41 protein-coding genes and 1 pseudogene (2 of these 42 running past the window's edge) are annotated in these 57,671 nt (G+C 48.0%); 19 read left to right on the top strand and 23 right to left on the bottom strand.

What is annotated here, in order from left to right; all coding sequences use genetic code 11:
* Positions 1-1,019, bottom strand: partial view of an aldehyde dehydrogenase family protein gene (locus tag ACJJIO_RS19545; protein WP_444909527.1) — the 5' portion only. It extends 475 nt beyond the left edge of the window; 1,019 of the gene's 1,494 nt are visible here — the first part of the coding sequence; its start codon is at positions 1,017-1,019; its stop codon lies beyond the left edge, outside the window.
* Positions 1,020-1,190: 171 nt separating this feature from the next.
* Complete coding sequence (locus tag ACJJIO_RS19540; protein ID WP_444909526.1) at positions 1,191-2,900, bottom strand: alkaline phosphatase D family protein; 1,710 nt, start codon at positions 2,898-2,900, stop codon at positions 1,191-1,193.
* Positions 2,901-3,211: 311 nt separating this feature from the next.
* Between ACJJIO_RS19540 and ACJJIO_RS19535 the strand changes: the two genes are divergently transcribed.
* The 5 genes from ACJJIO_RS19535 to ACJJIO_RS19515 all read left to right on the top strand — a co-directional run bounded on the left by ACJJIO_RS19535 (position 3,212) and on the right by ACJJIO_RS19515 (position 9,857).
* Entirely contained in the window at positions 3,212-4,387 is a 1,176-nt protein-coding gene (locus ACJJIO_RS19535; protein WP_444909525.1) for a thiolase family protein, read from the top strand.
* Between the two features lie 376 nt (positions 4,388-4,763).
* Positions 4,764-6,029 carry a glycosyltransferase family 2 protein gene (locus ACJJIO_RS19530; protein ID WP_252081737.1) on the top strand — a complete coding sequence of 422 codons (1,266 nt, stop codon included), beginning with the start codon at positions 4,764-4,766 and terminating at the stop codon, positions 6,027-6,029.
* A gap of 155 nt (positions 6,030-6,184) precedes the next feature.
* Positions 6,185-7,561 carry a TackOD1 domain-containing metal-binding protein gene (locus tag ACJJIO_RS19525; protein WP_444909524.1) on the top strand — a complete coding sequence of 459 codons (1,377 nt, stop codon included), beginning with the start codon at positions 6,185-6,187 and terminating at the stop codon, positions 7,559-7,561.
* Positions 7,561-8,826, top strand: coding sequence for a glycosyltransferase family 2 protein (locus ACJJIO_RS19520; RefSeq protein ID WP_444884761.1), 1,266 nt, complete (start codon positions 7,561-7,563; stop codon positions 8,824-8,826). Before ACJJIO_RS19525 ends, ACJJIO_RS19520 begins: the two co-directional genes overlap by 1 nt.
* A 5-nt stretch (positions 8,827-8,831) precedes the next feature.
* Entirely contained in the window at positions 8,832-9,857 is a 1,026-nt protein-coding gene (locus ACJJIO_RS19515) for an HlyD family secretion protein (RefSeq protein ID WP_444909523.1), read from the top strand.
* Here the strand turns inward: ACJJIO_RS19515 and ACJJIO_RS19510 are convergent.
* The 3 genes from ACJJIO_RS19510 to cadR form a co-directional block, all read right to left on the bottom strand.
* A complete protein-coding gene (locus ACJJIO_RS19510; protein WP_444909522.1) occupies positions 9,847-10,272 on the bottom strand; it encodes an acyl-CoA thioesterase in 426 nt (141 codons plus the stop codon). The two genes, ACJJIO_RS19515 and ACJJIO_RS19510, sit on opposite strands and share 11 nt — an antisense overlap.
* A 100-nt stretch (positions 10,273-10,372) precedes the next feature.
* On the bottom strand, positions 10,373-11,263 hold the full coding sequence (locus ACJJIO_RS19505) for a metallophosphoesterase (protein ID WP_444909521.1): 891 nt from the start codon (positions 11,261-11,263) through the stop codon (positions 10,373-10,375).
* Positions 11,264-11,291: 28 nt separating this feature from the next.
* The gene (cadR, locus tag ACJJIO_RS19500) at positions 11,292-11,717 is read right to left on the bottom strand and encodes a Cd(II)/Pb(II)-responsive transcriptional regulator (RefSeq protein ID WP_444886291.1); all 426 of its coding nucleotides are present in this window, start codon (positions 11,715-11,717) and stop codon (positions 11,292-11,294) included.
* 78 nt (positions 11,718-11,795) lie between these two features.
* Here cadR and ACJJIO_RS19495 point away from each other — a divergent pair, with 78 nt between their 5' ends.
* The 3 genes from ACJJIO_RS19495 (at position 11,796) to ACJJIO_RS19485 (ending at position 18,694) form a co-directional block, all read left to right on the top strand.
* Complete coding sequence (locus ACJJIO_RS19495) at positions 11,796-13,973, top strand: heavy metal translocating P-type ATPase (protein WP_444909520.1); 2,178 nt, start codon at positions 11,796-11,798, stop codon at positions 13,971-13,973.
* Positions 13,974-14,516: 543 nt separating this feature from the next.
* Positions 14,517-15,596: an efflux RND transporter periplasmic adaptor subunit gene (locus ACJJIO_RS19490; RefSeq protein ID WP_444909519.1), complete on the top strand. Its 1,080-nt coding sequence runs from the start codon at positions 14,517-14,519 to the stop codon at positions 15,594-15,596.
* On the top strand, positions 15,593-18,694 hold the full coding sequence (locus ACJJIO_RS19485) for an efflux RND transporter permease subunit (protein WP_444909518.1): 3,102 nt from the start codon (positions 15,593-15,595) through the stop codon (positions 18,692-18,694). The genes ACJJIO_RS19490 and ACJJIO_RS19485 overlap by 4 nt, the downstream gene beginning before the upstream one ends.
* 196 nt (positions 18,695-18,890) lie before the next feature.
* Here the strand turns inward: ACJJIO_RS19485 and norR are convergent, their stop codons facing one another.
* Positions 18,891-20,462, bottom strand: coding sequence for a nitric oxide reductase transcriptional regulator NorR (gene norR / locus ACJJIO_RS19480; RefSeq protein WP_444909517.1), 1,572 nt, complete (start codon positions 20,460-20,462; stop codon positions 18,891-18,893).
* Between the two features lie 176 nt (positions 20,463-20,638).
* Here norR and ACJJIO_RS19475 point away from each other — a divergent pair, with 176 nt between their 5' ends.
* Together ACJJIO_RS19475 and ACJJIO_RS19470 are read left to right on the top strand one after the other, a co-directional pair.
* On the top strand, positions 20,639-20,890 hold the full coding sequence (locus ACJJIO_RS19475) for a hypothetical protein (RefSeq protein ID WP_252081748.1): 252 nt from the start codon (positions 20,639-20,641) through the stop codon (positions 20,888-20,890).
* A gap of 172 nt (positions 20,891-21,062) precedes the next feature.
* The gene (locus tag ACJJIO_RS19470) at positions 21,063-22,307 is read left to right on the top strand and encodes an MFS transporter (RefSeq protein ID WP_444909516.1); all 1,245 of its coding nucleotides are present in this window, start codon (positions 21,063-21,065) and stop codon (positions 22,305-22,307) included.
* Positions 22,308-22,396: 89 nt separating this feature from the next.
* On the opposite strand, the gene ACJJIO_RS19465 is transcribed toward ACJJIO_RS19470, so the two are convergent.
* Entirely contained in the window at positions 22,397-24,037 is a 1,641-nt protein-coding gene (locus tag ACJJIO_RS19465) for an acetolactate synthase large subunit (RefSeq protein WP_252081750.1), read from the bottom strand.
* Between the two features lie 445 nt (positions 24,038-24,482).
* Here ACJJIO_RS19465 and ACJJIO_RS19460 point away from each other — a divergent pair, with 445 nt between their 5' ends.
* Positions 24,483-26,372 carry a potassium transporter Kup gene (locus tag ACJJIO_RS19460; protein ID WP_444909515.1) on the top strand — a complete coding sequence of 630 codons (1,890 nt, stop codon included), beginning with the start codon at positions 24,483-24,485 and terminating at the stop codon, positions 26,370-26,372.
* Positions 26,373-26,455: 83 nt separating this feature from the next.
* Here the strand turns inward: ACJJIO_RS19460 and ACJJIO_RS19455 are convergent, their stop codons facing one another.
* Complete coding sequence (locus tag ACJJIO_RS19455) at positions 26,456-27,229, bottom strand: penicillin-binding transpeptidase domain-containing protein (RefSeq protein WP_444904875.1); 774 nt, start codon at positions 27,227-27,229, stop codon at positions 26,456-26,458.
* A 155-nt stretch (positions 27,230-27,384) separates the two neighbouring features.
* Positions 27,385-28,695: a hypothetical protein gene (locus tag ACJJIO_RS19450; protein ID WP_444909514.1), complete on the bottom strand. Its 1,311-nt coding sequence runs from the start codon at positions 28,693-28,695 to the stop codon at positions 27,385-27,387.
* A gap of 1,307 nt (positions 28,696-30,002) precedes the next feature.
* Between ACJJIO_RS19450 and ACJJIO_RS19445 the strand changes: the two genes are divergently transcribed.
* Positions 30,003-32,624 carry a S8 family serine peptidase gene (locus ACJJIO_RS19445; protein ID WP_444909513.1) on the top strand — a complete coding sequence of 874 codons (2,622 nt, stop codon included), beginning with the start codon at positions 30,003-30,005 and terminating at the stop codon, positions 32,622-32,624.
* A 13-nt stretch (positions 32,625-32,637) separates the two neighbouring features.
* Complete coding sequence (locus tag ACJJIO_RS19440; protein WP_444909512.1) at positions 32,638-33,189, top strand: serine protease external chaperone; 552 nt, start codon at positions 32,638-32,640, stop codon at positions 33,187-33,189.
* A 702-nt stretch (positions 33,190-33,891) separates the two neighbouring features.
* Here the strand turns inward: ACJJIO_RS19440 and ACJJIO_RS19435 are convergent.
* Positions 33,892-34,698, bottom strand: a complete 807-nt coding sequence (locus ACJJIO_RS19435) for a matrixin family metalloprotease (RefSeq protein ID WP_444909511.1) — start codon at positions 34,696-34,698, stop codon at positions 33,892-33,894.
* Positions 34,699-34,979: 281 nt separating this feature from the next.
* On the opposite strand from ACJJIO_RS19435, the pseudogene ACJJIO_RS19430 reads away from it, so the two are divergent.
* Positions 34,980-36,131, top strand: a pseudogene (locus ACJJIO_RS19430) (IS30 family transposase).
* A gap of 690 nt (positions 36,132-36,821) precedes the next feature.
* On the opposite strand, the gene ACJJIO_RS19425 reads toward ACJJIO_RS19430, so the two are convergent.
* The 5 genes from ACJJIO_RS19425 to ACJJIO_RS19405 form a co-directional block, all read right to left on the bottom strand.
* On the bottom strand, positions 36,822-37,262 hold the full coding sequence (locus ACJJIO_RS19425; protein ID WP_444909510.1) for a hypothetical protein: 441 nt from the start codon (positions 37,260-37,262) through the stop codon (positions 36,822-36,824).
* 227 nt (positions 37,263-37,489) lie between these two features.
* Positions 37,490-40,636, bottom strand: a complete 3,147-nt coding sequence (locus ACJJIO_RS19420; protein ID WP_444909509.1) for an efflux RND transporter permease subunit — start codon at positions 40,634-40,636, stop codon at positions 37,490-37,492.
* A 13-nt stretch (positions 40,637-40,649) separates the two neighbouring features.
* Positions 40,650-41,903 carry an efflux RND transporter periplasmic adaptor subunit gene (locus ACJJIO_RS19415; protein ID WP_444909508.1) on the bottom strand — a complete coding sequence of 418 codons (1,254 nt, stop codon included), beginning with the start codon at positions 41,901-41,903 and terminating at the stop codon, positions 40,650-40,652.
* A 14-nt stretch (positions 41,904-41,917) separates the two neighbouring features.
* Positions 41,918-43,249 carry a TolC family protein gene (locus ACJJIO_RS19410; RefSeq protein WP_444909507.1) on the bottom strand — a complete coding sequence of 444 codons (1,332 nt, stop codon included), beginning with the start codon at positions 43,247-43,249 and terminating at the stop codon, positions 41,918-41,920.
* Positions 43,250-43,325: 76 nt separating this feature from the next.
* Positions 43,326-43,721 carry a hypothetical protein gene (locus ACJJIO_RS19405; protein WP_444900651.1) on the bottom strand — a complete coding sequence of 132 codons (396 nt, stop codon included), beginning with the start codon at positions 43,719-43,721 and terminating at the stop codon, positions 43,326-43,328.
* A 217-nt stretch (positions 43,722-43,938) separates the two neighbouring features.
* On the opposite strand from ACJJIO_RS19405, the gene ACJJIO_RS19400 reads away from it, so the two are divergent.
* Positions 43,939-44,943, top strand: a complete 1,005-nt coding sequence (locus ACJJIO_RS19400; RefSeq protein ID WP_444909506.1) for a DUF2092 domain-containing protein — start codon at positions 43,939-43,941, stop codon at positions 44,941-44,943.
* Positions 44,940-45,455, top strand: coding sequence for a hypothetical protein (locus ACJJIO_RS19395; protein WP_252081766.1), 516 nt, complete (start codon positions 44,940-44,942; stop codon positions 45,453-45,455). Before ACJJIO_RS19400 ends, ACJJIO_RS19395 begins: the two co-directional genes overlap by 4 nt.
* Positions 45,456-45,525: 70 nt before the next feature.
* On the opposite strand, the gene ACJJIO_RS19390 is transcribed toward ACJJIO_RS19395, so the two are convergent.
* Positions 45,526-45,720 carry a zf-HC2 domain-containing protein gene (locus ACJJIO_RS19390; protein WP_444886313.1) on the bottom strand — a complete coding sequence of 65 codons (195 nt, stop codon included), beginning with the start codon at positions 45,718-45,720 and terminating at the stop codon, positions 45,526-45,528.
* Between the two features lie 4 nt (positions 45,721-45,724).
* Positions 45,725-46,345 carry an RNA polymerase factor sigma-70 gene (locus ACJJIO_RS19385; protein WP_252081768.1) on the bottom strand — a complete coding sequence of 207 codons (621 nt, stop codon included), beginning with the start codon at positions 46,343-46,345 and terminating at the stop codon, positions 45,725-45,727.
* A gap of 248 nt (positions 46,346-46,593) precedes the next feature.
* On the opposite strand from ACJJIO_RS19385, the gene ACJJIO_RS19380 reads away from it, so the two are divergent.
* Complete coding sequence (locus tag ACJJIO_RS19380) at positions 46,594-47,652, top strand: methyltransferase domain-containing protein (protein ID WP_444890195.1); 1,059 nt, start codon at positions 46,594-46,596, stop codon at positions 47,650-47,652.
* A 45-nt stretch (positions 47,653-47,697) separates the two neighbouring features.
* On the opposite strand, the gene ACJJIO_RS19375 is transcribed toward ACJJIO_RS19380, so the two are convergent.
* Together ACJJIO_RS19375 and ACJJIO_RS19370 are read right to left on the bottom strand one after the other, a co-directional pair.
* Positions 47,698-48,684, bottom strand: coding sequence for a hydrolase (locus ACJJIO_RS19375; protein ID WP_444909505.1), 987 nt, complete (start codon positions 48,682-48,684; stop codon positions 47,698-47,700).
* Between the two features lie 189 nt (positions 48,685-48,873).
* Entirely contained in the window at positions 48,874-50,088 is a 1,215-nt protein-coding gene (locus tag ACJJIO_RS19370; protein ID WP_252081771.1) for an MFS transporter, read from the bottom strand.
* Positions 50,089-50,205: 117 nt separating this feature from the next.
* On the opposite strand from ACJJIO_RS19370, the gene ACJJIO_RS19365 reads away from it, so the two are divergent.
* Positions 50,206-51,453: an ArsB/NhaD family transporter gene (locus tag ACJJIO_RS19365; protein WP_444909504.1), complete on the top strand. Its 1,248-nt coding sequence runs from the start codon at positions 50,206-50,208 to the stop codon at positions 51,451-51,453.
* A gap of 51 nt (positions 51,454-51,504) precedes the next feature.
* On the opposite strand, the gene ACJJIO_RS19360 is transcribed toward ACJJIO_RS19365, so the two are convergent.
* From ACJJIO_RS19360 to ACJJIO_RS19345, 4 genes are all read right to left on the bottom strand, one after another.
* Positions 51,505-51,975, bottom strand: coding sequence for a DUF411 domain-containing protein (locus ACJJIO_RS19360; protein WP_444909503.1), 471 nt, complete (start codon positions 51,973-51,975; stop codon positions 51,505-51,507).
* Positions 51,976-51,997: 22 nt separating this feature from the next.
* A complete protein-coding gene (gene egtD, locus ACJJIO_RS19355; RefSeq protein ID WP_444909502.1) occupies positions 51,998-52,966 on the bottom strand; it encodes an L-histidine N(alpha)-methyltransferase in 969 nt (322 codons plus the stop codon).
* Between the two features lies 1 nt (position 52,967).
* Positions 52,968-54,251: an ergothioneine biosynthesis protein EgtB gene (egtB, locus tag ACJJIO_RS19350; RefSeq protein WP_444909501.1), complete on the bottom strand. Its 1,284-nt coding sequence runs from the start codon at positions 54,249-54,251 to the stop codon at positions 52,968-52,970.
* A 188-nt stretch (positions 54,252-54,439) separates the two neighbouring features.
* The gene (locus tag ACJJIO_RS19345; protein ID WP_444909500.1) at positions 54,440-56,986 is read right to left on the bottom strand and encodes a TonB-dependent receptor; all 2,547 of its coding nucleotides are present in this window, start codon (positions 56,984-56,986) and stop codon (positions 54,440-54,442) included.
* Positions 56,987-57,280: 294 nt separating this feature from the next.
* On the opposite strand from ACJJIO_RS19345, the gene ACJJIO_RS19340 reads away from it, so the two are divergent.
* Positions 57,281-57,671, top strand: the start of a protein-coding gene (locus ACJJIO_RS19340; RefSeq protein ID WP_444909499.1) for a penicillin acylase family protein. It continues 1,967 nt past the right edge of the window; the window shows 391 of its 2,358 coding nt (coding positions 1-391); it begins with the start codon at positions 57,281-57,283; the stop codon falls past the right edge of the window.

The raw sequence follows: 57,671 nt of genomic DNA, 5'->3' as shown, positions 1-57,671 counted from the left end.
GTATGTTCATTTTTAGGATCACCCTTCTTAAGTTTCTTGGTGCGCTCCAGCAAACGCGCTTTCAGGTCCTCATATAGACTGGAATGCCCATAGATCCTCTGCACACCGATACAGCTCTGGCCCGACTGATAAAGAGCGCCAAAGATCAAGCGCTCTACCGCATCTTCCAGATCGGTATCCCGATCAATCACACAGGCGGCATTGCCACCCAATTCCAGAATAACCTTCTTGCGCCCAGCCCTGGCCTTCAAATCCCAGCCTACCGCAGGGGAGCCGGTAAAACTGAGTAGCTTAAAGCGATCATCCACAGTAAACAGGTCCGCGCCTTCGCGGTGACAGGGCAGCACCGAGAAGGCCCCCTTGGGCAGATCGGTTTCCGCTAGTACCTCTGCGATAATCAGGGCACCGATCGGGGTTCTACTCGCAGGTTTGAGCACAAAGGGGCAGCCGGCAGCAATGGCTGGAGCCACTTTATGGGCCGCAAGATTCAATGGGAAATTAAACGGTGAAATAAAAGAGCAGGCCCCTACGGGAACCCGTTTAACAAATCCCCGGTAGCCCGCGCTGCGCTTGGAGATTTCCAGGTTGATAATCTCCCCATCGATACGCACCGCCTCTTCTGCGGCCACACGAAAGGTATCAATCAAACGGGAGACTTCCCCACGGGAATCGTGGATCGGTTTACCCGCCTCAATACACAGGGCCACGGCCAACTCTTCAAAGCGAGTCTGAAAGCGCTGTACACAGTGGTCCAAGACTTGCTGGCGTTTGTAGGGCGGAAACGCAGCCATGGGTTTTTCTGCCAGCAAGGCCCAATCTATCGCGCTATCGATCACCTTGGTATCTGCCATGGCAACCTGTGTTGCCACCTGGCCGGAGTACTTATCGGTTACATCCAGCTCGGTATTGGCATAGATGGCTTCATTGGCCAGGTAGTAGGGGTACGCTTTCTGTAACATCAATGGCTCCTGGTGGTATTCACGGTGAGCATCGACATCGGAACCCGCTCGATCTGTCACGAGGGTATAGGTTACCCAGAGACAGATAGCAACACGGATAGCCTCTATAGGCCTTAGGGGCTGACCCAAATCTAGAGAGGTAGGCGTTGATACAACAGGCGCAGGAAAGCGCCACCACAGTCACTGAGGTGAGTCACTGGGTGGCGCTATTAAAGATGGTTATTGGTTTGGCTATTTCTCCGTCAGCCACATACCTTCGGGTTCGTAGTTAAACGTTTTGTAGGTCTTTTTATTGGTGGATGGGTTGTCTGACTTTTTATCGATGTCATAGACAGTCCAATTCAGCTCGCTGTGGTTGAACTCAATCACCGCATAGCCATAGATATTGCTGACAAAATCCTTGATATGCGGATTGTTAACCTGCACGCCTCCATTAAGCAATGAAGTGAATACGCTACCCACGTCGACCCCTCTCTCTACCGTATCATTCAGGTTCGGTGACGAGATCGAAGGGGTCATCAGCTCAATGCCTACCAAGTTGTCATAGTCCCAGTTGCTGATCTTGTTGAAATTTACTTTCAGGTAAGAGGCAATACTGGTGTGCAGATCCCCGGTCAGCACAACAAAATTATCGACACTGTTGTCTTTCACACTGGAGAGAATTTTCTCACGCTCCCATTGATAGCCATCCCAGGCATCGTAGTTAGCGAATACCAGAGGGCGCCCCAGTGCGGTGCCTGCTAACTGGGCAAGCAGAGTCTGGTTACCCCAAACTTTCCAGCGGGCATTGGAATTGACCAAGCCATTAATCAGCCAATCCCGTTGGGTTTTACCCAGCATGGTTTGGGATTTCTCTTCGTAATCGGTGCACCAGTAGTTTTCCCAGGCACTACCGTCTTTGCAGGGCTCTTTGGTGCGATAGGTTCGGCTATCGGTCATATATAAGTCGACCAAATCGCCGAATTGGAAAGAGCGGTAAATTTGCAGGTAGTCGAAGGCGTGGCTGGCCGCCTCATCCACTTTTACACGAGCTGGCACATACTCAATCCAGGCCTGTTGCGCATCGCGGCGCAGCTGGCGCAATTGCTCGGGGTTGTTAGCGCCAGTTTGGTAGGGATGGGATGGCACACCCAGGGTATCGCGATCGTAATCCCAGTAGGCGTTATCCGCAGTTTCGTGGTCATCCCAGGTGATAATAAAGGAATGCATTTCCATTGCCCGCTGCAGGTTTTTATCCTTGCGGTATTCTCGGTAAATATGGCGATAGTCTTCGAGATCCATGGCCACATTACCGCCGGAAGGCAGGCTCAATGGGTGAACAATCGCATCCTCAAAACCTTCGTACTGCGCGTACTCATAGATGAAGTCTCCCAAGTGCAATACGCAATGCACATCTTCATCCGCCAAATGGCTGTAGGCGTTGTAATAACCCGTGGTGTAATCCTGACAGGTCACCACTGCCATTTTGATACTTTCCAGCCCACCGGTTGGCAGGGTATGGCAGCGCCCGGTGCGGCTGCACAGTGCGCCGTATTTAAAGCGGTAGTAGTAGCGCTGATTGGGAGACAGATAGCCTTCCAGGTCGATGTTTACGGTGTAGTCGCGATCCGCACTAATATCCTCAGCATTGATCTCGGCACTCAACACCGGCTGGGTAAATGACTCGTCTAAAGCCACATCCACATACAGGATTTGGCCGGGTATAAAGGCAGCGGGGTTGATATGGGTCCAGAGCACCACACCAGTTTGGCTGGGATCACCCGAGGCCACAGACAAATCGAAGATCAACCCATCCTGATCGATATCGTAGCCCGAGGGGCTGCCACTCAGATTAAAGCGCGCATAGGTTTCGCTATTGCTAGCCGCTAATGAGCGAACGGTAAATGGTGTAAGCAGCGCAAGCCCCATGGCTTGCACAAATGTACGGCGAGAAACAGTCATAAACCCCAACTTCCTGTTTGTTATTTAGAATTCGAATAATGTGAATTGGCGCGCATTTTATAGAAATGCGTACCAACAAAGAAGTCGGTTTATTCTACGAAGTATTAAATTTTGATGAAGGTTTAACCGAAAAAAGTCGATATACGCCACATTAGTCACATTTGACAGCTTGGTAGGTCAGTAGATACCAGGGAAGTGGCAGGTCAATAAACTATCTTTAACCCCCCTAACCCTCCAGATAATGCTTCCAGTACAAAGCAATATCAGCTGTTCTACTGTTTACAAAAGCCTCAAAACTCAGGGCATACCCCATGCGAGACGTTGCCGTTGTTGCCTACTGTAGAACCGCAATCGCCAAAGCAAGGCGCGGTGCCTTAAACCAAACCCACGGTATCCCCATGGCCGCGCATGTCATCAAGGAAGCGCTGCACAGAGCTACTTTGGATCCCGAGGAAGTGGAAGACGTTGTACTGGGCTGTGGATTACCTGAGGGAGCAACCGGCCACAATATCTCTCGCAACGCCGCTCTATTTGCAGGTTGTGGCGTTAAAGTGCCCGGTATGACGATTAACCGCTACTGCGGCTCGGGTCTCAATGCCGCATCGATCGTAGCGAATCGGATCGCCAGCGGGGAAATGCAGGTCGGCGTTGCCGGTGGCGTAGAAAGTATTAGTCTCGTGCAGTTCAACCTGAACCTAAATCACTTTGTCTATGAGCCCCTGCAACAACAAATCCCCGCTGTTTGGTGGACCATGATCCAAACAGCGGATTTCGTCGCTGACACCTTTTCGATCAGCCGGCAGGCACAGGATGCCTATGTGGTGGAGTCGCAAAAACGCGTGGCGGAAGCGCACAGAGCAGGCAAATTTGCCGAAGAAATCGTTCCTTTTGAGACAGTCATGTCGATAAAAGATAAAGAGACTGGGCAGATCTCAGAAAAGACAGTGTTGCTGAAAGAAGATGAAGGCCCACGCCCCGGTACCACCCTGGAAGGGTTATCGGCTTTAGAACCAGTGAATGATGGCGGCACGGTAACCGCGGGCAACGCTTCGCAGCTCTCTGATGGCGCTGCGGCCGTCGTCATGATGGATGCCGAGCTGGCCGCCAAAAGAAACCTGCCCATCCTGGGGCTATTTCGCGGTATGCAGCTTGCAGCGGTGGCCCCCGATGAAATGAGTATCGCCGTGGCGCCAGCCATCAAGCGCTTAATGAAGCATCAGGGGCTTTCTATGGGAGAGATAGACCTTTGGGAATTACACGAAGCCTTTGCGGTTACCACCCTCTATAACCAAGCGGAACTGGACACGCCTTGGGATATTACTAATGTTAATGGGGGCGCCATTGCCCTTGGGCACCCCTATGGGATGTCCGGCATTCGTTACCTGGGTTCTTCACTGATGGAGCTCAAGCGCAGAGACGCACACAAGGCAGTTATTGGGGTCTGTACTGCTGGCGGGATGGCCACAGCAGTATTCCTTGAGCGCTAAGCCAGCTACAAAGTCTTCCCCTCTGGCCGCCCTACCCCTGGCCACTTTGTACTTGTAACAAGCAAACTGGAGCACACAAACTGGTTCAATCATCACCACCTAGAAGTTGATCCCTTCTGTTGAGGCCACCTATAGCGCCTGAGCGCCTGGTCTGCTGGACAATTTGGCGTCTCGATCCTCTCAATATATCGTATCTATGGCTTCAAAGTGCCCGGAAAGAAGCTTGCAATTGCCACCAGGTTTGCCTCGAAGCTGGAGGAATAGCCATGTCCTGGCTCAAAGAGGGCCACAGCCAAGAAACTCTCTGCAAAGACGCTCTCTGTAGCTGCTCACCGAAAAAGCAGCTTAAAGCCTCCATCAAAGGTGTATTGCACTGATGATGGAGACAATCCATGACGGCTTTACTTTTCTGTTCGCACAGAGCCGGGGCGCTCTGTTTATCATGTTCTGGATCGTGATCTTCCTGGAACTCCCTCGCTATATCTTCTCTTTCTTCACCGCGGTTTTCTTTTTTAGCTCAAGGATCGAGAAAGAAGTAGATTTGGAGAAAATCGGCAAAATTTCGGTGATTATTGCCGGCCATAACGAGGAGGAGTCGATCGAAAAGTGTGTGCACAGTCTTTGGGCGCAAAGTGTTAAGCCCTATGAAATCATCGTGGTGAGCGATGGCTCCACCGATGGAACCAGAAAAGTGATGTCCAGCTTACTGACCCGAGGACTCATTCAGGGAGCCCATGCGACAGAACTTAGAGGCGGTAAGGCCTCCGCACTAAATCTGGGAATACGCTTTTGCACTGGCGATATCGTTATCACCGTAGACTGTGATTGCTCCTTTGAGCACCACACCATGAAGGAAGTATTACTCCCCTTTGAAGACCCCAAAGTGGGGGTGGTTTCCGGTAATGTTTTTGTGCGCAACCCTCACGATAACCTACTCACCGCATTTCAAACCATCGAATACATTGTCAGTATCTCCCTCGGCAGGCATGCATTGGCCATGATCAGGCAAATGTGCTGTGCATCTGGCGCCTACAGCGGGTTCCGAAAAACCGCTATTGACCAGATTGGTGGCTTTGATTCCGGTGGGGGGGAAGATCTGGATATTACTTTTCGCCTGCGCAACTACGGCTGGGATATCGCCTTCGCCCCAGAGGCGATCTGCTATACGGATGTACCCACGAATATCCTGACTCTAATTCGCCAGCGCTTGCGTTGGGAGCGGGATGCTGTGCGTTTGCGTTACCGCAAGTACGCCCACTTTATCAATCCTTTTAAGCGCCGCATCAAATTCGAAGAGTTCTTTCATCAATTTGAGTTCTTGATCTTTAATGTGATCGCTGCTATCGCATTGCCCATCTACTTGGTCTGGCTGTTTGCGAGTTATGGCAGTAATGCCTGGTTTATTTTAATCGGTGCACAGATAGTATTGATAATGCTGGACTGCCTCACCTTTGCGCTCGCCTCCTATGCCACCTACAAATTCAGTACTTTTCCACTCTGGCCCTTTCTTATTGGCTACAGCATCCTCTACGTCAACTTGATGCGTGTAGTACGGCTTTATGCCTATGTACAGGAGTGGATCTTCAGAACCTCTTATGCGGATTCCTTCGCCCCTTCAAAAGTACACAAGGTAAGGGAGTAAACTACTGGGAACACCTCAGAAGCCGATAGTTATCCCTTGGCGACCCCACTTTTTTGGCTAAAACTCGACTTTATAGTCAATCGCGATACCCGGCTCATAAGACCAAGCCTTATCTCCTTATTTCCTGCGTGCTGGCGCTTCAGCCCTCGTGGTCTATGGTTTTACTTAAGGCGGAATTTTACCCGCCAACCGTATCAACTAAGTACAACCGGCGTCAGTTTGCCCCTTCTGTAGGAGGGTTTGCCATCTCCTTTCTCACAGATGCATACAACTATTATCGCTGGCCCAGTGATTTTAATACGGTGCATCCAGGCATTGAGAAGTGTGATGCCCTGGTGGTTGAGGAGCCCATGACTCCTCAGTGCATCGAAAAACTCTGGAACAGCCAGATAGGCTTGCACCTGCTACCGGTGATTGACCTAACCGGCACACTGGGAGTCAGGGCAGACCTGGATGCCTCTAACACGCTCAAGGCTGACCCTACAGAGTACGGCAAGTTGATCGATTCCTTTAACTTTCGCCGCTCTCAGTTGCACCCGGATTTCTACAACCCCCAGAACGATGACGACAAAATCCTGGCCCGCATCTTTGTCTCCGGGATAAGCCTAACCCCTAGCTACCAGCCAGACTCGCGCACCACCGTATGCTTTAACACCCTGTTAGATTCAGAAACGGTATTGCACGAATGCGAAAAAATGATGACGGCCGAATTACTGGCCGGCAGCTTTTTTGACCGCCGGCATATTTGTAACGGTTGCAGTGCCTCTCAATTTAATGTGCGCGAAGAGTGCCCGGAATGTCGATCTCCCAACTTGAGAGAATCCTTCTATCTGCACCACTTTAAGTGCGCCTACCTGGGGCCTGAAGACGACTTTCGCCAAGGCGAATATTTAATCTGCCCCAAGTGCCGAATGGAAATGAGCCATTTCGGCAGCGATTACGACAAACCGGGCACCATTTTGATATGCAATTCCTGCGGCAAATCCAGTTCAGAAACAGAAGTTGGCTTTTTATGCCTTAATTGCGATACCCATATAGATGGCGATTCGGTAAAAACTGGGGATATTTTTAAATATAGCCTCACCGAAAAAGCCGTTCATTACCTGCATGCTGGCCATGCATTCCTGGAACTCACCCAGCAAAGCCCTATCTTTGCTGGGCTTCCATTCGAACTTATCGTAGTTTTAAACAAAGAGCTGAAAGATTGGAAAAACAATGAGAGCGAATTTGCTCTGCTGTGCATCAAATATGAAAATGAATATTTGATCGAGCAAGAACACGGTAACCGCCAATTTTTTCATAGCCGCAATCAGTTTTTCCAGAGTTTAAGCCACTCGTTAAAAAAGGTCATGAAAGGAGAATACCCAGTTACCGCAGCTAAAGGGAGGATGGAAGATTTTATTCTGGTAAGCCATATCAGTCAGAAAGATCTGTACAAATTTAGTGAAGAAGCCGGGCAAAGAGCTGCGAGTTCTTTGCGATTGGATGTGGAACCCATCCTTCAGGTCTATGGCCCCGAGGACCTGAACTAATGTGGGAAGAAATTCAGGACGGCTACTATTACCTTATCTCTCAAAGCTATACAACGCTTTTTTTGATGCTCTGGGTGGTGGTGATCTTCGAGATCCCCCGCTACTTATTTTCGTTCTTTACTGCACTGGTTTTTTTTAGTTCGAAACCAGAATTTGAGGTAGATATAAAAAGTTTTGGAAAAACATCTGTGATTATTGCCGGTCACAACGAAGAGGACGCTATAGAGAAATGTGTACTCAGCTTATGGGAGCAAAGCCGCCCTCCCGATGAGATTATTGTAGTAAGCGATGGTTCCACAGATGGAACTAGAGATAAAATCCGTCAACTCTTAAAAAGAGGCCTGATTCATGGTGCACATTCGACAGAATTGCGGGGAGGGAAATCTGCTGCAGCAAACCTAGCCATTCGCTATACGACAGGGGAAATTATCCTAAACGTTGACTGCGACTGCTCCTTCGACTATCACGCCATAAAGAATATCTTACGTCAGTTCGATGATCCCGAGGTCGGGGGAGCATCAAATAATATTTTAGTGCGCAACTGGGATGTAAATTTACTCACAGTTTTTCAGGCAATTGAATATATTATTAGCATTTCTCTAGGTAAGCACGCGCTTTTCATGCTAGGACAAATGTCCTGTGCTTCTGGAGCTTTTAGTGCTTTTCGTAGAACGGCTTTAATACAAGTAGGCGGTTTTGATTCCGGCGGCGGTGAAGACCTGGATGTCACATTGCGCTTACGCCACTATGGTTGGAAAATTGGCTACGCTGCTGACTCCATCTGCTATACCGATGTCCCCACCAACCTAGCAACGTTGATCCGGCAAAGGTTCCGCTGGGAAAGAGATGCCGTTCGCCTACGTTTCAGAAAGTATCGTCACTTCATTAATCCGTTTGAACGTCGCCTTAAATTTAGGGAGTTTTTTCATCAGTTCGAATTCCTGCTCTTTAATGTAATTGCCATTTTAATTCTGCCAGTTTACTTAGTCTGGTTATTTTACCATTACGGCGTTAATGGCTGGTTTATTCTGATAGCGGCTCAGATTGTCCTAATCATAATGGACATTATTACCTTCACCCTCAGCGCACTTGCCACAAATAAATTTAGAGCCACTCCAATTTGGCCCTACCTGTTGGGATACAGTATTTTGTATGTCAATCTGATGCGTATCGTTCGGCTCTACTCTTATATTCAGGAGTGGGTATTTAAAACCTCCTATTCCGACACTTACGCACCCTCCAAAGTGCATCGTGTTAGGGAGTAAGTTCAATGAGAACTATACGAAAACATATCCGCCCAGATACCATGGCCAGTGAGGTCCGCCCCCATCATAGTGCCATTGGGCGGCGCATCTATATCGGGGTATTGATATTATTTGCCCTGGCTATTCTGCGCTATCTATTTGGGGATTTGTTTATCCTCAAAGGAGATGGGCTGGTCCTTAGGGATTATGCCGCAGTCGAGATGGGTTATATCACCAGAGTAACCGCGGTGGAGGTTGATGAGGGGGAATCGGTTAAGGAGGGGCAGCTACTTCTCAAAATAGAATCTATGGAACTACTGGAGCGCTTGGCAGATCTCTCCAGCCGCCAGGCCAACCTGATTCAAATCTCCGCCGAGTTTACCCTGCTTTCCGAGACTGCCAAACAACTGCTGGTTCCTGCAGAACACCGCAAGCAAGAGATAGAAGAGATTTTGGCGCGAATCAATAAGCTGGCCGATAAGGGTTTTGTCAGCAAGATCACCTATCAGGAAGTGCTCAGGGATAACTTTAATGCAGGCCAGGAACTGGTCAAGATTCAGGTGGAAAGCACCACGCTAGACAAGAAGAGAAAAGCTGTCGATGCAGCAATCAAGGTAGCCGGAACGGCCTACCAGAGACTGAAAGACCACTACGATGATGGCCGTGTACGCAGCCCGGTAAATGGCTTGGTTGGTGCTACTGTACCCTCTGTAGGGGATGTCTACCGAGAGGGGGAACCCCTAATGCAAGTCTATTGGGGGGAACCCTATGTACTCGCCTATATGCCGCGCCGATATATTCTTGCTCTTCGGCCGGGCATGGTTGTCACGGTCAAGAGTGGCCGCTACAAAGATAAAGGCGTGATCTCTGAGTTACTGCCCATTTCTGACCAACTGCCGGAAGAATTCCAGAATACGTTTAAACCCCAGGAGCGCAATCAGCTCGCTAAAATTGTACTCTCTGATCCAGAGCAATTTCCCTTATCTGAAAAGGTACAGGTTACTCTGGAATTAAACTGGAAGGATCTCTTTGTAGAGAACTTTATGAACTAGAGGTTTGCCGGGCATTAAATTCTGTCAGTGCCGCCCTCAACCATTCCGGCAAGGTTATCTTCTGTTTGGATTCAACCGAAAGGGTGACATAGGTAATTGTTGCCGTAAAAGCCAATAGGTCTGGATTAAGATAAGCCTGCACAAGAAAGGTAAACGACTGATTGCCAACCTTATGTACACTGACTTTAAGCTTTAACTCCTGATCCCAAGTTACCGGACTTAAGAAATCCAGATTAAAGGCCCGCACCGGTGTCAGGAACCCCCGCTTCTTCATAGTGGCTATAGCCGGCCCATCAAATAAAATAGACATGGCTTCATGGGTGGCCTCCAGGGCAAAATTTGAAAACCTCGGGGTATAAACAATGCCCTCGGGATCACAGTCCCCAAACAAGACCTTGCGCTTGACAGTTATCATAAGAGGTTCTCCCATTAAGCCAGGCAGCCATTCTAATCCAGTGCTCTCTTTACATCCTGCCAAAGCAGATAACCAATCCAACCAACCATAAACTGCTTATTTATTCACCACGGCTAAAAAGCGTCAGCAAAGTGACTTCTGGCGGCACCAGAAATCTTACCGGCAGGATACTGGTACCTACCCCAGGGCTCACAAACAGGTGTTTGCCCTCCTCTTCGATATGCCCAATGGCATAGCGCTCCCCGTAGCGGGAGGGCACAATCGGGCGGCCAATCAAGGGTAAAAATACCTGGCCGCCATGAGTGTGGCCGGCAATCGTCAAGGCAATCCGTTGTGGAATCTGGGGAAATATATCTGGGTTGTGAGTGAAGGCTAAGACTGTCTCTGACTCTTCAATGGCAGACATTGCCCGATCTATATTGTGTGGCCCCTCCCAGAAGTCACTGATGCCAACCAACTGAAAGGCACAGTGGCCGCTACTGATCTTGGTGGATGCATCTTCGAGCAGCGGGATGCCTTTCTCAGTAAAAGCCCGCTCTACTCTTTTCGGGTCCAGCCACCAGTCGTGATTGCCCATTACAGCAAAAACGCCCAAGGGGGCCTTGAGGCCGGCAAGCACTTCAGCGGCACTTTCCGGTGTCACAAAAGAACCACCAACCACCCCCTGAATAACAAAGTCACCGGGGAGTAGTACCAAGTCAGGACTGCTGGCATTTACTTGGCTAACCAATGAACGCAGGCTTTCAATCCCTTTATAGGGGGAACCCACATGTAAATCCGCCAATATCGCCACGCTTAAACCGCTACAGGAAGCTGGCCAAGACTCCAGGCGAAGCGCTTGCTTATTGATCCTGAAGCTTCTTGGCTCAGCGAAAAAGGCCCAAACGGCAAGGGTAAGAGCAACAACCAGAGCCACTAGAAAGACAACCCGGTACTTTCCCCGTGGCCAGCTCAATAATTCTCCCGATAACTTACTCAACAACTTTTTCAATGAGCCACTCTCAACTTACAGATAACTTTTATACCGTGCTTTGTGCCGGGTGGCAGTCGCAACTGGAGAGTTCTCGTACAATCTCACAGGAATCAGTAGAACCGGGGCCGCCACACTGGCTGCGCAATGCCAGCAAACTCTTCCGCAATTGCTCGAGTAATGCCATTTGGCTGTCCACCCTATCAATATGCTCATCTACCAACGCATTGATTTCAGCACAGTGCTCTCTCGGCTGCTCCCGCAAGGTTAACAGTTTGCGTATATCCTCAATGGGCATATCGAGGGAGCGACAGTGCCTTATAAAACGCAATTGCGCCAAGTGCGCTTCTGAATACAGGCGATAATTGCCTTCGGACCTCAATGGTTGCGGCAGCAAGCCCACCTGTTCGTAGTAACGCACCGTTTCCACCTTGCAGCCTGCCTGCTTGGCCGCCTCCCCTATTCGGTAACGCATACTGGTGTCCCCTTGACTCTATAGTTACTAGAGGGATTGTAATGCTGGCTCACTCATTGAGCTATTCGAGAGTTAACCATGGGAAAACAGGATTCCACTTGCGGCTGTGGCAGTAGCACTGAACCTTTACAACAACCGCTCGATAGTGGCGCCGGAAAAGATAGCGAAAGCTCCCTCTTCTCAATCACCAAAATGGATTGCCCTACCGAAGAAGGTTTGATCCGCGCCAAGCTCACCCCACTCGAAGGCATTTACAGCCTGGACTTTAACCTGGTGCAACGCATTTTGCGGGTTGGACACGCTCCGGGTATGCAGCAACAGATCCTGGATATACTCGCCCCTCTGGATCTGGATGCCAGGGTCGCCTCCCCATCGGATACAGAAAATGCACCACCCGCAACCAAGGCCAATTGGTGGCTGCTGGGGGCGGCCGGCTTGGCGGCGCTCGCTTCTGAGGTGGTGTTCTGGTTACAGGGTGGAAACAGCTGGCTAGTCATGTTGCTGGCCTTAGCCGCCATTGCCGGCGGGGGGCTCTCTACTTACAAAAAAGGTTGGATCGCACTAAAGAACCGCAACCTGAATATGAATGCGCTGATGTCCATCGCGGTCACAGGCGCACTTTTGATTGGGCACTGGCCTGAGGCCGCCATGGTGATGGTACTGTTCACCCTCGCCGAACTGATTGAGGCCAAGTCTCTGGACCGGGCCAGAAACGCTATTCGCGAGTTAATGGACTTGGCCCCGGAAACCGCCACAGTACTTCAGAGTGATGGCCAGTGGCGCGAGGTGAATGCAAAAACTGTTTCCCTCGGCGCCAAGGTCAGGGTGAGGCCCGGTGAGCGCATCGCCCTGGATGGCGAAGTAATAAAAGGCAACTCTGCGGTGAACCAAGCCCCAATCACCGGGGAGAGCCTTCCGGTAGATAAAGAAGCTGGAGACAGCCTCTTTGCCGGCAGCATCAATGAGTCCGGCGCACTGGAATATAGGGTGACTGCCGTAGCCAGTGATGCCGTACTTGCCCGAATCATCCACGCGGTTGAGGAGGCGCAAGGCAGCCGCGCGCCCACCCAACGTTTCGTCGATCAGTTCGCGCACTGGTATACCCCCTTGGTATTTGCGGTTGCCCTTGCCACAGCGTTAATTCCTCCGCTGTTTTTCTCCGGTGCCTGGATGGAGTGGATCTACCGCGCCCTGGTACTGCTGGTTATCGCCTGCCCCTGCGCCCTGGTCATTGCCACCCCGGTCACCATCGTCAGTGGCCTCGCAGCAGCAACAAGACACGGCACACTGATTAAAGGGGGGGCATACCTCGAAGAGGGGCGCCGGCTGCGCTGGCTGGCCCTGGATAAAACCGGCACCATCACCCATGGTGCACCGCAGGTAACAGATTTTGCCCTGATAACTGGCAAGGATGAGGCGCGGGTAAAGCGCCTCGCCGCCAGCCTCGCCCACCGCTCCGATCACCCGGTTTCGAAGGCAGTGGCAGATTTTCTCAACGCCAGTGGAGCACCCTTACTAGAAGTAGAAGCCTTTGAAGCCCTGGCCGGGCGCGGGATTCGCGGAGAGATTGAAGGCACAGGCTATTACCTGGGCAATCACCGCCTGGTGGAAGAATTGCGCGTTTGCAGTGAGGAGCTAGAGGATCGCCTCTCCAAACTGGAGTATCAGGGGAAAACAGTTGTTATGTTGGTGGATACAAACCGTGTTCTGGCTCTGTTTGCCGTAGCCGATACGGTAAAAGAATCCAGCCGCAAAGCCATTGATGAGCTCCACCAATTGGGGGTGAAAACCCTGATGCTGACCGGTGACAATCAGCACACCGCCGATGCCATTGCCAAGGAGGTGGGCATCGATCGGGCCATGGGCAACCTGCTGCCAGAAGATAAACTCCGTGAAGTGGATTCCCTTGCCGGCCACGGCCGGGTCGGCATGGTGGGCGACGGCATCAATGATGCACCAGCCCTGGCGCGAGCTGATATCGGCTTCGCCATGGGCGCCACCGGCACCGATACCGCCATAGAAACGGCAGACGTTGCCCTGATGGATGACAACCTGGGTAAAATCGCCAGCTTTATCCGCCTCTCCCGTACGACAGCTCATATTCTTTGGCAAAACATTATCCTTGCCCTGGGTATCAAAGCGGTCTTTCTGGCACTCGCCTTTGCCGGTGAAGCCACTATGTGGATGGCAGTATTCGCCGATATGGGGACCAGCCTGCTGGTGGTTTTCAATGGGTTAAGACTGATGCGGAAGTGATCTCAAAACAAGACGGTAGAAAAGTCTGGAAAATAGAAAAGACAGTACCAATTATTTAATACGCAACCAATCTATCCCGCAGAAGCTCTCGTTAAACAGGTGCTTGGATACGCAATTATTGATTGCCTTATTGACCAGCAAAAGCAGGCACCTTCGAGAGTTTCTTTGGATAGTGCAAAATTGGCATGACAAAAAACTTTAAACATAAAGAAAGCAGAACTCAGCAACACTGGTAACACGCTACAGGCCTAAAATAAAGTATTTCGATTCCGCTTTAGCAAGACATGCCCAATGGCACTTAGGAAGTGTCTAAACAAAGAATTATGCTAGCAAATAGCCCTCTCAAAAAACCGAACAAATAGAACCTAATTCCAGACACCACTTATCCCCTTTAGGCCTCACCTTGTCGTAGGCCAATTGCAGGAAAATCAGCATCCCCATACCCTTTTGTCAACTACAACACTAAAGACATTAAGTCTCTTTAGCGCCAGATAGTCTCACCACAAACATTAATCTAAGAATAAAATCGACTAGAGCCTCCGAATGCGAAACAGTCAATTTAGAGCATTTCTTGCCAGCAGCATCATTTCTACCACTCTATTTTCCAGCTCTAGTATTTTTGCTGATGATAGTCGTGCAGTACTCGTTGAGGCTGCACACCCGTGGCAGCAAGCCATTAATACCAGATTATTTTGTTCGGTGTTATCTCCTCCGCTACATCAAGTCTCCAGCCACACTGAAGCCGAACTCACCCAAGTAAAACCCGTAGGATCAATTATTAAAGCTGGCGAGTTAGTAGCGGCACAGGATGGATTTTATCTCTCTCAGGAGATTGAGATTATTCGCACAGATATTGCAATCACACAGAGCCAGCTTATTTATGCGGAAGAAGAGCTGAGCAGATTGGAGAAGCTTAGCTCAGCAGACATGGTGTCTCCGTCCCACTTAAACAGCCTTAAGCTCAATGCTGATACCTACCGGCTCACAAAGCAAAGACTCGAGCACCAGCTAACAACAGCCGAATACCGTTTAGAACGACTGCAACACTATGCAAGAACTGATAGTCAAGTTGTAAGTATAGAAGCCAACCCCGGTGAGAGACTAAATTCGGGGCAAAGAATCATGCAGTTACTGCCTCTAAAAGAAAATCAAATTGAGTGCAGCCTTCCCGAAGAAAAATTAAACAATGAAAATTTACTCAACAGAAGCTCCTTTACTTTTAGAGACCAAAATATCCCCTTAAGAAATATTAGTCATACGGTCAATCCCGAAACGCAAAATCTCAACCTCTACTTTGAAACAGAGTCAGAGCAATTCCCGTCTCTATTGGTAGGACAGAGATTCGAAATAACGATGCAAACGCCCCTCTCAACTAAAAACACACGAGAGAGGGTAACAAAAGTTCCCAGTGATGCCGTAATACTAGAGGGCGACCAATATAAAGTCTGGACTCTAGACAGTGATCAAAGGGCGGTTAGTACCGAGGTTCAAATAATAGATACCTTGAAGGGGCACTTTGTTGTACGTTCAACCATTAAACCTGGAGATCTTGTAGTCGTTCTGGGTTATGAAGGCCTACAACCCAATGAAACTGTCTCTCCGACAAAGAGGGAAAACACATGAAATCCCTGGAGAAATACAGTTCATTTATTATAAGTTGCACTTTTGCCCTAATTGTTGCCGGTATTGTTGCGGGCCTAAACTTGCCTAATGCACTACTCCCCACTATCAATCGCCCACAAATTGCACTGGCTATTCCTTGGCCGGGAAAGACAGCGGAAGAGATAGAACAGATATTGGTTGCACCACTTGAGCAGGAGTTATCGAGCCTAAGCTACCTGAAAGAGGTGCAGACAAATATCAACAGTGGCTTTGCCTGGGTCACGATTGACTTTCACTCTGAAGCAGATATGGAGCAAATGTATATTGAGGTACTCTCCAGAATTAATCAGGTACCCAACTGGCCCACACAAGTCCGCACACCCCAAGTTTTCAATTTTGCCAACGGTGCGGGGGCTACGCTGGCAACCTTCTTCCTCTACTCGAAGAAGTCAGCCAGTGAGCTGGAATTAATTGATACATTTTTAAACCACGTAAAGCCAGCCATCAGTAAAATCCCGGGAGTATCCTCCATAGAAGTTGCCGCTACGCCTATCGCACAGCGTGTCGATATTGAGTTCGATCCAGAAAAGATGACTCAAAATTCCTTAAGTATTGCTGGGGTAACTGCACATCTTAATGATCTGGTGGACCGATCGGGCGGCAACCTGAAAATTGGCTCTAAAGACTATGCATTACACTTTAAGGGCCAAATCCCCCTAGATGAGCTTTCACAACTACCTATCGCCACACGTGGAAACCAGATTATACGGCTCTCTGACATTGCCTCTGTCAGTGCACGGCCTGCATCTGACTGGGCATATTTTGCCCTTGAGGGCAATCGATCCTTTTATTTTTACTTGCTCCCCACCGAAAACGTCAATGCTCTTGACACTATTGCACAGCTGAAATCAACCATGGCGGAGCTGAATAGTGGAGAGTTAGCTCGGTTAGACATGGAATTGGCCATAAGCCGTGATGACTCCAAAGGGATCCGAGACTCCCTGAATCTGGTGTACGGGAGCCTCCTTCTTGGATCATTGCTAGCCTGCTTGGTTTTGTACTGGTTTCTGCGCAACCTGAGAACGTTAACGTTAATATTCCTCAGCATTCCCGTATGCATCTCACTCGTCGTTGTGGGTATGTATATTGGGGGTAGAAGCATGAATGTTATTTCATTGGCAGGCATTGCTCTTTCTATCGGATTGATGGTAGATGCGGCAATTATTGTGGTGGAAAATATTCAAAGGCTTCGCCAGCAAGGCATTGGCACCCAGGAAAGCATTGTACAGGGAACACGAGAAGTTACAGGTTCTTTGGCATCATCAACGATATCAAGCGTCATTGTGTTCTTGCCTATTATTGCCATGCAATCTGCAACAGGGCAGTTATTTAGAGATCTCGCTTTTACAATCTCAAGCGCTTTACTCGCCTCACTGCTCTTTGCCTTATTAATACTACCTTCATTCGCAAGGTACATATTGGGCCATTCAAAAAAAATAAAGAAAGAATCTTCAAACACAAGAATTCTATTAGCCCTAAAAAGATGGGTTGCCCTTTCCATCAAAGCTACAGCTACCCCCAGACGGTCTATTACAGCCATTATTCTTGGGCTACCCGTCGCACTCATAGCCACCTATGTTTCCACACCATCCATAGATGTATTGCCAGACCCAAAACAGAATATGGTTTCTGTTTTCATCAACTTTGAGAGCGCACTAGCCACAGATGCTATTAGAACGGATTACGGAGAACGCGTGGTGAATCGAATCACCAACAACTTTAAGGAAATAGAAGATCATGTTTCCACTTACGGCATTATCTGCAACCCAAGCAATTGCAACCTCTATATGTATACCCAAGGCGATTGGGATTTTGAATCACTGCGGGAATGGATGAATGAGAAAGTACTCTATGGACTGGTAGGCACCCGTATCCATTTCAGGCATGGGGGTCTTTTACGATTTGCAATGCCAAACAATCGAATAAGCCAACTGGATATTAAAGGGGCTGAACTTTCCAGGCTACAAATGGCTGGCACTGAGTTAATGAACCATCTGCGCGCAGAGTTTCCAGACGCACAAATCCAGGAGGGGAGCGCACTGCAAAACCGGGCTGTACGCATAGAGTTCCAACCTCGCCTGGATCAATTAACTTATTTAGGTATTACAGTTTCAGAGCTAAACCGCCAACTTATGGCTTTGACCGATGGGATATACATAGGCCATTTTTATACTGGCACTAACACGCTACCATTCTACTTCAAAGCCGAAGACCCACAGAACCTGGAAGCACTTCTAAACACTGAAATATGGATTGACGGGCACGGCCTGATTCCTGTCCGTGAATTAGCAAGCGCGAAAATAACCCAAGCCCCTGCCAGTATTTTACGAGTTGGGCAAGAAGTCAGCGCATCGTTAAACCTAACCCCGCCAGAAGGGGTAGCAATGAAGTCATTTGTTGAAAATGTAGGCCAATCGGTACAGTCCTTTTTAGCTGAAAGCTCCTATAGCGATTTGCACACTCAGTTCAGGGGCAGCGCAAACGAACTCAACTTGTTTCTAGTTGAATTTCTTAAAATATTCTTGGCAGCTCTCGCAGTACTCGCCCTGTTGATGTATTTTGCCCTAAGATCTGCAAAGCTGGCCGCCGCCGTGCTTTGCGCTATACCCCTCTCATTTGCCGGCGGGATGTTAAGTTTACAGCTATTAAACCTTTTCACCCCCCAAAGCCTTGATGTAATTACAATGATTGGATTCGTAATTCTGATGGGGCTTGTAGTCAACAACGCAATACTATTAGTGAATCAATTTCAAAAGTCATTACAGGCCGGGGCCAGTCAGCTAGAAGCTATTTATGCAGCAGCCAGCTTGCGCGCTCGTCCCATTATGCTAACAACAATCACCTGTATCTTTGGCAACCTGCCTTTGGTGTTAAACCCAGGGAGCAGCGCTGCAATTTATCGAGGCCTAGCGACGGTGATTACTGGCGGGATGATATTTAGCGCTCTGTTTGTTTTAGCCTTTATGTCTGCACTACTCTCACAAAAGCTGTTCCGCTCTGAGCTACAGAGTTTTACTCAAAAGGCCGACTTGGAAGTGCCCGAACCTGCTAGCGCGTAACATAAGGGTGGCGACCAATTAATCTAACCTGTGCTGACAATAGCAACCAAAATGTCAGCACAGTTATATCTCGCCTGTTTCTAATCTGCTATAGAGATTTGTTTATTATCCTTAGTGAAAGTAACTACTCCAAACCCAATCACAAATATCCCTATTCATCCATATCACCTAGCAACCTATATTGCGCAAAGCGCCATCAATTTACGCCCACAACCTCTTTTTTTATATGGATACCCAGACGTTTTGCAAGGCGGACCAAGTTGCCCCTATCCATAGAGAGCGATTTCGCTGCCCTACTCCAATTCCCGTCGCTCTGGGTCAATCTATGCTTTATAAGATCCCGCTGATATTCTTCAGTGGCTGCCCTGAGATTTAATACCCCTAGCTGTGGCTGAACGGGCTTCTCAAACTCTGGTTGCGCCGCTATGTCATCCGGAATCTCTATATGTGCCGCTGTCAGCGATACTATTTCAGAGAGTGATGCGTTTTTTCTTGCCTTGAGCGCTGCGCGGCTGATGATATGCTCCAGCTCTCTCACATTTCCAGGCCAGCTATAACGCTTTAATTTACTGGAAGCATCTGCTGATAGCCGCAGCTGACGGAAGCCAAGCTTCCTCGTGGAGCGCTCCAGAAAATAATCTGCCAGCAGGAGAACATCATTTTCTCTCTTTGATAGTGCGGGTACTTCCAGAGGATAAACAGAGAGACGGTGATACAAATCGGCCCTGAATCCACCTAAGTCGATTTCTTTGAGCAAATCCCGATTGGTAGCGGCCACTATACGCAAATCTACATGCTGTACCGCATCCTTACCAACAGGCTGAATTTCACCACTTTGCAGTACCCGCAGCAGTTTGCCCTGAACTGATAAAGGCAGTTCACCCACTTCATCCAGAAAAAGTGTCCCGCCGTTTGCTAATAGAAACTTTCCCGGGCGATCCCGATCAGCGCCAGTAAAAGCCCCCTTCGCATGCCCGAATAACTCCGCTTCTGCCAGTGTTTCAGTTAAGGAGGCGCAGTTGAGATAGACAAGGGGTTTTTCTCGGCGAGATGACAGCCGATGTACCGTGCGGGCAACCAGCTCCTTACCCACCCCAGTTTCCCCAAGAATAAGCACGCTGTAGTCAGACCCTGCAACTAATTCAATGTCGCTTCGCAAGGCCCTCATCACTTGGCTTTCGCCGATTAACTCACCGCCATCGCGCAGAAAGGCTTCCTGGGTCAACTCTTTCACCAGTTGTTCGGCATGTTCAGCAGAAAGGGACAGCGCTTTTAGCTCCAAAGCCGTTTTGAGAGTAGCGGCTGAGAGTGCGGCGATTAACTCAAGCGTTCGATCGCTAATCAGGCTATAGGCGTCTGAGGTCATACTATCCAAAGTAAGCAGCCCCACTAGATGATTGTCAGAATACAGTGGCAAACCGAGACAGGAGTGCACCGGTAGGTCCCCTTCCCTATCCAGTAGTAAGCCATCAAAAGGGTCCGGCAGATTGCAATCAGAGGGGAAGCGAACGGGAGCATCAGAACTGCAGATTTGCGCTAGGCGGGGATGCTCGTTAATTAGGAAACGCCGCCCCATAGTACGCCTGGCCAAGCCCTGCACAGCCAGGGGGGTAAGCACCTCTCCATTCAGCCCCAGCAAGGCCACCGCATCACACTTAATTGCCTTGCGGATGGTAGAGAGCAGTCGTTCAAATCGGTCACTATTATTCAGGCTATTTGCGAGATCCAGAGCTACTTCAAGCAGTAGAGTAGAATTAATATCCACCATATCCCACCAAGTCAATAAGCTTCTTTTGTGTCATTATGACATGGTCACCATATAGGTCAAATTGACACAAACAAATATCATAATTCACCTAAAATATTGATTCATAAGGAATTATTAAGCTGGCATAACATTTGCCTAATAACCATTGAGGTTATTTAGTAATAGAGGCGAAGACAATGCTGGACACATACACTTTAAAAATTCGCAGGCGTTTTGAACTCTTGCTCAAGGCCGGAAATCTCACCCTGTTGCTCTCTACCCCCCTGCTATTACTCACCGTTGTCATCTGCTACCCGCTCTCCCATTATTTTTCTATCCCAGCCCAAGTGGCGGGCCATATTTTTATGATTATCAGCGCAACGTTTATCAAGATTGGCTATGTCAGCCGCTGCGTTGCCCAATACAACCTGTGCCAGGAAGTACGCTAACTGATCACGCCGAGCTTCTCGCCTCCATCCCCTTTGGGGGCGACCCTTCTAGCTTTCAAACTTTCCACACCATCACCTCAGCAGCCCCATCTAACAACTACCTCAGTGCTATCTTCTCTTCAGGGCCGCCAACCCTGCACAGCGATCAATACAAACCCCATAAGGAAACTCGATGTCTGCAATGAGCCGTCTGGCCCTGCTGGCTGTGGTATTTATTGACTTGATGGGTCAAGGACTGCTATTCCCCATCATTAATGAACTGGTCATGTCCACCAAGTTTCAATTCCTGCCTACAGACACCGCACAATCCACCCGCCACCTCTACTATGGCATTGTTATCAGTAGCTTTTTTTTAGCTTGGTTTATTGGGGCGGTGTATATCGCTAAGTTATCTGACAGTATCGGCCGAAAAAGCGCGATGGTACTTTGTTTGGTTGGCGCCCTGGCAGGCTATGCGATTACACTCGCAGCCTTATTTGCCAGCAGCCTGTGGTTGCTGATTCTTGGGCGCGTGGTCAGTGGATTTACTGCCGGTAACCAGCCCATTGCCCAAGCGGCAATGATTGATGCAAGCCGCGATGAACTGGATGCTTCAAAAAACTTGGGGTTACTGGTGGCGGGAATGAGCGGGGGAGCAGTTGCGGGACCAATTATCGCTGGAGTCTTAGCCGACAAGGCCCTGCTCGGTAATATTGCAAGCATTCAACTGCCTTTTTATTTTGCGCTACTTTTGGTTGCTATCACCCTCGGCTTAATTCTGCTCTTTTATCACGATAGCCGCCCCCCGACTTCGCCTATTCAATTGCGCTTATCTGACTTATTCAGGCAATTTGCACACCTCAAAGAGAGGCCCTTAGTCATCAGGCTTTGCCCAGCTTACCTAAGTTTTATGCTGGTTCACCTCAGTTTTTATATCTTTATCACCAACTATCTCAGCAGCCGCTTTGGCCTCGGCTTACTGGGAACCAGTATGGCCATGCTATTCATGGGCATCGCCGTGGGTACTTCCAGTATCTTTTTGGTTAAACCCGTGCTGTCTAAGTGGGGCAAGCCACTGGTTATCAAGGTATCGGCATTGACTATGGGGGCCTGTGCGCTGGTTTTTGCTTTCAGTAACCAGGTTTGGCTTTGTTACTTGAGTGTGTTTCTCGCCTACTTGTGCTTTGGACTAGCCTATCCGGCACTACTGAACTTGTTTGCCAATAGTGTGGATGAGAGCGAACAGGGATGGGTAATGGGTATCGCTACAGCGGGCTTCACCATTGTGGCCACCCTTATCTCACTATTGGGTGGCGGCGCTATGGAAATTAATATCCGACTACCATTTTTTATCACTGCCATTGCGGCCGTTTTCGTTTTGATACTGAGCTGGTTCAGTTGGCGTAGCAGTGCAATGAAAAAAATTGTTGATCGGTAAAGCCTCCTGAATACTATCGCGGTATCACTGCGGCCCAGAGCTTGAAATGAGGCCGCAGAAATACCGTGAACTCGCGTTGCTACCTCAAGCTATAGCTTGCTCGCCAAGTCCTTAATTTCGTGATTCAGTATTCGATCGTTATGGCTGTAGTCCATTGGAACCTCTATCAAATGTACCCCACCCTCCCGGCAGCACTTCTCAATCATCGGTTTCAATTCATCTGTTGCCTGTATACGATGCCCTTCGGCACCATAAGATTTCGCATAAGCCACAAAATCAGGATTGGTAAAATCGAGACCAAAATTCTTAAGCCCCATCATGGACTGCTTCCATTTGATCATGCCATAGGCATCATCGCGCAAAATCAACACAATTAAGTCCAGCTTCAGGCGAACAGCGGTTTCTATTTCTTGGGAGTTCATCATAAAACCCCCGTCCCCACAGATAGCCACCACCCGGCGATCGGGACAAACCAGCTTGGCCGCCATGGCCGATGGCAAACCAGCTCCCATAGTGGCCAGCGCATTATCCAAAAGTACGGTATTCGGAAAGTAAGCGGGATAATTGCGGGCAAACCAGATCTTGAACATGCCATTATCAAGGGCTATCACGCCCTTCTCTGGCATCACCTCACGCACATCCCTTACTAGTCGCTGGGGTCTGATGGGGAAAGTATCTGCGCTCGAACCCTCCTCAATATGCTTCTGCAAGGCAGCACGGATGCGGTGCGCATCGCTAAAACTCCAGTGCTCTTGCGGCTCCAGGTGTTCCTGCAGCTGCCATAGGCTGTTGGCGATATCACCGATCACTTCTATCTGCGGGAAATACACCGGGTCTACCTGGGCCGCATTGAAGTTAATATGTACCACTTCTGGCCCACCAGGGCGCATAAAGAACGGGGGCTTCTCTACAACATCGTGACCTACGTTAATGATCAGATCTGCCTGCTCAATAGTGCGATGAATAAAGTCACCATCGGATAAGGCCGTATTGCCAATAAAGTGCGGCCCCGATTCATCGATCACTCCCTTACCCATCTGCGTGGTAATTGCGGGGATTCCCAGCTTTTCCACAAATTTTCTCAGCATCTTCGACGTCAGCTTTCTGTTCGCGCCGGCGCCGATCAGCAGTAGAGGCTTGCGAGAGCTGGCGATAGCCTCAGCCGCCTTACGAATGGCTTTTTCTTCAGCAATGGGACGGCGCTGATAGCTGATGTCGAGCACCGGCATGGCGGAATGCTCCCGGGCGATATCCTCAGGAAACTCCAAGTGCGTAGCCCCTGGCCGCTCTTCCTCTGAGAGACGAAAGGCTTCGCGCACATACGCCGGCACATAATCCCCTCCCACAATCGTTTTTGTGTACTTGGTAAGGGGCCGCATCATGTCGACGATATTAATAATTTGAAATTGTCCCTGCTTGGAACTCTTAATAGGTTTCTGCCCAGTAATCATCACCATAGGCATCCCTCCCAACTGAGCATAAGCAGCCGCGGTAACCAGATTAGTGGCACCCGGCCCTAGGGTTGCCAAACACACACCCGATTTACCGGTAAGGCGGCCATAAGTGGCCGCCATAAAACCAGCGGCCTGCTCGTGACGAGTAAGGATTAACTGTATTTTGGAGCCCCGCAAAGACTCCAGCATATCCAGGTTTTCTTCGCCGGGAATACCAAAAACATACTCAACCCCCTCGGCTTCCAGGGCGCGCACAAATAGATCGGATGCTTTCATAGGAGCGTCTCTCGTCGTTGTAATCACTCATGATTTGGCCGGAAATGGGGTATTCGACGCTTCTTTCTTTGCTTTTTTACTTGCTAGCCTAAAACCTGATCCAGCATTCCCCACACCCATTGGGCAGAGTCAATATTTTGCACGTACGGATGCAAAACCCCTCTGAGTTTTAGCACAGGATGACTCCTTCGGAGGCCGGAAACTCCACTTTTCCTATTAGTCCAGTTTGGAAGACTACTTTGCAAGGCAAATTTGCCCATGCCAGCGGCTTGCTAATATCTTTCAACGGAGAACTGGATCTGGATAGGCGGACCCCATGGACCACAAGAGTGAAAGCAATAAATTGATATTGCCAATCCCGAATCAGCCAGCCACAACAGCCCCACAATCGACTCTAATGCCAGCAGATCGAGAAAGCTCGGCCGCCTTTTGATAGCAGCCTCTTATGAAAAGCAAAGAGAAGACTCACAAGGGAAAATGGTTTCTATCGCTGGCGGCGCTCGGCGTTGTTTTCGGAGACATAGGCACCAGCCCCCTGTACGCGGTTAAATTGATCTTCCACTCGAGGCTCAATATTCCTTTAACTGAGGCCAATATACTCGGTGGCGTTTCAACGATCTTCTGGGCCCTGATACTGATCGTGACAATCAAATATGTGACATTGATAATGCGGCTGGATAATCGTGGGGAAGGCGGCATCATGGCACTGATGACGCTGGCAATGGATGCCACAGAAGGGCGAAAATACCTCCAATGGTTTGTAGTTACCGCCGGTATACTTGGCGCCGCACTTTTCTTTGGGGATGCCATTATTACCCCAGCGATCTCTGTACTCTCGGCTATAGAGGGGCTTGAGGTTGGAAATCAGACACACCAATCTCTAGTCGTACCTATCTCCATTGGAGTCTTAATTTGCCTATTCTCAGTTCAGCGCTACGGTACCTCTACCGTGGGAACACTATTTGGACCCATCACTGCTCTCTGGTTTCTCACACTTTTGGTGGCTGGAGTATCCAGCATCATCAACAACCCTCAGATTCTCCATGCGATCAACCCTGAACATGCCCTGAGATTCCTCACCAGTCATGGTTTTAGCTCATTCTTGGTATTAGGCGCTGTTCTTCTGGTTTTTACCGGAGCTGAGGCACTTTACACCGATATGGGTCACTTCGGCCGCAGCCCAATCAGAATGGCATGGTTGGGATTGGTTTTTCCCGCTCTTTTTCTGAACTACATGGGACAAGGTGCACTGTTGATGGGCCATCCCCATGCAGTCGACAATCCCTTCTACCGCATGTTTCCCAGTTGGGGGCTTTACCCGGTAATCATACTTGCCACCGCCGCCACAGTTATTGCCTCTCAAGCCTGTATTACCGGCAGCTTCTCCTTGGCCAAACAAGCAATGCAGCTAGGGCTTTTACCCCGCCTTACCCTTCGTCATACCTCAGCTCATCTTGAGGGGCAGATATTTATGCCTGGTGTTAACAGGCTGCTTATGTTTTTAGTGATAGGAGCGGTAGTGGGTTTCGGCTCATCCACCAATTTAGCAGCTGCCTACGGTGTTTCCGTAAGCGGCGCCATGTTGATAAGTACTTGCCTGGCCGCGGTTGTATACCGCATTCAATTAAAATGTCACTTACTTCTTTGTCTATCAGTGGCGGCCTTCTTTATCTTCATAGATCTCGCCTTTTTCTCCTCCAGCTTGCTAAAAATTAGTCATGGTGGCTGGTTTCCTCTCGGTTTAGGTGCCATAGCCTGTATCTCAATGTTCACCTGGAGAGATGGCAGGGAAGCCTTAGCACTGCAACTTCAGCGGCAAGAATTCAAACTGGAGCCTTATCTAACCGCCCTGCTGAAGAAAAACCCTATAAGAGTCCCTGGAACTGCAGTATTCCTTACCTCCAGACAGCTATCCACTCCCCACGCACTGATCTATAACCTGAAGCACAATAAAGTATTACACGAAAACTTACTGTTCATTACTGTATCATTTGTGAATGCTCCACGGGTAATGCCTGGCAACAGGTATATCCTCAGCGAAATCCGTGAAAACTGCCACTACTTACTTTTACGCTATGGCTACATAGAGCAGCCGGATATTTGGAAGGTTTTAAAGCGGCTACGCCTTAAGAAAGAGCTGGATATCGACCCCAATAAAGCTTCATATTTTTTAACAAGACAAACCATCACCCCAACCAAGCAGGAGGATAGCCGTATGTTCTTATGGCGAGAGCGGTTGTTTGCGGTTATGTTCCGCAATGTGAGTAGCGCTGTAGAGTATTACCGTATTCCTATGAGCCGTGTGATAGTAATGGGCGAAAAAATCCGAATTTAATTGAAACGATAAAGCAGTAATACCAAGTGGCACCACTGTTTGCCAGTAATGGGAAATCATTAACTTATTTATAAAGCGGGAATCTAAATCACTCCAAGCCGTGACAAGTGTTGTCGGGCAAACTGAATCCTTCTCTGCTGTACTTCGGCAAAACTCTTACCATCTATATTAACTGCAAAAAAATACATATTGTTGCCAGTTTCCACTACGCCAACATACCAACCCAAGGCAAATTCATCATTAATCTGTCCACCGCCCGTTTTTGCATAGAGCTTGTACGAGTCTGTCTCCTCTACCAACATAACTTCTTTGAATAAAGAGAGAGAGTCATCAGAAATAGGCAGAGCTCCAGAAAATAGCTTTTGCAAGAAATTCACCTGCTCCTTGGCCGATATCTTCAGGCTCCCATTTAGCCAAAATTTATCCAACCCAGAGGAGATATCCCTATTGCCATATTCGAACTGAATCAAATATTGGCTCATTCTCTTCCTGCCTATTTGAGAGGCTAATTGCCGATAAATAGGCACTGCAGAATTTTGAAAAGCCGCCCGGATGGGTAGCGGCTTGTCGTACCAAATACTGGGCCACCATCGCTGAGCCGGATACTTCAAGTGGTCATAGGTTAATTCCTGTACAAGGCTGCGGACCAATCCAGCGTCTAATGCAATCAGAGTGTTAGGCACCTTAAAGGTTGAGAACGGTGTGAGCCTTACATCGGCTCTCTTTTCATTGATGATTGAGTAAGTGGCCTCTTTGTGATTTTTCAGTACAAATGTGCATGATTTGCCACATTCGATATCTTCGGAAGACCAGGCGAGACTACTAAAGAGCAGAAATAATAATACGATTGCTTTCAATTTAAACTTCCCAGAGGTACTCGTTAATAAAATATCTGATCAGGGTAGCAATCATAAACGATCCTGCCGCATTCTCACCTGCCTTCATTTCAAGAATACTCCGACACGGAGGTTGCACAGGTAGCTGTTACCGGCATCAAAAACTGCGCAAAGACCTATTCTACCCTTCGACTCGATTGAATTAGCTTTGCTAATGCCTTGTGGGCATCAACAAGGCCCAATCCGGTATTATTGGCACCTAAGTGGGATCGCCTTGCCGTACCCTGAAGCGACTGCGCTACCAATGGCACAGCCTCACCGCTGGAGTACCCATAATGATCCGCTGCATCCAATAGCAACGCGCTGATAGCCGCCAACTGTGGTGCGGCAAAAGAGCTACCGGATTCAAAGTTATGGCTTGAAACTGAGTAAACTGCATCTCCCGAGATAGCAAAGCTCCGCTTGATCGCCAAGGGGTTATAACCAGGAACCGTGGCAGTTAAAGAGACTTCGTTGGAGAATGGCTGCAAATTGATCGCAAACATCAAGTTTTGACTGCCTGGAGCACCTTGATTTTGCTGTAAAAAGGCCTTAATCAGATCCAGGTCATAGGTAAAAAAACTTCCCAGCGGAGGAAGGCCTAGACGCTTGCGAACATCCGTATTCTCACCTTCCAAGTCAGTACCTGTATTCCCAATTGACTTGGTAAATATTTTGGATTGCAAAATATGGGATAGATGCTCCGAGAACTCCGGATCCAGCTGATCATTGGTGATATGAAAAGCCCGACTCATATTAATTACATCAATATCATCTCGGTTACGCATGTAAGCCATGGCTTCATTGTACGTTTTGCTTTCAGTACTTATGGGTACAATAGTAGCCTTGGGCGCAATATCGAGGATAATATCAATAACGGTATTGCCATGCAGGAAGGTGATGGGATCACCAAATTGAACTTCGGCTTCGATATTAGGGTGCCGCTCACGCTGTTCCTGTAAACGAACAGGATCAAACAAATCAAACACCCCAATGACAATGCCCTCACCGTCAAAATGCCGTACCAAATTCTGATGCTTGAGGTTATAGCTAGGCACATAGGGATACAGGAATTCATTAAGCTCCATCCGGAACATATCTAAATCCGCAATAGCGGCTTCAAAAGTTAACCTGTTCTCTTCTTGGTAATCTTCCGGCTGAAAGGTATATAAAAGTTCGGCGAGCACGGTAAACTCAGTGATAGACTGACCCCACTTGTGCATTTTCAATTCATCAACCATATAAAGTGATTTAGCCCACCCCTGATACTGGTCAAACTCAGCGGCCAAATAATCATCGAGTATTGGAGTAACAGGCTCCTCCCAAGGCCAGGGTGTTAGCTCTTTGACAACCTGTAAAGAGGCCCTGGCTTGATCTACATTGGGATCTGATGCAAAAACCTTTACACTCCATACAATCAGCAACACCACAAATACTATCTTATTCAAAACTACTTCCTTTTTATTTGATTTTATTCTGGAATGGCAGCAAAAATATGCCAGAGACCTCACATGAGTTTTTTATTTAACAGTCACAACTTCTCTAACTCAAATTAATAGAACCATGGCCCTGATAAAAAGGCAACTTATTAGGCTATCTCCATCCCACAGGAAGCACTCCTATAAAAAGGCTGTTTTTACAGGACATCTGCAACTCGGAAATTAAGTATTTTATATTGTTTGATGCACTAGAAATAGACGTCACACTTTACTACTTGTGTACATGGTTTTCACTTGAGCAAAGTAGCCATTAAAATAAGCCCCCTCCCAACCATGTAAAACCATTGGCGCAGCCATTCTAGAAACCTCCCTTAGCACTGCATTCCAAATCCCTCACATTGGCACAAAGTCGAGAAGCCAGCAACACTTAAGTCAACACCGCAACTTTATTAGCAAGGCTTTATGTATAAAACAGAATAAGAAAGGCACTAGAAAGAAATATCCATATAGAACGCACTTCAAACCAGCCAAAATATAACAGTCGAAAACACCTTCATTTAATTAATGTTTACAAACTTCTTCCTTTAGAGACCATGAAACGACAATGCCACTCAATTTGCATAGAAAATCAACTGTCAAGCTTCCCCCAGAACACCTGCCTTTCATACTGTGCAATATTTAGATAAAAACCCATCCCAAGGTAAATTAGCTAAGGCTGGCTTCATCTCAAAAAAATTATTATTTTTATATGTTATTATTCCAAGCCCTTAAAACTACCGATAAAAGTTTTTTTATTTTACTCTTTTCCTAGCCCTAATTGCTGCCATATTAAGATCAAAAGCCTCTCAAAATTTCTTGGCACTATAATTTGAAGTGTCAACTTCAAACCTTGAATTACTTTTGAACCTATTTGAAAGTTGGTCATGTAAAGTAATATTTAAAGGGGCTTTTAATCTTTCAGCTCACTTTAAATATCATACTAGCTCATGAAAGCATATCCCTTTCCGCTGTGGATACTGGTGTAACCTTCAAATTCACAAACCAATTTATTTTACTCCCCCCAATCGCTTCACACATAAAATGTACCCAGCAGCCTGAGTAACTCAATGAGTACTGGATTAGCTTAAGTCATTTACCTCCTTCCTATGTTAATTGCACACTAAATAACCTAAATGTAATGGAATGTCACAATAATACCTTTTGTCAGATCTTATGCAGAATAAAGTTAACCTAATCTAGTTGGCTAAATATCTACTAGGTGGTTTATAATGCCAGAACCCGATAACTACTTAAAATAGGGACAATGGGGAATTTTAATGAATAAAAAGATGTTTCGACTTTCTGTAATTTCAGCAGCTGTTCTATTAACATTAACAGGCTGTGATAGTAATAGTAGCTCATCTTCTGATCCTGCTCCCACTGATAAACCGCCTATTGCTAGCGATGTGACTATCAGCGGTGTTAAGCAAGGAATTCCAGTATCTGGAGAACTACTGGGCAGCGACCCTGATGGCGACACCTTAACTTATAGTTTTTCAGAAAACGATAAAGCTATTAATTTAACTGATGATGTTTATGCGTTCAGCCATGGTGAGTTAACAGTAAACGGCAATCAGTTTGAATACACTTCAATTTCAGGACAAGACGCCTCTATTACTTATACCGTAACAGCAAATGGTGCTTCAGCTTCTGCGGAAATTGAAATCATTGCTGATATTCCTCCAACGGCGGACACTGTTACTATAGATGGAGCAAAGCAGTGGGTACCTATATCTGGTGAGCTGCTGGGCAGCGATGAAGATGGCGATGCTTTAGCATATAGTATCTCTGAGAATGATGTAGCTATTAATAAAGTAGATGACGTTTCTATTTATACCTTTAGTCATGGTGAGCTAAAGTTAGAGGGCAACCAATTTGAATATACTTCAATATCAGGCCAGGATGTCTCAATTACTTATTCCGTAACAGCAAATGATGCATCAACATCTGCAAAAATTGAGTTTGTGAATGTTGCAAACGACCCACTAGCTTATCAGCAATGGCACCTTCGCAATACAGGCCAAAAATCTTATGCCATAAGTGAGCAGATGGCTCAAGGAATGGTCGATGCTGGATTTTACACTCCCGCAGAAGCTGCCGAAGCACTTTTGGAAAGTGAAGCCGAAGAGCTAGTTGCTGGTGAAGATATGAATGTTGCCGCGGCTTACGCTCAAGGAGTAACTGGTGAAGGCGTGACAGCTGTTGTTGTAGATGAGGGGTTGGAAATTCACCATGAAGATTTAATAGATAATGTGCTAGTAAATCGCTCTCTCAACTTGTTCGAATCAGCAACTGATAGAACTGATCCAACGAACCTTTCTAATAGCGGTGACCATGGTACCAGTGTCGCTGGTTTGATTGCAGCTAAAGGCTGGAACAATATAGGCAGCCGCGGTGTGGCCCCAGATACCGGGCTTATCGGTATGACTCTGTTAGGCCAGCCTACAATAGAACAAACAGAGCTGTTAATTCACGGGTTCCCTGGGAGTGGAATTTCTACAGATGAGAAAATCTCAGCTTTTAATCGCAGCTACGGAATTACCTGGCCAGGTTTTATTGGGTACTCTGCTTTAGATGAAGCTATTGAGTCTTACCCTAACCTTATGCTTCGAAGCGGCAAAGGTGCTTTGAACATTAAGTCTAATGGTAATTCTTTTAGAAGCGGCGGCCGTGAAGGGAGTTTCTGTAAAGATAATGGCGCTAAGGATTTAGGCCTTACTTGTTACAGCGCAGCGTTTGAGCCTAGTCAGGCCCACCCATACTACTTGAGTGTTGCTGCGGTGAACGCAAATGGCAAACATACCAGTTACTCAACAGCTGGCGCGAGCACAATGGTGTCGGCTCCTGCGGGTGAATATGGTCGTTGGGCACCGGCAATGGTAACCACAGACCAAATGACCTGCATCAATGGTTATTCTGGCTTCAATGGTGGAACAATCAGCGCTTGGGGCGGTGCCTATGGCGAAGACTTTGCAGCTAGCCAATTCCCGTTCAACTACCCAGGTCACCCGGAAAATGTGAATTGTAACTATACTTCAACGTTCAATGGAACATCTTCCGCTGCACCGAATGCATCAGGTGTTGTGTCTCTAATCTTATCCGCAAACCCAGAACTAACCTGGCGTGACGTTCGACATATTTTGGCTTCAACAAGTACTTTGATTGACGCTGAAAACGAAAAAGTTAAGCTCACACTCCCTGGTGGCTCTTTCTCTGCCCATGACGGCTGGGTTAAAAATGCGGCAGGTTATAACTTTAATAACCTATACGGCTTTGGTCGTGTTGATGCCGGTGCAGCTGTAGCTATGGCTTTGGACTACTCAGAAACTCTTGGTGAGCAAATTATCACCGAATGGAAAGGTCTAGGCTCAACAGCTGGTGAAGTTGCCATGGAGATAACTATTCCAGACAACAGTGCAGCTGGTGTGACCCAACAAATCGAAGTAACTGAAGATATCATTATTGAAGCTATGCAATTCGAGTTTGATATCCGCAATGATGATATGGGCTCTTTCATAAATGATAATCTACTCTCTTCTGCAGGTAACGACCTGGCGCTTGAAGTAGTCTCTCCTTCAGGTACTAGGAGCGTTTTACTCTCCTCTAAGCAGGCATTATTGGATGCTTCTTGGAGTTCTGCAAATGGATATAGCATGGGTTATATCTTAGATGGTGCCGTATTCCTATCTAATGCGTTTTATGGTGAAAATGCCAAGGGAACTTGGACCATCAAGGCACTAGATACCGGTGATACTAACTTAGAATTCAGTGACACAGATGGTCTCGTTATTCTTGTAAATGAAGAGACAGAAGAGAAGCCAACAGGCATGATAAACAACCCCGTAGAGAGTGTTCTAGAGGGTGTATCATTAAGAGCGTTCGGTCGTGCTGCTCAATAAGAAGGATAATACAATGAAGTTTAACAAATTAATGATCTTAACTGCTGCAGTATGTTTATCAGGTATGGCTCAAGCTAACGCTGTTGACAGCATGGATAAGAAAGACATTATTACCAAACAGCCAAGAACTTTACCTGCAGCAAGAACAAGTTCTGCTGAGTTTGGTATCTTTAAAGTTGAGCGATCACTGAAAAGTGTCCCATCATCGATTGCTGCACCTGAACATATTGTTGCAAGAAAAGGTGAAGTAGCTATAGTGAATATTGGTGACGACTCTGTAAAAGATATTGTCGGTAAAGGTACAATAGTACGAAACACAATAACGAAAGAATTAACAACTCTAACTGGAAACGTAACAATTTTATTAAGTAAAAATGTTACTGCATCTGAAGTAGCTGAAGCTACCGGCATGAAAGTATTGTCGGTATTTCCTGGTACTGATATTGCCATCTTGAAAATTAAAGAAGGCAATGATTTGTTAGAAGCTTTCAATGCAATAAAACAGTCTGGCCTGACAATTGAAAGTCGAGTCGAAGTCACTGAAACTATGCATAAAGCACAATAGATAAAACAACCTATAGAAGTGAGTTTTATCTTATAAAAGCAAAAGGCATCGCTAATAAGTGATGCCTTTTCAATTGCAGATGGCGAGCAACGCCCGGATTTAACCAACAAGATTTGGACTATGAATTCTGGCCACTAGCTTTTCCAGCACTCCCTATCGCCCAACTGTCGATACCTTTGCAAGGGTAACCCACTGCGAGCCGTATAGCACCAAACACCAATGACCGCGAGAGACTTTTCTGGAAGGCCATGTATAAGTATTTTATGCCATCCATGACCTACCGGTACTGTGTACCCTTACTGCGGAACTGAATATTGTGGCAAGTTGAAGCAGCTTGATTATCAGTTGAACTTGAGCATCAACGAGATAGAGCTTACCAAGCCAACAGTCAAGCGCCTACAAACGAACGCTATCTGTAAACGCTCCCATAAAACTATTTTGCAGGGGCTTCAGCAGCCCTCACTGCGTCGAAAGTTCTATGGATTAATTAAAGATCTAAAAAAGGATCTGGGAAAATGGCTCGTATATTACGATAATGATCGCATTGACCTTGGTGAAAAGATCTGGAAGGAAAAACTCGTAAACTGAATATGACCTGACAAAGCACCTTTTGAAAAAACCGGCAACTATCAGATCAAGTCTGAACTGCTACAGTTGACCACTACACTTCACTAGCCCATCCATTCTAGAGCACTTTAGAGTTTACACAATTGAAACCTCAACGAAAACAGATGCCTGCTCAATAGCCTCATGATATGGTTTAACAAATCTAATTTTCGCCCCATCAATTTCGGTCAACTGTTTAGACCAAGCTAAATCATAAAGAGTTTTCAAGTCATTCTTATCAGCTTCGGTGAGCTCACTTTTTTCGCCATAATTCATAATGGAAAACGGCTTATGCACACCATAGATCACACTGGGCCAAGCTTTCTCTTTCAAATCAGCAAAGAAATGCCTTAATCCAAATATATGGCCCAGCTCGTGAATCATAGTATCAACCTGCTCTTTCCGACTTTGTTCAAACATTGTGGGAAAGAGCACCAATTCATTACGCCCCGAATTAGGAAAAAAGGCACGCGCTAATGTACAGCCTACCACACTACAACTTTCTACAGGCTCTACTCTAATTTTAAAGTCCCAAACATTTAGGTTCTCATTAAATTTGACCGGAGAAGCATCCCCCCACTTTAACAAGGCCTCCCCAAGTAGAGCCCGAATATAGTTTTTTACTTCGTCTGGGTTTTTAAAATACCGCAAAGACTCTTCATCAAATTTCCACCTAAGAGTTACATCTTCCCCCCAAAGGGGGATGTACCCCTCTCCACTGTGTAATACTAAATCCAGTGGGGATCTATTTTCTAAGGCAGGAAATCCCACTTTATCAGTGACACAAATCTTATTCTCACCATACTTATGAACTATAGGCTCGACGCAAGAATCACATTCTTTTTTTGACTTAAGTTCCAGATGGAGTGTTTCATTTGAATAGCTGCTATTGTCTGATGACACTGTAATCCACCAATATAAAACAATAAAGAAACATAACTAAAACGATAATACATGTTTAGTAAAACGCGGGGATATAGGTGGTTTCTCGCAGCAGAATCCTTTCGAAACAATATTAGAACCTCATAATCTATGCCATAGCACTATTCTCATTGCTTAACCAAGTCCCATCCGAGTGGGCATCCACAGTCTCTACTCCAAAGTCATGGATAAAGTGGCGAATGTAGATTCAATTGATCAGTGCAACACCCCTGTAGGAATATGGCTTATCGGGGGATCATTGAATGAAGCGCATATTTACAGCAGAAGAAAAAGAGTGGATTTTCGACGCTTGGAAAAAGGGCATTGGCTTTAGTGAAATTGCCAATGCCATAGATTCTAAGCCAGGAACCATTTTTACTGTTTTGAGAGATACTGGCGGAATTAAACCAATACCCAGAAAGCCACCTCCTCAACACCTCACATTAGCCGAACGCGAGGAAATACGTGCGGGTCTTTCTGCAAAACAAAGTATTCGAGCAATCGCTCGCTCCTTGAATCGGAATCCATCCACAATCTCGCGTGAGATTCAGAGAAATCGGGGGCGACGATACTATAAAGCAGTAGACGCAAACAACCGTGCAAACCGGATGGCAAGGCGTCCCAAGCCGTATTTGCTGGAGCAAAACCCGAGGCTAAAGAAGCTTGTTTTGGAAAAATTAGAGTTGAACTGGTCACCAGAGCAGATATCGGGTTGGTTACGGAAGACATATCAGGCTGATGAATCAATGAAGATATCAGCAGAGACTATCTATAAAACACTATACTTCCGTGTGCGTACAGCACTTCATCATAAGCTAGTAAAGCATTTGCGTCGGTCTCACAGTCTTCGTCACAGCAAACAACATTCACGTAAAGGCGAGCGCGGTACTATCAACATCGTCAACGGTACATCGATAAGGGAGCGTCCTCAGGAGATACAAGAACGATGTGTTTCAGGTCATTGGGAGGGTGACTTAGTGTCAGGTTCAAACAACACTCATATTGCCACGCTTGTTGATCGAAAATCGCGGTATACGATCATTCTTAAATTGAAAGGGAAAGATGCGACTTCTGTGAACCAGGCGCTTGTTGCTAAGTTTAAAAAACTGCCAAAAGAGCTTTGCCAATCACTGACGTGGGACCGAGGAATGGAGCTGGCGAAGCACGCTGAATTTACGGAAAAGACAGGTGTTCCTGTCTTCTTCTGCGATCCTCAGAGCCCCTGGCAAAGGGGAACGAATGAGAATACCAACAGCTTAATCCGTTAGTACTTTCCAAAAAAGACATGCTTGGCGCAGCATACTCAGAGGAAACTCAATCAAGTTGCTAACGAGCTTAATAGCAGGCCAAGAAAAATACTGAACTTTGCGACACCAAAGCAGGTTATTAAACAGGGTGTTGCCTTGACAGGTTGAACCTACAAAGACTTTCTTTAGCTTTGTCGGTAGTCTGCTTCTTATTGATGTAGACGCCTTCAAGATTATTATAATTGGCAAAAATGATAGCCCCGACCGTATCAATAGACTTCAGCTGCGCCTGGTAGGCAAGATATACGTCCGACGACACCTGATACTGCACTTTAAGGATCGGACAGAAGATCACATGGTTATGTGATCTTAAGACTGAGCTCAGCAGGAGTTTTATCCATCCATGAAAGGTAAGAAATACTCAAGTTAAAACTGGACATAGCAATTTTCTAGTGACCACCTAAAAACAGTGCAAAGTGATACTGCCTGGGCTCAATAATCATAATGGCCTTCGCCAACAAGAGAACTAAGCCCAGCACAGTGGTCCAGAAAGTGAAACCTCCAAAAATCTGTTCAGGTATTTCGTTAACTTCTCAAAAATATCATTCAAGATTCACGGATAAAGTAGATTTCTATAAGAAAGCATAACGTAGTAGAAGAAACCCAACAAACCAGCAAAGGCGCTCCAGTAGCTTGAACCTGAATCACTCGTTCAATTTTATCTCACTTCTTTACCTACTCTTTGCTTTTGATCCCCCTTGGCAAAGCCATCGTTTGATAAATTGATATAATGGGAACAAGTGGCATCATGAGAATATCGCCAAATAAATGACTTGATGACTAGAGACGCTTTATTTTTTAATTCTTAATTAGTGCCACCCACCTATATAGATTGAACATCACTATATCAATACAAATACCCAAGAATAACAACATGAGTGCGGCAGCTAATGCTATTAGAGGAGCCTCTACATGCTCATTAGAATTCGACAAATGAGCCACAAAGTAAGTAAAAATTAATATAGCGAGCAAGTATAGAGTCCAGCACCTTTCGAGGTGCTGAAAACATTTATTCTGATTAATTTGAAATCTTAAAACGATGAGCTCTGCTAATACAAATATTATTACTCCAGTTAAAGACAAGACTAGAGCAAATTGCATTGCTCTAGGTAAGCTTGGAAATAATGTTGCTGTGTGTGTCATCTCCCAAAATTTAAGACCAAGGACCAGGGATGTGAACCAAGCAGCGCCCAAAAACACCCCTACAAACGGTTTAAATCTCCAGTAACTTTCAGTCATTTTGAAATCCCCAACTTTGTTTGGACACTCAAAATTTCAGATGCAAAGTAAATTACGTTGAAAACTATGGCTACTAAAAAACCACTTACGATTCAAAGAATCGTAGCCCCAGTATGTTTAAACCAGACAGAATATTGGTATATTTGTCAGCTATCGTATGGTCTGCAATAGGAGCCCTACTCATACTAACTCTAACTCCCTGAGGTAGTATGAGTAAGCTAATCAGTTTATTCGGCTATCCTTGTGTCCCTATTAGCCTCCTCTCTGCCATGTACAATCCGATAAAGCAGTGGCAATACAAATAACGTCAACAATGTCGAAGAAATAATTCCCCCAATCACTACCGTGGCTAGGGGTCTTTGCACTTCAGCTCCTGTACCTACATTCAAAGCCATAGGCACAAAGCCGAGGCTGGCCACCAATGCAGTCATCAACACCGGACGCAGACGGGTCATGGCGCCATCGATAATTGAAGTGAAAAGCCCGCCTCCTTGCTGGCGTAATTGACGGATAAAAGAGAGCATTACCAGGCCATTTAAGACTGCCACACCTGATAGGGCGATGAAGCCAACTCCTGCAGAGATCGACAGTGGCATACCACGCATCCATAGAGCCAGGACACCCCCAGTCAACGCCAAGGGGACTCCGGTAAAGATAATCAGGGCATCCTTAAACGATCCAAAAGCCATTACCAGTAAGCCGAGAATGATAAGCAACGTTAGCGGCACTACGATTGACAAGCGGGTACTTGCGGATTCCAGCTGTTCGAAGGTACCCCCATAGGCAAGCCAATATCCTGCTGGCAGGGATACCTGCTGCTTGATACTCGCCCTCGCCTCTTCCACAAAAGAACCCAGATCACGGTCGCGTACGTTGGCTGTTACCACCACACGTCGCTTGCCATTTTCACGGCTTATTTGATTTGGAGCTGGCGTCATCTCCAAACTGGCGACTTCAGACAATGGCACATAGCTACCCAGTGGACTACCGGCGGGTAACGGCACAGGTAAATCACCGAGACTTTCGTAATCACGACGTAGCTCCTCCGGCAGGCGGACTACCAATTGGAAACGACGGTCTCCTTCGTAAATCAATCCGGCCTCCTCCCCACCAATCGCGGTGGATACCAAATCCTGCAGTGTTTTCAGATCAATACCGTAGCGGGCAAGTGCGATACGCTTGGGAACAACAGAGAGAACCGGCAGTCCCTCTACCTGCTCTACCCTCGCATCGGCAACCCCTTCAATACCATTGAGCACACCGAGGATTTCATTAGCGGAGACCACCAGCTGATCCAGATCATCGCCGAATACTTTGATGCCCAGATCTGCACGCACCCCGGAAATCAGTTCGTTAAAGCGCATCTGAATTGGCTGAGTAAATTCGTAGTTGTTACCTGGCAACTGACGCACAGCTTCTTCAATCTCTGCTACCAGTTGCTCTTGAGGTAGTTTCGGATTTGGCCACTGGCTCCGGGGTTTTAGGATCACAAAATTATCGGCCACATTGGGGGGCATTGGGTCTGTGGCCACTTCTGGCGTGCCTATCTTTGCGAATACTTTGTCTACCTGGGGAAATTCTTTAATTCGCTGTTCCAACAAGCGCTGCATCTCGACCGATTGCTCCAAACCGGTGCCGGGAATCCGCAAGGCGTGTAGGGCGATATCTCCCTCATTCAATTGAGGAATAAATTCCGAGCCCAGGGTGGTTGCAAGCCAGCTACAAAAAAGTACCAGTGCAAGAGCCCCGGAAAGTACCAGCCAGCGCACTTTCATCGCAGCGATTAGCAGTGGCTTATAAAGAGATTTGGTAGCAACGATCAGCTTGTTTTCTTTCTCACTGATTTTGCCTGTGAGGAAAACAGCAACCGCTGCGGGTACAACTGTCAGTGAAAGTACCAGCGCAGCCAGCAAAGCCATTACTACAGTAGCAGCCATGGGGTGGAACATCTTGCCTTCCACACCGGTTAAGGTGAACAATGGTATATACACCACCGTGATAATCAACACACCAAACAAGCTTGGGCGAATAACTTCGTTAGTGGCTTGAAAAACCAGTTCCAATCGCTCTTGCAAGGGCAACTTACCACCTTTACGGCCCTGGGCTTCGGCAAGTCTGCGAATGGCATTCTCGACAATAATAACCGCCCCATCGACAATCAATCCGAAGTCTAGAGCGCCAAGGCTCATCAAGTTTGCGGAAACACCGGTTTGCACCATACCGAAAATTGTGGCAAGCATAGAAAGCGGAATTACTGCTGCGGTGATAAAAGCCGCTCGAATATTCCCCAGTAACAGGAATAGCACTACAACAACCAGTAATGCCCCCTCGATAAGGTTTTTCTGTACCGTAGCAATAGCTTTATCTACCAGAGTGGTGCGGTCGTAAACCGCTTCTACCTTAATACCCTCCGGCACCGTAGACTTTACTCCCTCCAAGGCAACCGCAACATTGCGGGCTACCTCTCGGGAGTTCTCCCCCACAAGCATCATGGCGGTACCCAGTACCGTTTCTACACCATCACGCGTGGCAGCGCCGGTACGCAGCTCCTTGCCGATAGCCACTTCAGCCACGTCCGAAACTTTAACCGGCGCCCCACTGCGACTGGTAATCACTACATCTTCAATTTCGGCGATACCTTGTAACTGGCCTGGTGAGCGCACTAATAATTGACGACCATTATTCTCCAGGTAGCCGGCACCTCGACTCTCGTTATTCCGACGCAGGGCTTCGGCGATATCTTCCATGGAGAGACCAAAGTTGAGCATCTGCCGAGGATTGGGAGTAACGTGATACTGTTTGTTGTAGCCACCAATGGTATTCACTTCTGTAACACCGGGCACCAAAGACAATTGCGGCTTGATAATCCAATCCTGAATTTCCCGCAGTGCCGTGGCATCGTAGGGCTGCCCGTTCGGCTGGGTAGCGCCGGGGTTTGCCTCCACTGTGTACATAAAGATCTCACCAAGACCGGTGGCAATAGGCCCCATCTCGGGCTCCAGCTCCGGGGGTAAATTGCTCTTTATGGCACCGAGGCGACTGTTAATTAAATTACGGGCAAAATAGAGATCAGTCCCCTCCTTAAAAACCACAGTGACCTGGGATAGCCCATAGCGGGAAATCGAACGGGTGTATTCCAAGTTGGGGAGACCGGCAAGAGCTGCCTCCACCGGGTAGGTAATCCGTTGCTCAGCTTCTAATGGCGAGTATCCGGGGGCCTCAGTATTAATCTGTACCTGGACATTGGTAATATCGGGGACCGCATCAATCGGTAGTTTCTGGTAACTCCAAATCCCCAGCCCCACCAATACAAAGATCAGGGACAGCACGAAAAAACGCCGCTCAATTGAGAAGCGCAGGATGCCTTCAATCATCTTCTGGCCTCAATTAGTGGTTATGTGCAGCGCCGGATTTTTCGATATCCGCTTTGATCAGATAGCTGTTCTCAGTGACATAGCGATCCCCCGCATTGAGACCACTCAGCACTTCCGTCACTTTGCCATCGGTACGCCCAAGCTTGAGCGGGCGAATTTCGTAGGCTTCGCCTACCTTGACAAATACCACTGTCCAATTGCGAAATGGCTGCAGAGCCCGATTTTCCACCACGAGAGGTACAGGACTTTCACTGGTTACCACTTGGCCCTGAACCATTAAATCGGTTGTCCAAAGATCGTTAGGATTCTCAATTACCGCTCTTGCAATCGCGAAGGGTTGGCCATTACCGCCGGGAGCGAGGCTAGTAATGGTTGAATCGAAAGTTCTCTCTCCAGCTGTAATGGACACTTTTTGGCCGCGACTGATCTGACCACGGCGAGTGGGAAATACCTGTAGTTCAGCCCACAATTGATTGTAATTGGCGATAGTAAACAGGACTCGCTCACCACTAAACTCACCACGGCTGGCTTGTTTATCGATTATCTGGCCGCTAATAGGCGCAACCAGCGGGTAAGTTTGCAGGCTGTCATTGGATTCAATCGTAGCGAGTTTTTCCCCTTTTTCTACCAAATCACCCAGTGCTTTTTCGATAGTGACCAGAGTTCCCGGGTAGCGTGCGCGCACATGGCTAAGGCTGCGGTGATCAACGGCTGTTTTACCGTATAGAGTGACACTCTCTTTTATTGTGCCGGAGCCAGCAACAGCAGTTTCAATACCGGCTTTTATTGCCATTTCCTCAGAGATTTGTACACGGCCTTCATGGGATTCGTAACTCCATTCTGCTCGCTCCCCGTTATGAAGAACAGAAACAGTAACATCGAAAGAATGCGGTTCCCCTACAGCACCTTCACCGCGGTAATACCCGTTGCGTTGCTCCCAGGTAAATAGGATACGATCCACTTTCCCACCGAGTCTCTTTAACTCTACGGCAAGGCGAGCATTTTCCTGAGGCTTATCTCCCCGAGAAATCCAAGCGCGAAATTCCGGCTGAATGCCTCGCTCATAAATAAGCAGTTCAACTGACAGATCACCCTTTTCCAATAAACGGCCTCCATTTGGGCCTTTCTCTACCTCATGCTCGCCGTGCTCATCATGGCTATCACTATGATCACCACTTGCATAGCTTTGGGGCACCAACCAATTCCCCAAGAGAAACAGGGAAAGGAACAGTATCGCCAGCTGATTCGCTTTAGTTGACTCACTCATATTTCAATCCAAAATTATTTACTGCTATCGACGCTCATGGGCCCCAAGGGTCCGGCGGTCAGCTGTTCAATTTCTGCGCCGAAAAGAAGTACGGATCGCGCCGCTTCAATGCGGGCTCGCTCGGCACTCAACAATTCATCCCGGGCAGAAATCAGGTCTACATAGGAATCCCTACCCCGGCGGTAAGCGCGATCCACTTCAGTTAAAGCCTGGCGCAGCTTGGGGATTACAGAGTCTTGCAAGGTGGAGACAGTACCCAGGGCCTGTTCGCGGCTGGTCACTGCGAGAAAAAGCTGTGGGTAGAGCTGCAAAAGTGCTGCCTCACGACGCAGCATGACTTCATCCAGCTCTGTCATTGCGGTTAGTTCAGCACCGCGATTACGTTTGGCGGTAAATAGGGGGACGCTGAAACCCGCTTGGACTGCAGTTTCATTAACTGCCGGATTCACACGAAGACCTGCATACCATCCAACATCCGGTCTGGAATTCGCCTGGGTCAGGCGTAGCCGGGAGGCTTGCAAACGCTCTTCAGAAGCAAATCGTGCTATCGCAGGGTTTGCCTGGGCTCTTTCATAAAGCGCCTCAAAACTTGCACCCGGATCAAAGCGATAAAGCTCAGCGGAGTCCACGCGATAATTTTGGGCTGGCTGCCCCCAGAGTGCCGAGAGCGCATGCTTGTAGTACACCAGCATGCTCTGATCGGTCTGTTGTGCGAGGATCGCTTTTGCCAGAGAAGACTCCGCACGCATACGCTCTGAGACGGGGCTGGCCGCAGCACTGACCCGCGCGCTTACAGCGCTCAAAGCCTCACGTGCCAGCGCGACTTTCTCTTCCGCCAAAACCACCAGCTCTTGGGCGGCCAAGACCTGGGTATAGCGGCGGATCACTTCCGCCAACAGATCCAAAGCCTTAGCCTGTTCATCGGCGATTAACAGGTCGCGCTGCGCATTGACAACATCTATACGAGCCTGGCGTTTATTGCCCATCTCCACGACTGAAGAAAGAGTTACCGTCAGCTCAAACTCATTGTCGGCATCGTCCTCTGGATCTGGAGTATTGTCCGAGTCACCTTCATTGAAGTGCTTGTACTCGGCCTCAACACCCAGCTCCATCTCCGGCTTTAGTGCCGCAGTCTGCCCGGCACCATCAAAACCCCTTTTCTGTAATGGAAAAACTGCAAGCTCCGGATTCTGCGCAAGCGTAAGCCCTATCGCATCCGGTAGTGTTAGCAAGTCCCCCTCCTGTGCAAATACAGGTTGCACAGGCAAACACAATATCGCCATCGCCAATAGCCAGGCGGCAAGGCGACGAATCACACTCGCAATGAGCGTGTGAAACAAATCCATGGATATCTCCCAAATCACATCCCATATACGTGAGTTGGGTCTTGCGACTCTCTTAACTCACGCAGTAATAGATCAATCAGACTTGGGTTATAGGTGGGCGCAGTAAGGGAGAGAAGTAACCGCTGGGTACCGCGACATTAATCACTTCACGATAAGAAATGGTACCCCAGAGAAAGGGTTGGAATGACTGTCCGAGCAGTCCGGCAACGGTACTGCCATGGCAGTGGCAACAGTGATTACAAAAGTCGAGAAGTGGTGACTGTTGCGCGGGCTCATCGACAGGGAGCGAAACTTGAACCACCTCGCCAAGTTCCGGCGAAGTGAATTCACTATTGAGATCAGATTGGTCCAGATGGTGGGGAAGTAGATGCTCGGTTACATCCTGCAGTTCTTCATGACTGTCATAGAAAGCCCCTGCGGTCTGGAAGACCAGCAGTGCGATCAATAAAAAAGACAGCCTAACTAGGTTCATATGAACAAGGGGACCACAAAATCTTATTCTGGACTCTAGCAAACATGTCAGGATAGCTCAAACAGAAAACCCTCTCAGAATTTGCGCACCGCCAACGGCTTTGAGAAATAGAAGCCCTAGTCAGCAAAGTGAGCCCCCTGTCCATTTGGTCACCCTCAACTCCTCTACACTGATTTTGATGCCATTAACTTGAGTTTGTACCGGGAGGTATCTGTATATGCTTGCCCCTCATCCACTTGGCTGCCACACCAGAGCAATGCTTCTTGCTGTGTCAATAGCCTTAATTCCGGCCGTAGTTGCACAGCCCACTCCCCCGCCGCCTCAGCCAGGTAGTCCGCCGACCCAGGACCAGCAGGGGGGCTCAAACAATCCACCGCAGGGCCAACCCCCAGCTCCTAGTGACAATACTACCGGTCAGGGCCAACCCCCTGCGCCACCGGGAGACACAACCGGTCAAGGTCAACCCTCTTCACCACCAGATACCTCATCTGGACAAGGGCAAAGCGCTCAGTCCTTGGCGGGAGTTGACCAAAATGGTGAAGCTATTGATCCCAAAGCCATGGAGGCACTGAAGGCAATGGGAAAATACCTGGCGAGCATGAAGATGCTGATGTTCAAAGCCAGAATTTTTGCCGATGTAGTACTTGAGAATGAGCAAAAGTTATTGATCGGGGGCAAAGTCAGATACATGGCAATGCCACCAGATAAACTGCGCGTGGATATGACTACTGATTCAATTACTCGGAACTTTATTCACAATGGTGGCAAGTTCACCATGATTGCCCCGCGCAATGGTTATTTTGCAGAAATGGAGGCCTCTCAACCCACCTCCCAAGTACTCTCCAAGGCAGCAAAGGAATACGGCATTGAAGTACCTTTTGCAGACCTTCTGGAATGGGGGCGCAAACCGGACGCCTGGGCAGGGATCAAGGAGGGCTTTCTGGTTAACTCTCCCAAAGTTAACGGGCAACGTACCAAGCACTGGGCTTTCCGTTCGGAAAACCTGGACTGGGAGATCTGGATCCAGGTTGGTGATAAGCCCCTACCACTTCGCATATCCACCGTTAATACCCGCGATCCAGCCAAGCCGCGCTTTATCGCGACACTTAAATGGATGAAGACCAAACCAGAAGCGGCAAAAGAGTTCACTCCAGCTACCGGGAAGCACAAACAAATCCCGTTTAAAAAGGCTGAGCCAAACAAGCAGGAGGCGCCACAATGATCCATGCTAAGCATCGTAAGTCGCGAGCCTTGTCACTATGGGCGGCACCACTATTACTCTCCGGAACTCTGCTCGCCGCAGTGTTCAGCTCTCAGGTGGAGGCGCGCGAGCATTTTGGTGGGCGCGGCGCGCATTTTAATGTGGGTGGACACTTCAATGCGGTTCGCCCAGGACCCGGAGGAGGCTTCCACGGCGAATTTGCACGGGGGGACTTTGAGCGCAGGTTCCCAAACCATCCACCATTTCACCCTATTCGCCCGGGGCACCACCGTCACCCTCCTTACCCTCCACCCTGGCGCCCTCGACACTGGCCCTATCCAGGCCCTAGATATTGGGGGGTTACTGCCGTGGGTGTTGGTGGCTGGCTCTACACACTACCTCCAAGCTGTGTCAGTGTGACGGTCGGTAATGTGACCTATGAGCGATGTGGGTCTTATTGGTATCAACCCCATTTCGTGGCAGGGCATATCGCCTATCGGCATGTAGGAGCACCACGGCGGCCGCGGCGATAGCTTGAAATTCTTCCAGCGCCTAACTGAAACTCCCTGTTGGGTTTATGGCGCTGGGAGACTTATAGGAAAGTTAGTCCTCTGTTCTTTCCGGCCCACCCTCGGCATAGGATTTACTGATACCACGGAGGATGCTGAGCTGTTTGCCAAAGTTTCTACATGGGGCGCACATTGCCAAATGCAGCTTAAGGCTGGCCTGCTCTCGCAAGTGCAGCCTGCGCTCCTGGGACTCCGACATCAACCGCGTAGCTTCCCGGCACGATTTCATTGACTCAGCCCTCCACGCCAAACCAGTTATCTTCCAGGCATTCACGTAATCGCAGGCGCGCCCGGTGCAGTGTCACATTTAAGTTGCTCACCGAAATCTCTGCTGCGGCACAGATCTCGTGGCTCTCCAGCTCAATGAATTCTCGCATCATAAATATTTGCGCCTGACGGGAAGGCAGATGATTGAGGCATGCATCGAAGATTCGCCAAAAATGCTTGTCGTGAATGGCCGACTCGGGGTCTGCCCATTTCTTTGGTCGCTCATCCTTTCTCCAGTGGCCGGTTTGATCAAATAACTCGTCGTGATCGTGCTCCTCGCGATCGCCACGCACCAGCTGGTCTGCATCAACAAAGCGCTGCCGTTGTCGCAAAATGTCGGCAATTTTATTCTTCAAGATGGCAAACACCCAGGTTTTCAGGGCCGATCGCCCGGTAAAGCTGCGGGAGTTTTTCAGGGCTCCCATAAGGGCCTCTTGCACAGCATCTTCAGCCAATTGGGCATCCTGCAACTGCAAGCTGGCAAAACGAAGCATCTGCTGGCGCAGATCCACCAGAAACTGGGGGTTCTGCAAGGATTCCTCAACTCTTGGTTCAGGCGAAGCATCAGGGGCAAGGTAATCGCTCAACTACGTTCCCTCATAAAATCGAAGCGGAGACCGGCGATATTAACTAAAAAGCGAGAATTATCTAACAGCCAGCTCACCCTGACACCAAAAGGCAACTTAATTCCCCCTGCCGGTACTAACAACACAATCACAAAGTTATTAGTCGTGAAGCAGCGAGGCTTGTTACAAAAAGAAAGGACAGGTAAAAAATAACCCTCGAATGGCGCCCAGCGCCCGAAAGGAAAATCACTCTGCGAAAGGTATGCTCCATGCATGATATTGTTCAGGACTACTACGGACGCCAGCTAAAAAGCACATCAGATCTCAAAACTGATGCCTGCTGCGATGCCAGTGCGGTGCCAAGTTGGCTGAAGCCGCTACTAGCCAATATACATCCAGAAGTCCTATCCCGCTATTACGGTTGCGGGCTCGTTTGCCCCCCGCTTTTAGAAGGCTGCAGGGTTCTCGATCTTGGCTGTGGTTCAGGTCGCGATGTCTACCTCCTCTCCCAACTCGTGGGAGCAAGCGGTGAAGTGGTCGGTATCGACATGACCGATGAGCAACTACAAGTTGCCCGCCAGCACCAGGATTATCACGCGGAAAAGTTTGGCTATGACAACGTCACCTTTCTGCATGGTTATATCGAAAAACTGGATGAACTCGGCCTGGAACCGGGTAGTTTCGATGTTATTGTCTCCAATTGTGTCGTGAACCTCTCTACCGACAAAGGGGCCGTGTTACGAGGCCTATATCAATTATTAAAGGAAGGTGGGGAGTTTTACTTTTCCGATGTGTATGCCGATAGGCGTGTCCCTGACACCCTGCGCACAGATCCGGAACTCATCGGCGAGTGCCTGGGTGGCGCTCTCTACTGGAACGATTTCCTCGAACTGGCCCAGGCCAGCGGCTTCCGCGACAGCCGCCTGGTGGAAAGTCGCCCACTGGAAGTGACCAATGCGCTTTTGCTTGCCCGCTGTGGCAGTGTTCGCTTTTACTCCGCCAGCTACCGTCTTTTCAAACTGGCAGGCTTGGAAAAGGACTGTGAAGACTACGGCCAGGCTGTGGTTTATAAGGGGAGCATTCCAGAACAACCGACTGAATTTGTACTGGATGGGCACCACCGGATTGAGAAGGGGCGTGTGTTTTCTGTCTGCGGTAATACGTGGAAAATGCTGGCAGAAACGCGCTTAGCTCCCCACTTTGACTTTATCGGTGACTTCTCCCAGCACTTCGGTTTATTTCCCGGTTGCGGTCGAGAGATGCCTTTCTCTGAGGGGGCTACTAACCCTTCAATAAGCAGTAGCAACACTGGTAGCCAGTGTTGCTAACCGTCTGACCCAACTACTCAGCGTCGCAACAGCGACGCCGAGTATTCAGGCTCTATTCCGCCGAATAACACAGTCGAGAAATTTAGGGACTCTATGTTCGAGCCAATAATTCGGCCGCCACACAGAACCCCCAACAAACCCCACATGCCCCCCCTGTAAAGTGACTTCTAACTGCACCATGGAGCTCACCTCTCTCTTCTCGGGAATAGCCGATGGACAAACGAAGGGATCATCCACAGAATTTACGATCATCGTTGGCACCCCAATTTCCCGTAAAAGATGCTTGCTAGATGCCTTGGTGTAATAGTCATCAACATCCCGGAACCCATGCAAGGGCGCGGTAAAAGTGTTGTCAAAGCGCCGGAAGTTGGCAAAGACGGTTGCATCATCCACATTTGGCAGAGCTGCCGCCATACAAGGGTCTTGCGCCTTTTGTTTGAGAGTGAGGCGCAGGCAACTCAAAAGATGGCGCTGGTAAAGTCTGGAAAGGCCAGTATTAATCTTGCGACTACACGCATGGAGATCCATTGGAGAAGATATCGCCACCGCCGCAGCCACCGGGCTGCAGGTTCCATCCTCCCCCAGCATCTTAAGCAGTACATTGCCACCCAACGAGTAACCCACCACCGTAATTGGGGTCAGGGGTAACTCCCCCCTCAGCTGTTCTACCAACCAACGTGGATCCTCACTATCTCCGCTGTGGTATGCCCGGGGCAGCCTGTTTGGCACACCCCCACAACCGCGGAAGTGCATGACAGCAACCTGGTAGTGGCGTGCGAGTAAGGATTCCATCATACCCTGGACATAGGGAGAAGCCACCGAGCCACCTAGACCATGGAGAATCAAGACTAATGGGAGTTCAGGGTCATCAACCAAAGGGCGAGGAGTGAGTAGTGCGAGACAATCCCCGTCCGGTGTTTCATACCAACGGCACTGGGTTTCTATCCATGGAGCTGGGCGATGCACACGGCCAAAGACGGTTTGAATATGACAGTTTCCAAGACCTGTGGCGGGGATAAACTGATCAGTCATATGCCGGGTTCCGCTATTGCTATTTACCTGCCCTACTCTGCTCAATTTAGGCACTTCTATATAGCGACCTAGCAGAGCTGGCTTCGCGAAGCATGAGGGGTAGCTGTCCCTCGAAAGTATTGCGCGAATATCATCAGTATATAACCTGTGAGGACATATGTTGGGATAGGCGACGGGTATCGTGTGTTATTACTGCGGCTGAACCCTAGCTTTGGACATGGTTTCAGGCACGAAGATCAGAAAGAAGGTTGCGGCAATAGTGGCAATTCCCGCCAGCGATAAGAACGCGGCGTTATAGCCGAAGTACTGAACAACATATTCTGCCGAGAAATTACTGCAGGCAGAACCAATACCCACCAAAGCAGCCATGGCTCCCTGAGTAATATTGAAGCGTCCCGTACCCTTAGTAAGATCGGCGCACATCAGAATGATGATCACCCCAAAGATGCCGTTGGCCACACCGTCCAACGACTGTATAGCCACCAAAAAGAAAGGGTTATCTGTAGACATAAACAAGAGCGCACGAATAGGGTTAATACAAAAACCGATCATAAAGATTACTTTACGTCCCCAGGCATCGGCTTTGGCCGCACACAATAGTGACATCAACATCATCCAGAATTGCGCAGCAATTATGCAGGCAGAGGTAAAAGCAATAGCCTGGTTCACATTCGAATTGAGTGACAGCTTTTGGCTGACCAGAGGCAACATAGCCGCATTGCCAAAATGGAATAGAAAGACACTCACAGCCAAAGCGATTAGGCGTTTATCGGTAAGCAATACAGAAAAACCGGCGGGCTCCCTTTTTCCCGAAGCATCACGCCGTTCACCTCCCCGAGCTCGAATATGATCAATTGAATGGGCAGGAATAAAGCCAACTGAGATAGCCATTAATACGCCCATAACGGCCATCAACCAGAAAACCCCCTCCGCAGCAATCGTCAGCGCTACAATTCCTGCAATCGCCGCAGCAAATACATTGCCCGCATGATTGGCCGCCTGGTTAGCACTGGTCTGTAATGTAAAAGTCTTATCACTACAAACTCCCAGAGTAATGGCAGCAATAGAGGGAGCCACGAAAGCAATAGCCGCCCCCATTAACACCTGGGAGCCATAAATGACAGGTTTGTGATTAGCCAGTGCGACAATAGCGATAGAGACAATCGCAATAATGATACCGCAAGTTGCTATTAGCATGCGCTTTAAGCGGGTGCTATCAATAAAAGCCCCAGCGGGCGTTTGCAATAAAACCGTGGTGATACCACCAATAGCTAAAACGATGCCAATTTCCCCTGGCTGCCAGTGCATAGCTGACAACAGGTATATCGCCAAGTAGGGGCCTAAACCTGCAACCACATCTCCCGCGAAGAAGTTCGTAAAAAGAAGAGGCTTGTTTAAACTCATAAATAAGTCTTCTCGTGGGATTTATCAGCCCAGGTGGATGCCCTGACACCAAATAAAAGAAGTGGAGAATGATTTTCAGAGTAGCAGTAAGCAGAGACGACATCCGAGGCTGCACCAATGTCCCTTAGCCTGATAGTATCGGCGATCATCTTCTTAATGATTGCTGCCCGGCAGTGGCTCCCCTCCTCGATTCGCATCTGGCATATTATGACCCTTGGTGCGATCGCTTTACTGCTCATGCGTCAAATTACCTTTAGAGAGGCTTTCTGGGCCATAGATTGGGATCTGATATTATATTTATTCTCGGTCTTCTCTATTGCCTCAGCCCTGTACGACACAGGGATATCCGCACAAATCAGCCACCGGATTCTTTCAATCAAGCATCCAAGTCTTGTATTAACAAGTTATATCCTCGTAATGGCAATTTGTGCAGCCCTTCTTACCAATGATGCCGCTGCTGTAATCGGTGTACCCATTGCAATTGTACTTGCGCGGAATATGAAATGGGGACTGATTCCACTCCTGATTACACTCTGTGCAACAGTCACAATTGGCAGCATGGTATCCCCCGTAGGCAATCCTCAAAATATACTGATTGCCAACGCCGGGAACTTCGACAATATGTTTGTCGTTTTTGCCCAGTGGACTCTTGTACCCGCTATCATCACTATGTTTCTGTCCATGTTATGGCTGAAACGTTTTTTCAAAACCAGCGATATAATCAATTACGAAGCTAGCAAAGAGTACAGGGAGACGGAAAAGGTTGCACAAAAGTGGCCGGCACTTTTATCTGCAGCCCTATTATTAATCTTTATTGTCCTTGCCAGTATCCTACACAACGTGGATGGCATATATCACCCAAGTATTGGGCAAATCGGGCTAGCCGCTTGTTTGCCGATATATTTGGCCAGCCATGAGCGCAGAAGGATATTAAGAGAGGTAGACTGGCCCACTCTTTTCTTCTTTGTTTCTATGTTTGTAGTAACCGGATCACTGCTACAATCTGGCTCTCTCCAGCACTTCCTGAAAATGGGCAATATTGATTTAGCAGAACCAGAGACCGTAGCTTTTGTCAGCTTCTTTGCAAGCCAGCTATTCTCCAATGTACCAGTAGTAGAGATCTACCTTAACCTTTTGCATCAACGAGACCCTCAAACCTTAATGATGCTTTCCGCCATATCAACAGTTGCCGGCAACCTGTTTATTATTAGCGCGGCCAGTAATGTTATCGTGCTACAGCAGGCGGAGAAGTTCGGGGTAAAGCCCTTTAATTTCTGGCAATTCTTTTATCTGATGCTGCCAGTCAGTTTTATAAGCGTGCTGATAAGTTATATCTGGATTCTCTGGTTTGCATCCTGGCAGTAAACAGCAACAAAACCTACAGTAGTGAGTCATAAAGAAGCCATTTAGATATACTTAAGCTTTTTTAGGTTTCTCTATACGCGCGTATAAACGGTAATCGCCATTTTGGAGCAACAGATAGATATTATAAGGTTCGAATTTTTCACCATTTTCCATTCCCGGGCTCCCAACCGGCATTCCTGAAACTATTAGCCCCACACTACCCTCTGGTGGTGAGGCCAGGAAATTCTGGATATACATAGCCGGAACATGCCCCTCAAAAACATACTGATCGCGCCATACCGCTGTGTGACAGCCTTCCATTCCTCTAGGAATACCCCATTTACGTTTAACCTCCTGCATATTCACTTTAAAAACAGAGGTGGCCGTGAAGTCCTTTTCCTTTAGGTGCGCCATCCATTTTTTACAGCAAAAACATAAAGGATGCTTATAAACAATAAGTCCCGCAGCGTCATCACCGCTTTCTGCGACAGCACCACCAACTAGTACGATAGCAAATAGAAGCAATAAAAAAACCCTTTTCAACTGCCACCTCTTTATTAAAATTTTAAATAGCCTGAGCGTAATGAATCACATAAGTCTTAGCAGGGTCCTGCCAAAAGCAAACGGACTCAAATCCACTGCGGGTCAATAAACTCTTGAATCCAGCAATTGAATACTTGTGACTATTTTCAGTATGAATTGTTTCCCCTTCAGTAAAGTCTATGCATGTATCCGCTATAGAAATACTGTGGTTCTTTAGACAAACCAAGTGCATTTCCACTCGCTGACGTAACGGGTGGTAAAATGCTCGATGCGCGAATAGAGAAAGATCAAAGTTTGCTCCTAGCTCAACATTGATCCTTTGCAGAAGGTTCAGATTAAACCGCTCAGTAACGTGATCACTATCGTTATAGGCTCGCTCTAAAATAACAGAATCCTTAACCAGGTCTGTACCAATCAATAAGCCATCGCCAGCACCAAGATTCGAGGCAAACAACTTCAAGAGGCGCTCCGCCTCCAATGGCTCAAAATTTCCTATTGTGGACCCCGGAAAGAAGATAACTTTTTTTCTTGAGGAAACATGAATAAGCTTATTCCATACCTCAGAATGGGAAAAATCACCCACCTCACTCCACACCTGAACTTCCGGCAAACTCTTTTTGATCCGTTTTTCTGCCTCCAGTAAAATCTCGGGAGAAATATCTATTGGGCAGTAGCCCCTTGGGGAATCCATAGCATCAAGAAGCTCTTCTACCTTCTCACAATTCCCTGCACCTGGCTCTATCAGCAGTGTTTCAGGTCCAAATTTTTGAGCAATTTCATCCCGATAGGTTGTAAATATATCCGCCTCATTTCGGGTCAGGTAGTAATCTTGTGAATCGCAGATTTCCTCAAACAGGCGTGAACCAACTTCATCGTATAAGTATTTGCAGGGCAATGTCTTTCTTTTTCTCCCTAACCCCTCCAAAACATCCCCCAGGAATTCATTATTCTGGAGTTGATTCTCAATAACTGACGATACGGCTGCTTTCACTTTAGTCTCCTGCCAATCGGACACCGGTAAATTGCCACGCTTGATGTGGATAAAAGAAATTCCTGTAACTGATTCTGATATGATCAGACGGGGTTGCGAAGGATCCTCCGCGCAAGACCTTCTGGTTACACATGAATTTGCCGTTGTACTCGCCAACTGCATCCTTGTGGGCCTTAAAACCGTGGTATGGCAAATAAGCACTAGAAGTCCATTCCCACAGATCCCCCAAGAACTGGGTATGGCCATTTTGAGCCGCCAAGGGCTTCAGATTACGTTTTTCCAACAAGTTTGCACTGGCAAGCTGATTTACTTGTCGCAAGTGACAAGCCGCTGCCTCCCACTCAAATTCTGTTGGCAGTCTTTTACCGGCCCAGGTGGCAAAGGCATCCGCCTCATAAAAAGAAAGGTGATGCACAGGTTCAAAACCATTCAGCGGTTGTAATCCATGTAACGTATATTGCTGCCAACCATCCTTCGTTTCACGCCAATACAAAGGATGTTTCTGATCGTTCTTTTGCACCAGTGACCAACCATCCGACAACCACAGGCGATGCTGTTGATAGCCTCCATCCTCAATAAACTCCAGATATTCAGCGTTACTGACTAAACGTGAAGCAATTGAAAAGTCGGGCAGAAACTGTTGGTGTACAGGCCCTTCATTATCAAAAAAGAAATCCTCCCCATCACTACCGATACCATAGAATCCGCCGGGTATTTCCAGCCAGCAAAGTGCAGCAACACTCTCAGCTTCTTCTTCGTGAGTATTATCACAATAAGCAGGTGCCATTGGGTTCATCGATAGAGCATGCTTGATATCAGTCAGCAGTAATTCCTGGTGTTGCTGCTCATGATTGAGGCCAAGATCCAGCAAAGCACTAATGGTTGAAGTAATGGGGGCTATATCTAACAGCTGTTCTATTGCCGTATCTACAAACTGGCGATAGGCGTAGATGCGCTCAATTCCAGGCCTGGAGATTACCCCCCTTTGCGGTCTGGAGTATGGGGTACCCAAACTGTTGTAGTAGGAATTAAAAAGATGGTGAAAATGCGGGTCAAAGAGCTGGTAATTGGGGAGGTAAGGAGCGAGTAAGAATGTTTCAAAAAACCAGCTGGTGTGCGCCAGGTGCCACTTGGTTGGGCTCGCATCCGGCATCGACTGCAGCTGCATATCCTCGACAGATAAAGGTGCAGCAAGACACTCTGTCTCCCCCCGCACCCTTTGATAAGCTAAAAGAACCCGCTGCTGTAACTCTTCCAGAGATACTTCACCTGCAAATATTGTCATATCAATTATCAACTACGATAGAATTCAGTTCTATTGAAATCATCATACGCAGTTTTAGGCGTATTCCTAAGAGCTTGCAGAACTACACGACCTAATCCACGCCACTTTATTCAATTAAGAAAAACTCATGCAAAAAAAAGGGCCGGATAACCGGCCCACACTCTCGTCATGCTGACATGAATAATGAATTAAAATCGTGCAGTAAAATCTGCGCCATACATTCTCGGCATAAAACGCCATGCCGGGCTCGCCCCGATCGCAGCACCAGTGCCACCATAACCCCCAGCGATTTCCTCATCGGTTAAGTTCTGCACCCAAAGGGCTACTGAATAGTTATCCGATGCGCTATTCCAAGCAGCACGTAGATTAAATAACTGATAATCATCCACGATGCGGGTTCTATCGGTGATGGAGCCGATGCGCTCATCCGTCCAGTTATAATCTCCACGGAATACAAACTCTCCACCTGAAGCTAAATCCACTGTGTACTCAGCCATCAGGTTGAGCTTACTTTCGGGAGTGGAAACCCTGGCCTGACCAACCTTGGAGTCTTCCTCGGTTTCACCAATAGCCGTAATAATTTGATAGTCTGTGAATTCAGTGTCCAAGTATGAATAATTACCGGCAATGAACAGACTATCGGTGGCGGCCCACTGCACTTCTATCTCGGCACCGGTCCCCTCAGCGTCGGCATTTCTCAGGTTGTAGCTGGGGATTGGGTAACCGACCAGATCCAACTCCTGAAGGTTTTTATACTCATAGGTGTATACAGACGCATTTAGACGCACGCGGTTATCAAACAGGCTACTCTTAAGCCCCACTTCCAAATTGACGACATCTTCCTGATCAAATGAGGATTCCACACCTGGACCAAAGTTAAGGCTGTTAAATCCGCCGGCCTTAAAACCATCCGCCAAGGAGATAAAGGTCATCATCTCATCAGTCCAGCGATAGTCGAGCACGATGCGGCCGGAAATATCACTCCAGCTATCACTCAGCTTGGAATTTAACTCTGTTTGACCATTGTTATAAAAGGCGATGCCAAAAAGCTGTGAGCCCAGATCAACTGTTGGTAGTGTGATGCTGCCGACTTTATTGCCATTTTCATCTAGGAGATCCACGTCTCCGCCAGACAATGACAGCGGGATACTGTTGCCATAGGCGGTTTGGATAGTGAAATCTTTCTTATCGTAGGTGTAGCGGGCACCGACCGTCAGATCCATTTTGTCGGTGATACTCCAGGTCATATCGCCATAGAGCGCTGTAGAGCGATAATCACCAGTGTTGCGCACACTCTCGTTCCAAGGGGCATCAGAAGCTATCCAGGGCTGGAAGCCTGCCATCATCTGCTCTACAACCTGATCCGCCCTGAGCATACTGCCACTTACCGGCGCTCCTAGCGCATGAAGTAACCCATCCACCTGGCCACTTTGCAACATCAAGTCATAGACAAAAGTCGCACTGGCAACGCCTTCCAGTCCCATCGACTGCAATAACTGCCGATTCATAACCGCCAGGTCTTCCTGCTCTGTTTGGGTCAATTCTGGAAAACTCTCTTTGATACCTTCGTAAACGGCAAAAGATTCAACAGAACCGGTTGTGAAATAAGCGTAAGTTGTGTGGTCCAGCTCCTCTTGGGAGTATGAGGCTCCCAGAGTCCATTTAATCGAGTCGGTAGCGCCGTTGAGACGGAATTCCTGCGAGAACTGGCTTTGGTCATCTGTATTCGCAGACCCAAACATATGGTCAGGATTGGCTGTGCCATCCTCGTCCTGCTGCAGGTGCGCATCAAACTTTCGATAAGCCGTGATCGAGGTAAGGGTAAAGTTATCGAACTCTTTGCTAACGGTCAGGGAAGTGCCGAAAGAATCTCGATCTTCAATGGTTGGTGTATCCAGAGCGTAGTCCCCGAATACATCGGTTCCCTCTTTTAGGCTGGGCACAATAGTTGTGCGCAACGCACTACCCTGATCCATTACGCCATAGTCTGCCCGCCACAGCACCTCAATATCTTCCGCAGGCTCCCACAAAACAGATGCCCGGTAGGTCTGGGTATCCTGATCCCCTACTGAAAAACCACCCGCCAAATTATCCGCAAAGGGGTCTCGGCGGTTAGTGGATGCGGAGAAACGAGCGGAAAGCGTATCGGTTAGCTGGCGATTGAGAAGCAGATCGGAGGACTGGCGGCCATAATTACCAGCGGTGAGACTTAGCTCGACGGTATTATCTGCCTGGGGCTTGGTGGTAATAATATGAATGGCCCCACCCGTAGCATTACGCCCAAAAAGCGTACCTTGTGGGCCTTTCAGAACCTCCACTCTTTCTATATCCGTCAGGGGAATTTCGGCGCCTGCACCGCGACCGGTGTAGACACCGTCCACATAAACAGCAACGGCCGGATCGGATCCCACGGTCCAGTCGTTGGTTTGAATACCGCGGATACTGTATGTTGGCTGCAAAGCGGTATCGTTGTGCATCTCGACACCAGGCGTATACCGGCCTAGATCCGTGAGATTTTTGACACCCGACTCTTTTATATTTTCCCCAGTAAATGCGGAAATCGCGATCGGTACTTCCTGTAGGTTTTCCGCTCGCTTTTGTGCCGTAACTACAACTTCTTCAATTTCTGCAGCTTGAACATTAGCGCTCACAGCTGTAAAGAAGGCAATAGCGCCGGAGAGGATAGAGAGGTTAAATTGACGGTTTTTTACGGTGCTACCAACATCGTGCATCATCGCGTCCTCGCATTTATTGTTATACAGCGTGATGTATTGGTTTTTTATTTTTGTTATTCCACGCCATCTTACGGTCGCCTTTTTGGATTTAAAACCCCGACATGACCTTTTTCTTATGACTGGTCAGTTTTGTGAAGGATTGCGCGAAAAGACAGGTTAATCGGCGAAAATAGCTATCTATTATCGTCACGAAAAGTTACTAAGGTGTGTTCTCTAGTAACTTATATATTTACGGATTCTATAAGGTCCGATTTTACCAACGTCCATTTCATTAACCGCTATACGGGAAAAACTATGGTGCGTTCGTCTTATTTAAAAAGTCGTGTATTGCCCTTACTCGTTGTCATTTCGGCACTCATAGCACTCACTCTTCTCGCAGTCTGGGGTTGGTGGCGACAAAGCCTGCCATCACTCGAAGGAAGTATTGTCACAGGGCAACTACTAGAACCTGCATTAATTCACCGGGATAAGCAGGGTGTAGTAATTATTCAATCCGATGACCGCAATAGTAGCGCTTTTGCCCTGGGCTTTTTACATGCCCAGGAGCGCTTTTTCCAGATGGACCTGTTGCGCCGAAGCTCCGCCGGTGAGCTGTCTGAATTGGTAGGAGCTGCCGCACTAAAGAAAGATAAAAAGGTCCGTAGACACCAGTTTCGCAAGCGGGCAGAAAGGAATATTGCGGCAA

It is taken from the genome of Microbulbifer mixtoriginis (SeqCode) (genome assembly GCF_052467235.1).
This window is presented reverse-complemented; position numbering and strand designations above follow the sequence as displayed.

Bases quoted from the DNA above. Each gene is read 5' to 3' on its own strand.
- ACJJIO_RS19540 (WP_444909526.1), bottom strand. From the start codon at position 2,900: ATGACTGTTTCTCGCCGTACATTTGTGCAAGCCATGGGGCTTGCGCTG.
- ACJJIO_RS19535 (WP_444909525.1), top strand. From the start codon at position 3,212: ATGCGAGACGTTGCCGTTGTTGCCTACTGTAGAACCGCAATCGCCAAA.
- ACJJIO_RS19530 (WP_252081737.1), top strand. From the start codon at position 4,764: ATGATGGAGACAATCCATGACGGCTTTACTTTTCTGTTCGCACAGAGC.
- ACJJIO_RS19525 (WP_444909524.1), top strand. From the start codon at position 6,185: ATGGTTTTACTTAAGGCGGAATTTTACCCGCCAACCGTATCAACTAAG.
- ACJJIO_RS19520 (WP_444884761.1), top strand. From the start codon at position 7,561: ATGTGGGAAGAAATTCAGGACGGCTACTATTACCTTATCTCTCAAAGC.
- ACJJIO_RS19515 (WP_444909523.1), top strand. From the start codon at position 8,832: ATGAGAACTATACGAAAACATATCCGCCCAGATACCATGGCCAGTGAG.
- ACJJIO_RS19510 (WP_444909522.1), bottom strand. From the start codon at position 10,272: ATGATAACTGTCAAGCGCAAGGTCTTGTTTGGGGACTGTGATCCCGAG.
- cadR (WP_444886291.1), bottom strand. From the start codon at position 11,717: ATGCGTTACCGAATAGGGGAGGCGGCCAAGCAGGCAGGCTGCAAGGTG.
- ACJJIO_RS19495 (WP_444909520.1), top strand. From the start codon at position 11,796: ATGGGAAAACAGGATTCCACTTGCGGCTGTGGCAGTAGCACTGAACCT.
- ACJJIO_RS19490 (WP_444909519.1), top strand. From the start codon at position 14,517: ATGCGAAACAGTCAATTTAGAGCATTTCTTGCCAGCAGCATCATTTCT.
- ACJJIO_RS19485 (WP_444909518.1), top strand. From the start codon at position 15,593: ATGAAATCCCTGGAGAAATACAGTTCATTTATTATAAGTTGCACTTTT.
- norR (WP_444909517.1), bottom strand. From the start codon at position 20,462: ATGGTGGATATTAATTCTACTCTACTGCTTGAAGTAGCTCTGGATCTC.
- ACJJIO_RS19475 (WP_252081748.1), top strand. From the start codon at position 20,639: ATGCTGGACACATACACTTTAAAAATTCGCAGGCGTTTTGAACTCTTG.
- ACJJIO_RS19470 (WP_444909516.1), top strand. From the start codon at position 21,063: ATGTCTGCAATGAGCCGTCTGGCCCTGCTGGCTGTGGTATTTATTGAC.
- ACJJIO_RS19465 (WP_252081750.1), bottom strand. From the start codon at position 24,037: ATGAAAGCATCCGATCTATTTGTGCGCGCCCTGGAAGCCGAGGGGGTT.
- ACJJIO_RS19460 (WP_444909515.1), top strand. From the start codon at position 24,483: ATGAAAAGCAAAGAGAAGACTCACAAGGGAAAATGGTTTCTATCGCTG.
- ACJJIO_RS19445 (WP_444909513.1), top strand. From the start codon at position 30,003: ATGAATAAAAAGATGTTTCGACTTTCTGTAATTTCAGCAGCTGTTCTA.
- ACJJIO_RS19440 (WP_444909512.1), top strand. From the start codon at position 32,638: ATGAAGTTTAACAAATTAATGATCTTAACTGCTGCAGTATGTTTATCA.
- ACJJIO_RS19425 (WP_444909510.1), bottom strand. From the start codon at position 37,262: ATGACTGAAAGTTACTGGAGATTTAAACCGTTTGTAGGGGTGTTTTTG.
- ACJJIO_RS19420 (WP_444909509.1), bottom strand. From the start codon at position 40,636: ATGATTGAAGGCATCCTGCGCTTCTCAATTGAGCGGCGTTTTTTCGTG.
- ACJJIO_RS19415 (WP_444909508.1), bottom strand. From the start codon at position 41,903: ATGAGTGAGTCAACTAAAGCGAATCAGCTGGCGATACTGTTCCTTTCC.
- ACJJIO_RS19410 (WP_444909507.1), bottom strand. From the start codon at position 43,249: ATGGATTTGTTTCACACGCTCATTGCGAGTGTGATTCGTCGCCTTGCC.
- ACJJIO_RS19405 (WP_444900651.1), bottom strand. From the start codon at position 43,721: ATGAACCTAGTTAGGCTGTCTTTTTTATTGATCGCACTGCTGGTCTTC.
- ACJJIO_RS19400 (WP_444909506.1), top strand. From the start codon at position 43,939: ATGCTTGCCCCTCATCCACTTGGCTGCCACACCAGAGCAATGCTTCTT.
- ACJJIO_RS19395 (WP_252081766.1), top strand. From the start codon at position 44,940: ATGATCCATGCTAAGCATCGTAAGTCGCGAGCCTTGTCACTATGGGCG.
- ACJJIO_RS19390 (WP_444886313.1), bottom strand. From the start codon at position 45,720: ATGAAATCGTGCCGGGAAGCTACGCGGTTGATGTCGGAGTCCCAGGAG.
- ACJJIO_RS19380 (WP_444890195.1), top strand. From the start codon at position 46,594: ATGCATGATATTGTTCAGGACTACTACGGACGCCAGCTAAAAAGCACA.
- ACJJIO_RS19375 (WP_444909505.1), bottom strand. From the start codon at position 48,684: ATGACTGATCAGTTTATCCCCGCCACAGGTCTTGGAAACTGTCATATT.
- ACJJIO_RS19370 (WP_252081771.1), bottom strand. From the start codon at position 50,088: ATGAGTTTAAACAAGCCTCTTCTTTTTACGAACTTCTTCGCGGGAGAT.
- ACJJIO_RS19365 (WP_444909504.1), top strand. From the start codon at position 50,206: ATGTCCCTTAGCCTGATAGTATCGGCGATCATCTTCTTAATGATTGCT.
- egtB (WP_444909501.1), bottom strand. From the start codon at position 54,251: ATGACAATATTTGCAGGTGAAGTATCTCTGGAAGAGTTACAGCAGCGG.
- ACJJIO_RS19345 (WP_444909500.1), bottom strand. From the start codon at position 56,986: ATGATGCACGATGTTGGTAGCACCGTAAAAAACCGTCAATTTAACCTC.